52 protein-coding genes, 1 other RNA gene and 1 riboswitch are annotated in these 56669 nt (G+C 59.1%); of the genes, 21 read left to right on the forward strand and 32 right to left on the reverse strand.

The window, feature by feature from the left end; translation table 11 throughout:
* Positions 1 to 238 precede the first annotated feature (238 nt).
* On the forward strand, positions 239 to 1003 hold the full coding sequence (locus tag ACR0LX_RS20565) for a caspase family protein (protein WP_480785253.1): 765 nt from the start codon (positions 239 to 241) through the stop codon (positions 1001 to 1003).
* A gap of 179 nt (positions 1004 to 1182) precedes the next feature.
* On the opposite strand, the gene rpoC is transcribed toward ACR0LX_RS20565, so the two are convergent.
* The 7 genes from rpoC to rplK all read right to left on the reverse strand — a co-directional run bounded on the left by rpoC (position 1183) and on the right by rplK (position 13259).
* Positions 1183 to 5424 (reverse strand): DNA-directed RNA polymerase subunit beta', encoded by a 4242-nt coding sequence (gene rpoC, locus ACR0LX_RS20570; RefSeq protein WP_480785254.1) that lies wholly within the window; start codon positions 5422 to 5424, stop codon positions 1183 to 1185.
* 50 nt (positions 5425 to 5474) lie between these two features.
* Entirely contained in the window at positions 5475 to 9611 is a 4137-nt protein-coding gene (gene rpoB, locus ACR0LX_RS20575) for a DNA-directed RNA polymerase subunit beta (protein ID WP_480785255.1), read from the reverse strand.
* 250 nt (positions 9612 to 9861) lie between these two features.
* Positions 9862 to 10236, reverse strand: a complete 375-nt coding sequence (gene rplL, locus ACR0LX_RS20580) for a 50S ribosomal protein L7/L12 (protein ID WP_010441182.1) — start codon at positions 10234 to 10236, stop codon at positions 9862 to 9864.
* Between the two features lie 79 nt (positions 10237 to 10315).
* The gene (gene rplJ, locus ACR0LX_RS20585) at positions 10316 to 10834 is read right to left on the reverse strand and encodes a 50S ribosomal protein L10 (RefSeq protein WP_170714638.1); all 519 of its coding nucleotides are present in this window, start codon (positions 10832 to 10834) and stop codon (positions 10316 to 10318) included.
* 342 nt (positions 10835 to 11176) lie between these two features.
* Positions 11177 to 11956 carry a methyltransferase domain-containing protein gene (locus tag ACR0LX_RS20590; protein ID WP_480785256.1) on the reverse strand — a complete coding sequence of 260 codons (780 nt, stop codon included), beginning with the start codon at positions 11954 to 11956 and terminating at the stop codon, positions 11177 to 11179.
* Between the two features lie 153 nt (positions 11957 to 12109).
* Positions 12110 to 12808 (reverse strand): 50S ribosomal protein L1, encoded by a 699-nt coding sequence (gene rplA / locus ACR0LX_RS20595; RefSeq protein WP_010440987.1) that lies wholly within the window; start codon positions 12806 to 12808, stop codon positions 12110 to 12112.
* A 1-nt stretch (position 12809) separates the two neighbouring features.
* The gene (gene rplK / locus ACR0LX_RS20600) at positions 12810 to 13259 is read right to left on the reverse strand and encodes a 50S ribosomal protein L11 (RefSeq protein WP_113791694.1); all 450 of its coding nucleotides are present in this window, start codon (positions 13257 to 13259) and stop codon (positions 12810 to 12812) included.
* A gap of 295 nt (positions 13260 to 13554) precedes the next feature.
* Here rplK and ACR0LX_RS20605 point away from each other — a divergent pair, with 295 nt between their 5' ends.
* The 3 genes from ACR0LX_RS20605 (at position 13555) to ACR0LX_RS20615 (ending at position 17266) form a co-directional block, all read left to right on the forward strand.
* The gene (locus ACR0LX_RS20605; RefSeq protein ID WP_480785257.1) at positions 13555 to 14424 is read left to right on the forward strand and encodes an alpha/beta fold hydrolase; all 870 of its coding nucleotides are present in this window, start codon (positions 13555 to 13557) and stop codon (positions 14422 to 14424) included.
* Between the two features lie 247 nt (positions 14425 to 14671).
* Positions 14672 to 15946, forward strand: a complete 1275-nt coding sequence (locus ACR0LX_RS20610) for a peptidoglycan-binding domain-containing protein (RefSeq protein ID WP_480785258.1) — start codon at positions 14672 to 14674, stop codon at positions 15944 to 15946.
* Positions 15947 to 16075: 129 nt separating this feature from the next.
* Positions 16076 to 17266 (forward strand): adenylate/guanylate cyclase domain-containing protein, encoded by a 1191-nt coding sequence (locus ACR0LX_RS20615; protein WP_480785259.1) that lies wholly within the window; start codon positions 16076 to 16078, stop codon positions 17264 to 17266.
* A 46-nt stretch (positions 17267 to 17312) separates the two neighbouring features.
* Here ACR0LX_RS20615 and nusG read toward each other — a convergent pair whose 3' ends face one another.
* The 6 genes from nusG to ccoG all read right to left on the reverse strand — a co-directional run bounded on the left by nusG (position 17313) and on the right by ccoG (position 22545).
* The gene (gene nusG, locus ACR0LX_RS20620; protein WP_480575707.1) at positions 17313 to 17846 is read right to left on the reverse strand and encodes a transcription termination/antitermination protein NusG; all 534 of its coding nucleotides are present in this window, start codon (positions 17844 to 17846) and stop codon (positions 17313 to 17315) included.
* Between the two features lie 198 nt (positions 17847 to 18044).
* Positions 18045 to 18242: a preprotein translocase subunit SecE gene (gene secE, locus ACR0LX_RS20625; protein ID WP_170460241.1), complete on the reverse strand. Its 198-nt coding sequence runs from the start codon at positions 18240 to 18242 to the stop codon at positions 18045 to 18047.
* 68 nt (positions 18243 to 18310) lie between these two features.
* Complete coding sequence (gene ccoS, locus ACR0LX_RS20630) at positions 18311 to 18469, reverse strand: cbb3-type cytochrome oxidase assembly protein CcoS (RefSeq protein WP_480785260.1); 159 nt, start codon at positions 18467 to 18469, stop codon at positions 18311 to 18313.
* A gap of 5 nt (positions 18470 to 18474) precedes the next feature.
* Positions 18475 to 20652, reverse strand: coding sequence for a heavy metal translocating P-type ATPase (locus ACR0LX_RS20635; RefSeq protein WP_480785261.1), 2178 nt, complete (start codon positions 20650 to 20652; stop codon positions 18475 to 18477).
* A gap of 4 nt (positions 20653 to 20656) precedes the next feature.
* Entirely contained in the window at positions 20657 to 21115 is a 459-nt protein-coding gene (locus tag ACR0LX_RS20640) for a FixH family protein (RefSeq protein WP_480575717.1), read from the reverse strand.
* A gap of 2 nt (positions 21116 to 21117) precedes the next feature.
* A complete protein-coding gene (gene ccoG / locus ACR0LX_RS20645; RefSeq protein WP_480785262.1) occupies positions 21118 to 22545 on the reverse strand; it encodes a cytochrome c oxidase accessory protein CcoG in 1428 nt (475 codons plus the stop codon).
* 144 nt (positions 22546 to 22689) lie between these two features.
* On the opposite strand from ccoG, the gene ACR0LX_RS20650 reads away from it, so the two are divergent.
* Entirely contained in the window at positions 22690 to 22857 is a 168-nt protein-coding gene (locus ACR0LX_RS20650) for a hypothetical protein (RefSeq protein ID WP_480785263.1), read from the forward strand.
* Positions 22858 to 22860: 3 nt separating this feature from the next.
* On the opposite strand, the gene ccoP is transcribed toward ACR0LX_RS20650, so the two are convergent.
* From ccoP to ccoN, 4 genes are read right to left on the reverse strand one after another with little or no spacing between them, the layout of a single operon-like run.
* Positions 22861 to 23724 carry a cytochrome-c oxidase, cbb3-type subunit III gene (ccoP, locus tag ACR0LX_RS20655; protein ID WP_480575728.1) on the reverse strand — a complete coding sequence of 288 codons (864 nt, stop codon included), beginning with the start codon at positions 23722 to 23724 and terminating at the stop codon, positions 22861 to 22863.
* Positions 23721 to 23906: a cbb3-type cytochrome c oxidase subunit 3 gene (locus ACR0LX_RS20660; RefSeq protein WP_480575731.1), complete on the reverse strand. Its 186-nt coding sequence runs from the start codon at positions 23904 to 23906 to the stop codon at positions 23721 to 23723. The genes ccoP and ACR0LX_RS20660 overlap by 4 nt, the downstream gene beginning before the upstream one ends.
* A 12-nt stretch (positions 23907 to 23918) precedes the next feature.
* A complete protein-coding gene (gene ccoO / locus ACR0LX_RS20665) occupies positions 23919 to 24647 on the reverse strand; it encodes a cytochrome-c oxidase, cbb3-type subunit II (RefSeq protein WP_480575734.1) in 729 nt (242 codons plus the stop codon).
* Between the two features lie 14 nt (positions 24648 to 24661).
* A complete protein-coding gene (ccoN, locus tag ACR0LX_RS20670; protein WP_480575737.1) occupies positions 24662 to 26269 on the reverse strand; it encodes a cytochrome-c oxidase, cbb3-type subunit I in 1608 nt (535 codons plus the stop codon).
* Between the two features lie 196 nt (positions 26270 to 26465).
* Between ccoN and ACR0LX_RS20675 the strand changes: the two genes are divergently transcribed.
* Entirely contained in the window at positions 26466 to 27305 is an 840-nt protein-coding gene (locus ACR0LX_RS20675) for a universal stress protein (protein ID WP_480785264.1), read from the forward strand.
* Between the two features lie 34 nt (positions 27306 to 27339).
* Here the strand turns inward: ACR0LX_RS20675 and ACR0LX_RS20680 are convergent, their stop codons facing one another.
* Positions 27340 to 27585 (reverse strand): GlsB/YeaQ/YmgE family stress response membrane protein, encoded by a 246-nt coding sequence (locus tag ACR0LX_RS20680; RefSeq protein ID WP_480575743.1) that lies wholly within the window; start codon positions 27583 to 27585, stop codon positions 27340 to 27342.
* 45 nt (positions 27586 to 27630) lie between these two features.
* Positions 27631 to 28374 carry a transcriptional regulator FnrL gene (fnrL, locus tag ACR0LX_RS20685; protein WP_480785265.1) on the reverse strand — a complete coding sequence of 248 codons (744 nt, stop codon included), beginning with the start codon at positions 28372 to 28374 and terminating at the stop codon, positions 27631 to 27633.
* Between the two features lie 61 nt (positions 28375 to 28435).
* Here fnrL and hemN point away from each other — a divergent pair, with 61 nt between their 5' ends.
* Together hemN and ACR0LX_RS20695 are read left to right on the forward strand one after the other, a co-directional pair.
* On the forward strand, positions 28436 to 29791 hold the full coding sequence (hemN, locus tag ACR0LX_RS20690) for an oxygen-independent coproporphyrinogen III oxidase (RefSeq protein ID WP_480785266.1): 1356 nt from the start codon (positions 28436 to 28438) through the stop codon (positions 29789 to 29791).
* Between the two features lie 190 nt (positions 29792 to 29981).
* Positions 29982 to 31910, forward strand: a complete 1929-nt coding sequence (locus ACR0LX_RS20695; protein ID WP_480785267.1) for an elongation factor G — start codon at positions 29982 to 29984, stop codon at positions 31908 to 31910.
* 255 nt (positions 31911 to 32165) lie between these two features.
* On the opposite strand, the gene ACR0LX_RS20700 is transcribed toward ACR0LX_RS20695, so the two are convergent.
* From ACR0LX_RS20700 to ACR0LX_RS20720, 5 genes are all read right to left on the reverse strand, one after another.
* Positions 32166 to 33743, reverse strand: a complete 1578-nt coding sequence (locus ACR0LX_RS20700) for an ABC transporter ATP-binding protein (protein ID WP_480785268.1) — start codon at positions 33741 to 33743, stop codon at positions 32166 to 32168.
* Positions 33740 to 34846, reverse strand: coding sequence for an ABC transporter permease (locus tag ACR0LX_RS20705; protein WP_480785269.1), 1107 nt, complete (start codon positions 34844 to 34846; stop codon positions 33740 to 33742). Before ACR0LX_RS20705 ends, ACR0LX_RS20700 begins: the two co-directional genes overlap by 4 nt.
* On the reverse strand, positions 34847 to 35932 hold the full coding sequence (locus tag ACR0LX_RS20710) for a microcin C ABC transporter permease YejB (RefSeq protein ID WP_480785270.1): 1086 nt from the start codon (positions 35930 to 35932) through the stop codon (positions 34847 to 34849). It lies immediately after the preceding gene.
* Between the two features lie 6 nt (positions 35933 to 35938).
* Entirely contained in the window at positions 35939 to 37879 is a 1941-nt protein-coding gene (locus tag ACR0LX_RS20715; protein WP_480785271.1) for an extracellular solute-binding protein, read from the reverse strand.
* Between the two features lie 176 nt (positions 37880 to 38055).
* Positions 38056 to 38565, reverse strand: a complete 510-nt coding sequence (locus tag ACR0LX_RS20720) for a c-type cytochrome (protein ID WP_480575766.1) — start codon at positions 38563 to 38565, stop codon at positions 38056 to 38058.
* A gap of 120 nt (positions 38566 to 38685) precedes the next feature.
* Here ACR0LX_RS20720 and ACR0LX_RS20725 point away from each other — a divergent pair, with 120 nt between their 5' ends.
* A complete protein-coding gene (locus ACR0LX_RS20725; RefSeq protein WP_480785272.1) occupies positions 38686 to 39519 on the forward strand; it encodes a prephenate dehydratase in 834 nt (277 codons plus the stop codon).
* Positions 39520 to 39531: 12 nt separating this feature from the next.
* On the opposite strand, the gene ACR0LX_RS20730 is transcribed toward ACR0LX_RS20725, so the two are convergent.
* From ACR0LX_RS20730 to nudC, 3 genes are read right to left on the reverse strand one after another with little or no spacing between them, the layout of a single operon-like run.
* On the reverse strand, positions 39532 to 40062 hold the full coding sequence (locus ACR0LX_RS20730; RefSeq protein WP_480785273.1) for a chloramphenicol phosphotransferase CPT family protein: 531 nt from the start codon (positions 40060 to 40062) through the stop codon (positions 39532 to 39534).
* Positions 40063 to 40101: 39 nt separating this feature from the next.
* The gene (locus ACR0LX_RS20735; RefSeq protein ID WP_480785274.1) at positions 40102 to 40569 is read right to left on the reverse strand and encodes an SRPBCC family protein; all 468 of its coding nucleotides are present in this window, start codon (positions 40567 to 40569) and stop codon (positions 40102 to 40104) included.
* A gap of 42 nt (positions 40570 to 40611) precedes the next feature.
* Positions 40612 to 41595 carry an NAD(+) diphosphatase gene (gene nudC / locus ACR0LX_RS20740; RefSeq protein WP_480785275.1) on the reverse strand — a complete coding sequence of 328 codons (984 nt, stop codon included), beginning with the start codon at positions 41593 to 41595 and terminating at the stop codon, positions 40612 to 40614.
* Between the two features lie 177 nt (positions 41596 to 41772).
* Between nudC and ACR0LX_RS20745 the strand changes: the two genes are divergently transcribed.
* From ACR0LX_RS20745 to rsgA, 3 genes are all read left to right on the forward strand, one after another.
* Complete coding sequence (locus ACR0LX_RS20745) at positions 41773 to 43659, forward strand: bifunctional 2',3'-cyclic-nucleotide 2'-phosphodiesterase/3'-nucleotidase (RefSeq protein WP_480785276.1); 1887 nt, start codon at positions 41773 to 41775, stop codon at positions 43657 to 43659.
* Between the two features lie 39 nt (positions 43660 to 43698).
* Positions 43699 to 43797: signal recognition particle sRNA small type (ffs, locus tag ACR0LX_RS20750), an RNA gene on the forward strand.
* Positions 43798 to 43955: 158 nt separating this feature from the next.
* A complete protein-coding gene (gene rsgA, locus ACR0LX_RS20755) occupies positions 43956 to 44984 on the forward strand; it encodes a ribosome small subunit-dependent GTPase A (protein ID WP_480785277.1) in 1029 nt (342 codons plus the stop codon).
* A 30-nt stretch (positions 44985 to 45014) separates the two neighbouring features.
* Here rsgA and ACR0LX_RS20760 read toward each other — a convergent pair whose 3' ends face one another.
* On the reverse strand, positions 45015 to 45875 hold the full coding sequence (locus tag ACR0LX_RS20760; protein WP_480785278.1) for an alpha/beta hydrolase family protein: 861 nt from the start codon (positions 45873 to 45875) through the stop codon (positions 45015 to 45017).
* A 164-nt stretch (positions 45876 to 46039) separates the two neighbouring features.
* Positions 46040 to 46261, forward strand: a riboswitch (cobalamin riboswitch).
* Positions 46262 to 46352: 91 nt separating this feature from the next.
* Here ACR0LX_RS20760 and ACR0LX_RS20765 point away from each other — a divergent pair.
* On the forward strand, positions 46353 to 46760 hold the full coding sequence (locus ACR0LX_RS20765) for a hypothetical protein (RefSeq protein WP_480785279.1): 408 nt from the start codon (positions 46353 to 46355) through the stop codon (positions 46758 to 46760).
* A gap of 2 nt (positions 46761 to 46762) precedes the next feature.
* Here ACR0LX_RS20765 and ACR0LX_RS20770 read toward each other — a convergent pair whose 3' ends face one another.
* Positions 46763 to 47266, reverse strand: coding sequence for a protein-tyrosine phosphatase family protein (locus tag ACR0LX_RS20770; RefSeq protein WP_480575791.1), 504 nt, complete (start codon positions 47264 to 47266; stop codon positions 46763 to 46765).
* A 169-nt stretch (positions 47267 to 47435) separates the two neighbouring features.
* On the opposite strand from ACR0LX_RS20770, the gene ACR0LX_RS20775 reads away from it, so the two are divergent.
* The 5 genes from ACR0LX_RS20775 (at position 47436) to ACR0LX_RS20795 (ending at position 51519) form a co-directional block, all read left to right on the forward strand.
* Entirely contained in the window at positions 47436 to 49193 is a 1758-nt protein-coding gene (locus ACR0LX_RS20775; RefSeq protein WP_480785280.1) for a DNA polymerase III subunit gamma/tau, read from the forward strand.
* Positions 49194 to 49426: 233 nt separating this feature from the next.
* Positions 49427 to 49771 (forward strand): YbaB/EbfC family nucleoid-associated protein, encoded by a 345-nt coding sequence (locus ACR0LX_RS20780; protein ID WP_039529126.1) that lies wholly within the window; start codon positions 49427 to 49429, stop codon positions 49769 to 49771.
* Between the two features lie 61 nt (positions 49772 to 49832).
* The gene (recR, locus tag ACR0LX_RS20785) at positions 49833 to 50426 is read left to right on the forward strand and encodes a recombination mediator RecR (RefSeq protein WP_480785281.1); all 594 of its coding nucleotides are present in this window, start codon (positions 49833 to 49835) and stop codon (positions 50424 to 50426) included.
* A gap of 66 nt (positions 50427 to 50492) precedes the next feature.
* Positions 50493 to 50852: a hypothetical protein gene (locus ACR0LX_RS20790; protein WP_480785282.1), complete on the forward strand. Its 360-nt coding sequence runs from the start codon at positions 50493 to 50495 to the stop codon at positions 50850 to 50852.
* 178 nt (positions 50853 to 51030) lie between these two features.
* A complete protein-coding gene (locus tag ACR0LX_RS20795) occupies positions 51031 to 51519 on the forward strand; it encodes a hypothetical protein (RefSeq protein WP_480785283.1) in 489 nt (162 codons plus the stop codon).
* Here the strand turns inward: ACR0LX_RS20795 and ACR0LX_RS20800 are convergent.
* Entirely contained in the window at positions 51516 to 52157 is a 642-nt protein-coding gene (locus tag ACR0LX_RS20800) for a ribonuclease T2 family protein (RefSeq protein ID WP_480785284.1), read from the reverse strand. The genes ACR0LX_RS20795 and ACR0LX_RS20800 overlap by 4 nt on opposite strands.
* A 130-nt stretch (positions 52158 to 52287) precedes the next feature.
* Between ACR0LX_RS20800 and ACR0LX_RS20805 the strand changes: the two genes are divergently transcribed.
* Both ACR0LX_RS20805 and ACR0LX_RS20810 read left to right on the forward strand, forming a co-directional pair.
* Positions 52288 to 53049 (forward strand): DUF1013 domain-containing protein, encoded by a 762-nt coding sequence (locus tag ACR0LX_RS20805; protein WP_480785285.1) that lies wholly within the window; start codon positions 52288 to 52290, stop codon positions 53047 to 53049.
* A gap of 53 nt (positions 53050 to 53102) precedes the next feature.
* The gene (locus ACR0LX_RS20810) at positions 53103 to 53492 is read left to right on the forward strand and encodes a hypothetical protein (RefSeq protein WP_480785286.1); all 390 of its coding nucleotides are present in this window, start codon (positions 53103 to 53105) and stop codon (positions 53490 to 53492) included.
* Between the two features lie 36 nt (positions 53493 to 53528).
* Here the strand turns inward: ACR0LX_RS20810 and ACR0LX_RS20815 are convergent, their stop codons facing one another.
* Entirely contained in the window at positions 53529 to 54560 is a 1032-nt protein-coding gene (locus tag ACR0LX_RS20815; protein WP_480785287.1) for a permease, read from the reverse strand.
* A complete protein-coding gene (locus ACR0LX_RS20820; protein ID WP_480575817.1) occupies positions 54553 to 54861 on the reverse strand; it encodes an ArsR/SmtB family transcription factor in 309 nt (102 codons plus the stop codon). Before ACR0LX_RS20820 ends, ACR0LX_RS20815 begins: the two co-directional genes overlap by 8 nt.
* 134 nt (positions 54862 to 54995) lie before the next feature.
* Between ACR0LX_RS20820 and pdxR the strand changes: the two genes are divergently transcribed.
* Complete coding sequence (pdxR, locus tag ACR0LX_RS20825; protein WP_480785288.1) at positions 54996 to 56456, forward strand: MocR-like pyridoxine biosynthesis transcription factor PdxR; 1461 nt, start codon at positions 54996 to 54998, stop codon at positions 56454 to 56456.
* Positions 56457 to 56669: the final 213 nt, after the last annotated feature.

Raw genomic sequence — 56669 nt, forward strand, 5'->3', positions numbered from 1 at the left:
CCTCAATAAACCGCCCCATGGATTGCCTCCGCGCCGATTGCTGAAAGCATACCATCTCTCGGAAAACAGAGGGAGTTTTCACACAGCCTCCCGAGATTGCTGCCATTTACATTCATACATTGGATGCTAGTTGGTTTTACTGCTTGTCATGATTGTACGGCCCCACAACAGGTCGCGGCCACAGCTTCAAGCATGGGGGTCAGTAAGCGCCCAGGGGTTGAGATTTTTGGAGACACAATTGACACGTATATTTGCACCACTTTCCATCCTAGCCGCCCTGCTAGCCGGACCGTCAACTGCGCATGAACGGTTTGCTTTGGTAATTGGGAATGCCGGGTACACCAGTGTTCCAGCGCTCGACAACCCGGTAAACGATGCGCGCTTGATCAGCGATGAACTGCAAGGTGCTGGCTTTTCAGTCACGACGCTGACAGATGCGAACCGCGCAGAAATGATGCGAGAAGTTGAGACTTTTGCCAGCGAGGTCCGCGCAGCGGGCTCGGAGGCGCTGGCTGTGTTTTACTTCGCAGGTCATGGTGTGCGTAGCGACGAATTCAACTATCTTCTTCCGCTAGGCGTAAATATTCGGGCCGAGGCTGACATTGCGGGTGAAGCCGTCCCAGCGGAATGGATATTGGATCGCATTCATACGCCACAGGCAGTTAGCGTCATGATCTTGGACGCTTGCCGCGACAATCCATTTGACAGTCAGTCAGACGTGATCGTCGATGTGGGCGACGGGCTTGCGCGTATGACGGCACGCCCGAACAACCTGATCGCCTACGCAACAGGACCCGGCGAAGTTGCACTGGATGGGACTGGAAGCAACAGCCCCTACACAGCGGCGATCGCGCGCAAGATTGCGGCCTCTGGCCTGTCTCTGGAGCAAATGTTCGAGCAGGTGCGATCAGATGTGATCAGCGAAACAAATGGCGTCCAATCCCCTTGGGCGCGGTCGTCGCTGAACATAAGAATTGGCATGAAGGACCCTGCAATGAATTGACAGGGGTAAGCCTGATAGCAGCCTCTTTGCCGGGCTAATGAGTGTAGCAGCGAGCAATTTGGGCCCATTGAAGTCACTAGGGTTGGACAAAGCTCCGCAGCAAATCCTCATTTGAAGCTCGTCCACATAAAAAAGGCCCCGCGAATTCGCGGGGCCTTTTCTTTGGGTTTGGTGCGATTTTATTCGCGGCTTTCCGGGGTTTCCACCAGAACGTCAAGCTCGTCGCCGACCATGTCGTCGTCGATCATCGGCGCGGCCAGAGCAGCGGCAGCTTCGGCCTCTTCCCGGCGGGCTTCGATCACGACGTTGTCGCGCGACTGGGCGACCTGACGCACAGCCTGCGTGGCTCCACCGGTACCGGCAGGGATCAGGCGGCCGACGATGACGTTCTCTTTCAGGCCAACCAGCTTGTCTTTCTTGCCCTGAACCGACGCTTCGGTCAGAACGCGGGTGGTTTCCTGGAACGACGCTGCCGAGATGAACGAACGCGTCTGCAGCGAGGCTTTAGTGATCCCCAAGAGGATCGGCTCGCCCTGAGCCGGACGTCCGCCACGGTCGAGGGTCTTCTCGTTGGCTGCGTCGAACTCTTGCTTGTCGACATGCTCGCCTTTCAGCAGGGTGGTGTCGCCTGAATCCAGGATCTCCCACTTCTGCAGCATCTGGCGCACGATAACCTCGATGTGCTTGTCGTTGATCTTCACGCCCTGCAGACGGTACACGTCCTGCACTTCGTCGATCATGTAATCCGCCAGCGCTTCGACACCCATGATGGACAGGATGTCATGCGGAGCCGGGTTACCGTCCATCAGGTATTCACCCTTCTGGATGAAGTCACCTTCGGCGACCGGGATGTGCTTGCCCTTGGGCACCATGTACTCGATGGTCTCCATGGACTCGTCAGCCGGTTCGATGCTGATGCGGCGCTTGTTCTTGTAGTCGCGGCCAAAGCGCACGTAACCATCGGCTTCTGCGATGATCGCGTGATCTTTCGGACGACGGGCTTCGAACAGTTCGGCCACACGCGGCAGACCACCGGTGATGTCCTTGGTCTTGGCACCTTCACGCGGGATACGCGCCACAACGTCACCTGCTTCGATGGTCTGACCGTCTTCGACCGACAGGATCGCATCCACCGACATCGGATAGTGAACCGGGTTGCCCGCATCGTTGCGGACTGGCTCGCCATCTTCACCGACCAGAATGATCTCGGGCTTGAGGTCGCTGCCTTTGGGGGCGGCGCGCCAATCGATCACGATCTTCTGGGTCATACCGGTTGCATCGTCGGTCTCATCCCGGACGGCGAGGCCCGAGACCAGATCGACATATTTCGCGGTACCGGCTTTCTCGGCAATGATCGGCAGGGTGTAGGGATCCCATTCGAACAGCTTGTCGCCGCGAGCCACCTTGGTGCCGTCCTTGACGAACAGCTTGGAGCCGTAGCCCAGCTTGTGGCTGGCACGCTCTTCACCATGCTCGTCCTTGATCACCAGCTTCATGTTCCGACCCATGACCAGGCTTTCGCCTGCGGCATTGACCAGAATCTGCGGGTTCTCGAAGGAAACGACACCTTCCTGGCTGGCTTCCTGGAACGACTGCTGACCACCTTGCGCAACACCACCGATGTGGAAGGTCCGCATCGTCAGCTGCGTACCGGGTTCACCGATGGACTGCGCAGCAATGATGCCGACAGCCTCACCTGTGTTCACCATGGTTCCGCGTGCAAGGTCACGACCGTAGCAGGTTGCACAGACGCCTTCCTCGGACTCACAGGTCAGAGGCGAACGGATGCGCATCGACGCAACACCAGCTTCATCGATGGTGTCCGCCATGCGTTCGTCGATCAGCTGACCGGCTGCGACGATCACCTCATCCGTACCCGGACGCAGTACATCGTCTGCGGCCACGCGGCCCAACACACGTTCGGCCAGCGAAGCAACAACCTCACCGTCGTTCACGGCTGCTTCGGCAGTGATCGCACGCTCGGTACCACAGTCGATCTCGCGAACGATGCAGTCCTGCGCCACGTCCACCAGACGACGGGTCAGGTAACCCGAGTTCGCCGTCTTCAGAGCGGTATCCGACAGACCCTTACGGGCACCGTGGGTCGAGTTGAAGTACTCGAGAACGGTCAGACCTTCCTTGAAGTTCGAGATGATTGGTGTCTCGATGATGTCGCCGTTCGGCTTGGCCATCAGGCCACGCATACCGCCCAGCTGTTTCATCTGAGTGACCGAGCCACGCGCACCCGAGTGGGCCATCATGTAGACCGAGTTCGGCTCCTGCTCGGATCCGTCCTCTGCCCGATCCGACGACGAGATTGTGCTCATCATCGCCTCGGTGACGCGGTCGTTACACTTCGACCAGGCATCGACAACTTTGTTGTACTTTTCGCCCTGAGTGATCAGGCCGTCCATGTACTGCTGTTCAAAGTCCTTCACCTGACCGCGGGTATCATCAACGATGCCCCATTTGTCATCGGGAATGACCATGTCGTCCTTGCCGAACGAGATGCCCGCCTTGAACGCCTCTTTGAAGCCCATCGACATGATCTGGTCACAGAAGATGACCGACTCTTTCTGACCGCAGTAACGGTAGACGGTGTCGATCACCTGCTGCACTTCTTTCTTCCGCAGCAGGCGGTTGACCAGCTCGAACGGCGCCTTGTTGTTCATCGGCAGCAAGGCACCCAGACGCAAACGGCCCGGAGTGGTCTCGAAACGCTTCTGAACTTCGTTGCCTTCGTCGTCGATCTGCGTGATCCGCGCGGTGATTTTGGTGTGCAGATGCACCTCACCCGCGTCCAGCGCGTGCTGAACTTCTTCGATCGAACCAAAGACCTTGCCCTCGCCCGGCATGCCTTCGCGTTCCAGCGTCACATAGTAGAGACCCAGGATCATATCCTGCGACGGAACGATGATCGGCGCGCCGTTTGCAGGCGACAGAACGTTGTTCGTCGACATCATCAGAACACGGGCTTCCAACTGGGCCTCAAGGCTGAGGGGCACGTGAACGGCCATCTGGTCACCGTCGAAGTCGGCGTTAAAGGCCGAACAAACCAGCGGGTGCAGCTGGATGGCTTTACCTTCGATCAGAACGGGCTCGAACGCCTGAATGCCAAGACGGTGCAGCGTCGGCGCACGGTTCAGCATGACAGGGTGTTCGCGGATCACTTCGTCGAGGATATCCCACACTTCTGGACGCTCTTTCTCGACCAGTTTCTTCGCCTGTTTTACGGTCGAAGACAGACCCTTGGCTTCAAGGCGCGAGTAGATGAACGGCTTGAACAGCTCCAGCGCCATCTTCTTGGGCAGACCACACTGGTGCAGCTTAAGCTCCGGGCCGGTCACAATGACCGAACGGCCCGAGAAGTCGACGCGTTTCCCCAGAAGGTTCTGACGGAAGCGACCCTGCTTGCCTTTCAGCATGTCCGACAGCGATTTCAGCGGACGCTTGTTGGCGCCGGTGATCACGCGGCCACGACGGCCGTTGTCGAACAGAGCGTCAACGGATTCCTGCAGCATCCGCTTTTCGTTGCGGACGATGATGTCAGGCGCGCGCAGTTCGATCAGGCGCTTCAGACGGTTGTTCCGGTTGATGACGCGGCGATACAGATCGTTCAGATCCGAAGTCGCAAAACGGCCACCATCCAGCGGAACCAGCGGACGCAGTTCCGGCGGAATGACCGGGATCACGGTCATCACCATCCACTCAGGCCGGTTGCCCGACTCGAGGAAGGATTCAACAACCTTCAGACGCTTGATGATCTTCTTGGGCTTCAGTTCGCCGGTTGCTTCGGCCAGATCAGCGCGCAGCTGCTCGGCTTCGGCTTCTAGATCGATCTGGGCCAGCATCTCACGGATGGCTTCAGCACCGATGTTCGCGGTGAACGCGTCCATGCCATAGGCATCCTGCGCGTCCATGTACTCTTCTTCGGTCAGCATCTGGCCATAGGTCAGGTCGGTCAGACCGGGCTCGATAACGACATAGTTTTCAAAGTACAGCACGCGTTCCAGATCGCGCAGCGTCATGTCCAGCATCAGACCGATGCGGGACGGCAGCGATTTCAGGAACCAGATATGCGCAACGGGTGCTGCCAGTTCGATGTGGCCCATACGCTCACGGCGGACTTTCTGCAGGGTGACTTCCACACCGCATTTCTCACAGACAACGCCGCGATACTTCATCCGCTTATATTTGCCACACAGACATTCGTAATCTTTGATCGGGCCAAAGATACGCGCGCAGAACAGGCCGTCACGTTCAGGCTTGAACGTCCGGTAGTTGATGGTTTCGGGTTTCTTGATCTCGCCATAGGACCAAGACAGAATCCGCTCAGGGCTCGCCAGCGAGACCTTGATCTCGTCAAAGACCTTCGGGGGCGTCAGCGGGTTGAACGGGTTGTTGGTGATTTCCTGGTTCATTTGTTACCTCAAATCTTGCGGAAGGGGGGACGGGAGAAAGGGCGGCGCCCTTACTCCTCAACCTCCGCATCCAGGAGTTCCATATTCAGGCCGAGGCCACGGACTTCTTTCACCAGAACGTTGAACGATTCCGGTACGCCCGCTTCAAAGTTATCCTCGCCCTTGACGATCGACTCATAGACCTTGGTCCGGCCGGCGACGTCATCCGATTTAACAGTGAGCATCTCCTGCAGGGTGTAGGCGGCGCCGTAAGCTTCCAAGGCCCAAACCTCCATCTCACCAAAGCGCTGACCACCGAACTGCGCCTTACCACCCAGCGGCTGCTGGGTAACCAGGCTGTAAGGCCCGGTAGACCGCGCGTGGATTTTGTCGTCCACCAGGTGGTGCAGTTTCAGCAGGTACTTGATGCCCACGGTCACCGGACGTGCGAATTGCTCACCGGTGCGACCGTCGAACAGAACCGACTGACCGCTTTCCGAGAAGCCCGCGCGCACCAGCGCGTCGTTGACGTCAGCCTCTTTCGCGCCGTCAAAGACCGGGGTTGCGATCGGAACACCGCGGGTCACATTGCCCGCCGCCTCGATCAGGCCATCCTCGTCCAGACCGGTGATGCCTTCTTCGTAGACATTCTCACCATAGGCCAGCTTCATCGCTTCGCGCACCGGGGTCAGGTCTCCGGAACGGCGGTATTCACCCAGAGCGTCGTCGATGTTCAGACCCAGACCGCGTGCGGCCCAACCCATGTGGGTTTCAAGGATCTGACCCACGTTCATACGCGACGGCACACCCAGCGGGTTCAGACAGAAGTCAACCGGAGTACCATCGGCCAGGAACGGCATGTCTTCCATCGGAACAACCTTGGAGATCACACCCTTGTTCCCGTGACGACCGGCCATCTTGTCGCCCGGCTGCAGCTTACGCTTCACGGCGATAAAGACTTTGACCATCTTCATCACACCCGGGGGCAGGTCGTCGCCACGACGGACCTTTTCGACTTTGTCCTCGAAACGGGCGTCCAGAGCACGCTTTTGCACTTCGTACTGCTCGTTCAGAGCTTCAACGATCTGTGCGTCCTGCTCACCTTCCAGTGCCAGTTGCCACCACTGACCACGGGTCAGGGTTTCCAGCAGTTCCTCGGTGATCACCGACCCTGCCTTGACGCCTTTCGGGCCTTTGACAGCGGTTTTGCCCAGGATCAGGCCCTGCAGACGCGCATAGATGTTGCGGTCCAGGATCGCCAGTTCGTCGTCCCGGTCACGGGCCAGACGTTCGACTTCCTCACGCTCGATCTGCAACGCACGCTCGTCTTTCTCGACGCCGTGACGGTTGAAGACGCGGACCTCAACGACCGTACCGTAATCGCCCGGCTTCACGCGCAGCGAGGTGTCGCGCACGTCAGATGCTTTTTCACCAAAGATGGCGCGCAGCAGCTTTTCTTCCGGGGTCATCGGGCTTTCGCCCTTCGGAGTGATCTTGCCGACCAGAATATCGCCCGGCTCAACATCCGCACCGATGTAAACGATGCCCGCCTCGTCGAGGTTGCGCAGCGCTTCTTCACCGACGTTCGGGATGTCGCGGGTGATCTCTTCCGGACCCAACTTGGTGTCACGGGCGGCGACTTCGAATTCCTCGATATGAACCGAGGTAAAGACGTCGTCACGCGCGATACGCTCGGAAATCAGGATCGAGTCTTCGTAGTTGTAGCCGTTCCACGGCATGAACGCGACGACCACGTTCTTACCAAGGGCCAGTTCACCCATATCGGTCGATGGACCGTCGGCAATGACCTCGCCCTTCTGAACGGTGTCACCCACCTTGATCAGCGGACGCTGGTTGATGCAGGTGTTCTGGTTCGAACGCTGGAATTTGCGCAGACGGTAGATGTCAACGCCAGCGTCGCCCAGTTCCAGATCCTCGGTGGCACGGATAACGATACGCTGGGCATCGACCTGGTCGATGATACCGGCGCGTTTCGCCTGAATCGCAGCACCCGAGTCGATCGCAACCTTTTCCTCGATACCGGTACCGACCAGCGGCGCCTCGGCCCGCAGCAGCGGAACCGCCTGACGTTGCATGTTCGAGCCCATCAGAGCGCGGTTCGCGTCGTCATTTTCAAGGAACGGGATCAGCGATGCAGCAACCGAGACCAACTGTTTTGGCGACACGTCGATCAGGTCCACATTCTCGCGCGGGGCAAGCGTGTAGTCACCGGCCTGACGGGTCGACACCAGATCGTTGATGAACTTGCCATCCGCATCCAGCGTCGCGTTCGCCTGCGCCACGGTGTGACGCATTTCCTCGGTCGCGGACATGTAGTGGACCTCATCCGTCACCTCGGCGTCTTTGACGACGCGGTAGGGTGTTTCGATGAAGCCATACTTGTTCACGCGGGCGAAGGTGGCCAGCGAGTTGATCAGACCGATGTTCGGACCTTCCGGCGTTTCAATCGGGCACATCCGGCCATAGTGGGTCGGGTGTACGTCGCGCACCTCAAAGCCCGCACGCTCACGCGTCAAACCACCGGGGCCAAGCGCCGAGAGACGGCGTTTGTGGGTGACTTCCGACAGCGGGTTGGTCTGGTCCATGAACTGCGACAGCTGCGACGAGCCGAAGAATTCGCGGACAGCGGCCGCAGCCGGTTTCGCGTTGATCAGGTCCTGCGGCATGACGGTGTCGATCTCGACCGACGACATACGCTCTTTGATCGCGCGCTCCATGCGCAGCAGGCCAACGCGGTACTGGTTTTCCATCAGTTCGCCGACCGAACGCACACGACGGTTGCCCAGGTGGTCGATATCGTCCACGTCGCCTTTGCCGTCGCGCAGTTCAACCAGCGCCTTGATGCAGGCCACGATGTCTTCGCGGTCCAGCGTGCGCTGTGTATCGGGCTTGTCCAGCGCCAGACGCATGTTCATCTTCACGCGGCCAACGGCGGACAAGTCATAGCGCTCACTGTCGAAGAACAGAGTGTCGAACAGCGCCGACGCAGCCTCGACAGTGGGCGGCTCGCCCGGACGCATGACGCGATAGATGTCCATGAGCGCGCTTTCGCGGTTCATGTTCTTGTCCTGCGCCATGGTGTTGCGCATGTAGGGGCCGACATTGACGTTGTCGATGTCCAGAACCGGAATGTCAGTGACGCCCGCGTCGATCAGGTCCTTCGCGGTACCGCCGATCAGATCGCCGTCCTTGTCGTATTCCAGCGTCAACTCGTCACCGGCCTCGACATAGATCGCGCCGGTTTCTTCGTTGATGATGTCCTTGGCGACGTACTTGCCAACGATGTGATCGAACGGAACCAGCAGGTCTGTTACAGCACCTTCGTCGATCAGTTTCTTGACTGCGCGCGGGGTAACTTTCTTGCCCGCTTCGGCAATCACTTCACCGGATTTTGCGTCAACCAGATCATAGGTCGGACGGGTGCCGCGCACACGTTCCGGGAAGAACGGCGTGACCCAGCCTTTCTTCTTGTCCAGCTTGTAGGACACGGTGTTGTAATACGCATCCATGATCGCTTCCTGATCCAGACCCAGCGCATACAGCAGGGTTGTCACAGGCAGTTTGCGGCGACGGTCGATACGGGCGAACACGATGTCCTTGGCGTCGAACTCAAAGTCCAGCCAGCTGCCGCGATACGGGATGATGCGGCAGGCAAACAGCAGCTTGCCCGAGGAATGGGTCTTGCCCTTGTCGTGATCAAAGAACACACCGGGCGAGCGGTGCATCTGGGACACGATCACACGCTCGGTGCCGTTCACGATGAAGGTACCGTTCGGTGTCATCAGGGGCATGTCGCCCATGAACACGTCCTGTTCTTTGATGTCCTTGACCGATTTCGCACCGGTGTCCTCATCGACATCAAAAACGATCAGACGCAGAGTGACCTTGAGCGGCGCGCTGTAGGTCATGTCGCGCTGCATGCACTCTTCGACGTCGTATTTCGGCTTTTCCAGATCGTATTTCACGAACTCCAGAACGGAGGTTTCGTTGAAATCCTTGATCGGGAAAACCGACTGGAACACACCTTTGATGCCTTCGCCGTCAGCGGGCTGCTCTGCATCGCCGGAGCGCAGGAAAAGATCATAAGAAGATTTCTGCACCTCAATGAGGTTCGGCATTTCCAAAACTTCGCGGATTTTGCCGTAATATTTACGAAGACGTTTCTGGCCAAGGAACGTTTGAGCCATGTCAGATGTCACCTTTCGATGTTCTCAGCGGGCAAAGACACCGTCGGGCCCCGGCATCTTGCACATTCGAGACGACACGTCCGGATCAATTCGTGGCCACCGTCCCGAAGGCGGCCTCCCGATCCGAAAACCGTGTCTTAGAAAACGCCCCAGACCTTGAGGCCCTTTCTAAGACAGGTTCGGCTGGACCCGGATTTCTCCGGGCCCAGCCAAATTTTGCGGTGCATCAGCGATGCACCTGTCGGTTGGCTTAGGCCAGCTCGACTTCGGCGCCAGCTGCTTCCAGCTTGCCTTTGACTTCTTCGGCTTCGTCTTTCGACACGCCTTCTTTGATCTTGCCGCCAGCTTCGACCAGCTCTTTGGCTTCTTTCAGGCCCAGACCGGTGATGCCGCGAACTTCTTTGATCACGTTGATTTTCGAAGCGCCGGCGTTCTTCAGAACGACGTCGAATTCGGTTTTCTCTTCCTCAGCTGCGCCACCGGCGTCGCCACCGGCTGCGACCATTACGGCACCGCCAGCTGCGGGCTCGATGCCGTATTCGTCTTTGAGGATGGTTTTCAGTTCTTGTGCTTCCAGCAGGGTCAGACCCACGATGCTTTCTGCGAGTGCTTTCAGATCAGCCATTTTATCAGCTCTTTCCGTTTACAGTGTGTGTTCCAACGTCAGGGGCAATTCCCTACGCAGATCATTCAGTGCCAACCGCTTACGCAGCTTCCGCCTTCTCTTCGATGGTGGAAAGGATGCTTGCGATGTTGCTTGCAGGTGCGCCAATCGCGCCGGCGATGTTCGAAGCAGGTGCGCCAATGCAGCCCACGATCGAAGCAATGAGCTCCTCGCGAGACGGCATTTTCGAAACTGTTTCGACGCCTTTGCGGTCCAGAGCGTTCTCGCCCATTGCACCGCCAAGGATTTCGAACTTCTTGTTCTCCTTGGCGAAGTCCTCGGCCACCTTGGCTGCTGCCACGGGGTCCTCGGAATAGGTCAGAACGGTCATCCCTGTCAGCAGGTCGGCCATGCTTTCACACGGCTTACCCTCAAGGGCGATTTTGGCGAGCCTGTTCTTGGCAACACGCACGGAACCGCCCGCGTCACGAGCACGTGCGCGAAGGTCCTGCATCTCGGCAACTGTCAGACCGGCGTAGTGAGCAACCACTACGACGCCAGAGCTTTCGAAGATTTGGCCGAGTTCCTCGACCACTTTCTCTTTCTGGGCTCTATCCACAGTTCTCTCCAAGTTAGGGGCGATACCTCACCCCGGCTCATATTTGCCAAGGGGTTAACCCCGGCGTTCAGGTCCGTTGTTACGGGATTGGCCAAAATGCGCCCGAGGATCGTGACCCTCAGAATTCTTTGGTCTTACCCGTCTCAGGCAGGGAATTAAGGGGCCATATGGCACCACCCACCGTCTTGGACGAAACAAAATAAAGCGCACGACGAATCGCACGCTTTATTCCGTGGCTCTACTTAGGACAGATGGGCCGGGTTTCCAAGGGGTAAATCAACCACGAAATCAGTTTTCAAGGTCATGGATATTGACGCACAAAAACTCAAAAGCCCCGCTACTTTACCCCGACTTTATTGCAACGACGACATACTGAGTGATTGAGAAAAAGAATTGCCCCTTCTTGGCAAGATCATGCTGTTCGTCGAACCATGCCTGCGCAATCTCTGCGTCAGCATGACCATTTTCCACGACGAAGTGCTTCATCAGGTGCATCATCATCATTGCGATACCGTCAGGTTTCAACTGGTGATCTGTCATCGTGATGGGCACGATTTCATCCACTTGATGACCGTAAGACCTAATCAGGCCCGGAAGCCGCTCTGGGACGGAACCACTGGCAAAGTGCTGATCCCAACTGGATAGCATCGACCGCATTCTTTCCATCTCGGTGCTGAACCAAATCAGACTGTCAAAATGCAGATCGCTTACAACCAGGCGGCCCCCGGGTTTCAAACAACGCATCGCCTCGTTCAAAGCGCCATCAATATCTTCTAGATATTCGAAAACCTGCACCGAAGTTGCCTTGTCGGCAAAGCCATCTTCCACCGGTAATGAATTCGCGAAACCAGCGCGCAGTTCTACACATTCATAACCGCCGCAACGTTCCTTGGCGGCTACCATCATGTCTGAGCTAGAATCAATGCCTATAATACGACCGCCTGGCCCGACCGCCCGTGCAAGCTCGGCGGTCAACAGCCCGTTACCACAACCGATATCCAGGATCGTTTCTCCCGGCGCGGGCTTCAGAGCGTCAAAGGTCGCTTGCCGCCTCCGAGTAATGTCGGCCCCCTGATAGGCGATGTCGAGTAGCTTGGCCGTTTCTGCATCAAACTTGAGCATTTCGCCCCCTTTTCCACGCGGGAATTGCGCCCGATACTATCGGAATTTGCGAGCAAGCGAAACTTAGTGAACGGTGCTGAACAGGTTTGTCAAAGAAAAATCCCGGGCAGTTCGCACCACCCGGGATAAATTCTTCAAAGCTTTGTCTAAGGCTTATTCGCCCGCAGCAGCCGCCACGTCCAGCGTCACGCCGGGGCCCATGGTCGAGCTCAGCGCGATTTTCTTCATGTAGGTGCCTTTGGCGCCCGACGGCTTGGCTTTGGCCACTGCCGAGATAAAGGCGCGGACGTTTTCGACCAGTTTGGCTTCGTCGAACGACGCTTTGCCAACACCGGCGTGCACAACGCCGCCTTTTTCCGCCTTGAACTGGACTTCGCCGCCCTTGGCTGCTTCCACGGCCGCTTTCACGTCCATGGTCACGGTGCCGACCTTGGGGTTCGGCATCAGGTTGCGGGGGCCCAGAACTTTACCCAGACGACCGACGATCGGCATCATGTCCGGGGTGGCGATGCAGCGATCGAATTCGATGGTGCCGCCCTGAATGGTTTCCATCAGGTCCTCTGCGCCGACGATATCTGCGCCTGCTTCTTTTGCTTCGTCAGCTTTCGGGCCGCGCGCAAAAACCGCAACACGCATCGCTTTGCCGGTGCCGTTGGGCAGGCCGACAACGCCACGGACCATCTGGTCAGCGTGACGAGTGTCAACGCCCAGGTTCAGAGCGATTTCGATGGTTTCGTCGAATTTCGAGGTCGCGTTGCCTTTGACCAGGGAAACAGCTTCTTCGACCGACAGGTTTTCCTTGCCAGCGACAGCTTCGCGCGCAGCGCGGGTACGTTTACCGAGTTTTGCCATCTTACTTCACCTCGATGCCCATAGAGCGGGCCGAGCCCAGGATGATCTGCATTGCGCCTTCGACGTCGTTGGCGTTCAGATCTTTCATTTTGGCTTCGGCGATTTCGCGAACCTGCTTGGTGGTTACGGTGGCCACGGTCTCACGACCAGGGTTTTCCGCGCCACGGGGGCGGTTACGTTTGCCAACCGGCTTCAGACCAGCTGCTTTTTTCAGGTAATAAGACGCGGGCGGCGTCTTGATGTCCATGGTAAAGGACTTGTCCTGATAATAGGTGATCACGGTCGGGCAAGGCGCACCCTGCTCCATGTCTGCAGTCTTGGCGTTGAACGCCTTGCAGAATTCCATGATGTTGATGCCGCGCTGACCCAGCGCCGGACCAACTGGCGGCGACGGGTTCGCCTGACCTGCAGGAACCTGCAGTTTCATTGTACCAGCAAGCTTCTTGGCCATTTGGTTTCTCCTTTTCCAACACCCTTTGGACGCGTCCGCAGGGCTATTTTGATGGGATTACCCATCCAAGTTGTGTGGTCTGGTCTGCGTATCGCGATACGCGCGCCTCCCACGAGAATCTGCCGAATGATCGACAGAGGCGCGCATTACACCCAATTGTGCCGCGTGGCAAGCCGCTTTGGGCATCCCGTTTCGCAACACCGGTCCGATACAAAGTCTTTGACGTAAACGGAAGCGCATAGTCTTGTTAAGCCAGCCTAGCGCGAAAACATGTACCAGCGGAGGATCCAGTAAGATGATTGCACTCAGAACCCTGACTGTTGCGGCACTGGTTGCAACAAGCGGCCACGCCTTTGCCGAGACCGCCGAAATCAACGGAGCCGACATCTACTACGAAACCATCGGAGAAGGTCCGCCGATCCTGATGATGCACGGAGGTCTGGGCCTGAGCCATGACTACCTGAGGCCGTATTTCGACACATTGGCCGACTCTCATACGGTCGTTTACTACGACCACTTCGGCAATGGCAGGTCAGCCAAGCCCGACGACTACGCCGAAATGTCGTTTGATCGACTGGTTTCGGATGCGGCCACGCTTATGGACCATTTGGGCCATGAGACGTTCACGCTTATCGGCCATTCCTATGGTGGCTTTATCGCGCAGGAATTTGCGGCTCGAAACCCTGATCGCCTTGATGGGATTGTTTTGATCGACACAATTCCGGCGCTGGATTACCAGCCGACGATTTCCGGCCCGGATGAGTTGATGGCCGCGTTCGGCAAGCTGTTCAGTCAGCCGATGGCGGATGACGAAGATTGGCGCGACACCTGGGGGCAGGTGGTGCAATTGTATTTCAAGGAATACCCCGAAGACATCGGCGCGGATCTGGATGCGCGCACGGTTTATGAACACCGGGCCTGGAATGCCGCCGGGGCATTGCTCGGATCATTCAACACGTTGGAAAAGCTGCCCGGAATCGACGTGCCGGCGCTGGTCATGGGTGGACGGCATGATGGCATTACGCCACCGGAACCGGGCGCTGAGCGGATTGGCCAGCTGATGCCAAATGCAACAGTCGTGATCTTCGAGGACTCGGCACATTATCCGTTCATTGAAGAGCAAGAGGCTTTCTTCGACAGCCTGACCGGCTGGCTGGATCGCTGACGCGGCATTGGGTCGGCCAATGGTGCCATCCCAAAGCCCGGAATATCGAATCGACAGCGGGCGCGGACTTCCGTTGCCCGAGGTTCGCTCATCGCGTCAAGTAAGCTGGCACAAGCCAGCAACTGCCCAAAAACACAGCAAAAACGCAAACTTGGCGGCGCGTCGCTCATGCCATTGGCGCTTGTGTCACAATATTACGTGGCTGTGATATACTCGGGAAAATTAGGAATTTTTGTGGAGGTTAATTATGATCATTCGTTTCATCCTAACTATTGGTATCGCGCTCTCTCTTGCTGCGACCGCGCCTCAGACGGCCCGCGCCGACGCTGGTGATTTCATCGGTGGTGCGGTTGTTGGCGGGGTCTTGGGATACGCGATCGGGAAAGACCAGCAAAAGAAAAAGACTGCGCGGTCATCGACTTCAACCCGAACGTATCGACAGGGAATACCCTCGACCACGCAAGGGGCGCAAACCCAAACGGCGCTGAATTACTTCGGTTACAACGCTGGCCGCGTTGACGGACAAGTCGGTAGCGGCACCCGTTCGGCGATCGAACGCTACCAGGCGTCAATGGCCTATCCTGTCAACGGCCGCGACTTCCAGCCTTATCAGTACGACTTTCTGATGCAGGCCTACTATTGGGCGACAAGCGGTGGACAGGCGGCAACGCGCCTCACAGGTCAGCCCCTTTTGATGGAGTACCGCCGTCAGGTACAGACGGGTTCAACCCTGGCCGCTGCGCCTCAGCCTCAGGCCCAGCCACAGTTCCAAGCCCAGACGCAGCCCCAAGCCCAACCCCAGGCACAAGCTATTCCGGTTCTCAAACCCAAAGAGCCCGAACCTGTACCCGAGTTGGCCACCACGGAAACAGCATCCGCTAGCCTGCCGAGCCTGTTTTCCGGCGGCACCGGTGGCCAGTCGCTGGCCAATCGTTGTAGCGGTGTCATGCTGCAAACGTCGACCAATGGCGGCTACATGACTTTGGCGAACATGTCCGATCCAGACTTTGCGCTCAGCGAACAGTTCTGCCTTGCGCGCAGCTATGCAATTTCGCGCGGCGAGGATCTGATGCAGGACATTCAGGGTCTGACCCCGGATCAGGTCGCCGCCCAATGCGACTCGTACGGAGAAATGCTGGCACCGCAAGTTGATGCCCTGTCTCTGAGTGCAAAATCAGAAGCGGAAACCAAGATGCGCAAACTTGCGCTGGAGTCCGGCCTGAGCCCTGAAGATCTTGCCGCGACAAGCAAGGTTTGTCTGGCGATTGGCTATCGTCAGGACAACATGGATGCGGCAGTAGGCTCGGCGCTGATGCTGGTCGTGACGGGTGAGCCCGCCTACGGAGAACTGATTGGCCACCACCTGCGCGAAGGCTTCGGTGTACAAAAGCGCCGCGACCTTGCCATGCAATGGTACGACGCCAGCCTTTCGGCACTGGACGCCGGATCGCAGGCCGTCTTCCTGCCATCCCAGACCGACCGGCCGCAGCTGTTGCGTGCAGCAATGGTTCAGACGCAATAAGTCGACGCGGGCATTCATTTCGACGCCCGTCAATATGGGAAAAGACGCCGCGCTGCTTGTAGCACCGCGGCGTTTTCCATCTAATGGACGCCAGAACACCCTGACCCGGCAATTGAGCGCGAGAATTCTATGTCGCACCCCTCATCCGAAACCGACCAACACCAAAACAAGGTTGATGCCCTGATTGATTGGATGGTCGACGGGGCCCGTTCTGCGGGGAATGCCATCGATATCATCGAAGGTATCTGTACGCAGCTTCTGGATGCAGGCGTCCCGATCGACCGGTTCGGATTATTTATCTGGACGCTGCACCCCAACCTGAAGGGCCGCCGCTTCATCTGGAAAGCCGGAGAAGGCGTTGACCGGATTGACGCACCGTCGCAGCTGTTTTCCACGGCGATCTACACCGATAACCCCCTGCCCCATGTGATCGAGCGGCAGGAACCGATCCGCCGACATCTGGAGGACCCCAATTGCCCCGAGGACTACATCATCGTGGGTGAGCTGCGCGAGCAGGGATTCACAGACTATCTTGCGCAGCCCCTGATCTACCTCAACGGTGACACCCATGTCTGTACCTGGTCCAGCGCAGCGCCTGGCGGCTTTTCCGATCGTGACCTGACCATTCTCCATAGGGTTCGCGGACCCCTCGCGCGGCTGACGGAAACCTACATGCTGCGCCTTGATGCGACCTACCTTCTGTCCACCTATGTGGGCCGCAACAGCGGGGCGCATATCCTGGACGGAAAGGTCCATCGCGGCGACGGTGACGAGATCGAAGCTGTCATCCTGTTTGCAGATCTCAAAGGTTTCACCCGGCTATCAAACTCGGTCTCGGGCGATGCGTTGGTGCGGCTGTTGAACGACAGCTTTGATTGCCTTGTTCCTGCGGTAATGGACCACGGTGGCGAAATACTGAAATTCATGGGGGACGGGTTCTTTGCGATCTTCCCAACCAGCGATCAATTGCCCCCGGAAGTCCAGATCAAAGCCGCAATCGCAGCCGCGCGCGATGGCTGGGCGTCACTGAGCGCTGCCGAGTTCGACAACAAGATCGGCGTCCGAACGGCAATCCACTACGGCCGCTTTCACTACGGCAATATTGGCGGCGGTGATCGCCTGGATTTCACCGCCATCGGCCCGGACGTAAATTTGACGGCCCGATTGGTCGCGGCGGCGACGGATTTGAAACGCGACAACATCCTATCGGACGCGGCGGCGGCGATTCTGCCTGAGCTTTGCGAGCAGGTCGGAACTGTATCCCTCAAAGGCTTTGGCGCAGACCAGACAGTTTGGCAGATCCGCGATCCACAAATGTAAAAGGGCGCCCGCAGGACGCCCCGTTTGCCTTGTTTGCAGATTGCAATCAGCTCTGCTTGGTCACCTGCGTAAAGTCCAGTTCGACCGGTGTCTCGCGGCCAAAGATCGAAACCGAGACTTTCAGTTTCTGCGCTTCGTCGTCCACGCCCTCGACCATGCCGTCGAAATCCTCGAACGGGCCGTCGTTGACTTTGACCTTTTCGCCAACCTCGAACGAGATCATCAGTTTCGGCGCTTCTTCGCCTTCCTGAACGCGGTTGAGTATCTGGTTCACCTCGGCATCACGCATCGGCATTGGACGACCCTGGGGGCCAAGGAAGCCAGTGACGCGGTTGATCGAGTTCACAAGGTGATAGCCCTGATCGGACATCTCCATATGCACCAGCACATAGCCGGGCATAAAGCGGCGTTCGGTGGTGACCTTCTTGCCGCGGCGCACTTCGATCACCTCTTCGGTGGGCACCAGAACTTCGTCGATATCGTCCTCAAGGCCATGTTCTGCCACGGACGTGCGGATCTGCTCTGCGATCTTCTTTTCGAAATTCGAAAGAACGCTGACCGAGTACCACCGTTTCGCCATGAACCTGTCGTCCTTGTTTACTTTCGGGCGTCCTGCATTGCGGACCCGCCGTCATTGAAATCCTGTTACGCTATCCGGAATAAAAAGCGGCGCGCAGCCCGAATCGCCGCACGCCCATTCCGAATAGTTCCGCGTCAACTACTCTGACACGACGCGCTGTGCAAGGGGGCAGTCGCGTTTCCGCGCGCCCGAACCGCCTTAGCTGAATGCGCCGAGAACCAGTTGCAGACCGCCGCGAATACCCAGATCAACCAGCGCGAAGAACACGGCTGTCAGGGCTGCCATGATGAACACCATGACCGTGGTCAACAGCACCTCACGCCGGGTCGGCCAAACGACCTTGGAAACTTCGGCACGGACTTGCTGAATGAACTGGATCGGATTTGTGGTGGCCATTTGGCTTTGTTCTCTCTGCTAGCGGATGGACCGCACATAACCGGGCAATGCGGCAATTTCAAGGGCTGTCAGGGCTTGGGGTGATCATCCCACTCATCGTTCAGAATACGGCGCGCATCGCCTTCGGGGTCTTCGTATTGGTTCGAGCGGACAGTGTAGATGAATGCCACTAGCCCAACCCCGCCCAGAAACAGGGAAATCGGGATCAGATAAGCCAGAACTTCCATCTACGTTACCTCAGCCTCAGGGCGTTGAGCGATACGGTAATCGACGACGTGGACATCGCCAATGCCGCAATCAGCGGGGTGGCAAGCCCGGCGACCGCAAGGGGAACCGCAACCACGTTATAGACAGTTGCGATCCGGAAATTTTCGCGAATCCGCCGAGTCGCTTTGACCGCAGTATCGCACGCACCTGCAATCGGGGACAGATCATTGCCGAGCAGTACGATGTCCGACGCAACCCGCGCCGCGTCCAGCGCTGACGCGGGAGAGATCGACACATGCGCGGCAGCCAGCGCGCCCGTGTCGTTCAAACCGTCCCCAACCATCAGAACGCGGCGGCCCTGTTCACCAAGCTCGGATACCCGCGCGGCCTTTTCCTGCGGCAAGGCCTGTGCTGTCCAAATCTCGATGCCCAGCTTGCCCGCAAGAGCGCGCACCGCAGTCTGCGTGTCGCCCGAAATCAGGATGACCTCTTTGCCCGATGCTTTTAGCGCGGCGACGGCATCGGTCGCACCCGGGCGCAGGCTGTCGGCAAACAGAAACGGGACCGGCAGGCGCTCTCCGATCGCCAACCACGCTGCGGTCTGCTCGGTTTCTTCACCGCCGATCCAGGTCGCGCGACCCAGTCGCACGCGCTGGTCCGCAAAGGTCGCCTGGGTGCCGTAACCCGGGACTTCCGTAATCTCTTGCAGATCCGCAGGTTCGACCCCGGCATCGCGCGCCGCGCGCGCCAGCGCGACCGAGAGCGGATGCGCCGAAGCCTCGGCCAGCGCCAGTGCCACTTCCAGATCGGTCCGGGAATGGTCGCCCAAGTTGGTCAGGTCTGGTGTCCCCGAGGTCAGCGTACCGGTTTTGTCGAACACAACCGTATCGACCTCGGCCAGCCGTTCCAGCGCCGTGGCATGTTTGATCAGCATACCGTTTCGGAACAACCGGCCCGAGGCTGCGGTCGTCACCGCAGGCACCGCCAGACCCAACGCACAAGGGCAGGTGATGATCAGAACCGCTGCGGCGATATTCAAGGCTGTGCGGATGTCTCCGGAATAGATGTACCAGCCAATAAAGCTGAGCGCCGCAAGGACATGTACCCCCGGCGCATAGAGCTTGGCCGCCTTGTCAGCCAAAGATGTATAGCGCGAGCGTCCGGATTCCGCGATGGCCACCAGATCGGCCATGCGATGCAGCGACGTGTCCTCTCCAACTGCGGTGGCGCGAATGGTTAATGGGCCAGTCAGGTTCACTTCGCCTGCGCTGACCTCAAGGCCTTCCTGCGCAAAAACCGGTAGGGTCTCGCCGGTCAGCAACGACCGGTCCAGTTCGGATTGCCCCGATACGATCTGCCCATCCACCGGCATGCGCCCGCCGGGACGTACCAGGATCAGATCGCCCAGACTCAGCGCGGAAACGGCGACCTCTTCCTCGATGCCATCGACAAGCCGGACAGCGCGCGGAACCTCAAGCGCGGTCAACTCTTCGGCCGCCGACCGGGCAGCGGCGCGGGTGCGATAGTCTAGGTACCGCCCAGCCAGCAGGAAGAATGTCAACGTCAGCGCGGCGTCGAAATAGGCATGTTCGCCGCTCAGGGCGGTTTCCCAAAGGGACGTTACCAGCGCGAGCAGGATCGCCAGCACAATCGGCACATCCATGTTCAGGCGACGCACACGCAGGGCGCTCCAGGCATTCGCAAAGAACGGCTGCGCCGAGAAGGCGATGGCTGGCAGCGCAATGGCCGCCGAGATCCAGTGGAACATGTCGCGTGTCGCATCCGCAGCACCCGACCAGACCGAAACCGACAGCAACATCACGTTCATCGAGGCAAAGCCGGCGACCGCCAGCCGCATCAGCAGATCGCGCCCGGCCTTGTCCGACTGAGTGGCCGACAGCGCACCGGGGTCCAGCTCGTGCGCCTCATATCCTGCGCGTTCCAGGACCGGGATCAGATCGGCCGCGCGCAGGTCAGGTGCAGCCTTGATCATTGCCCGCTTGAGGGTCAGGTTCACCCGCGCATCCTCGACCCCGGGAAAGGCATTCAATGCTCGCTCGACCGTGGCGATACAGGCCGAGCAGTGGATGCCCGGCAAAGACAGCGCGATCTGCACATCCTGCGGGATCGGGCGCGCAGCCTCGGCCGGAGATGCAATGCAGCCGGGACAGGCGGCCGCGCTGCGGGTGATCTGCGCTGTCACCGGGCTAGCCTTTCACATAAAGCGGGATACGTTGGGCAAACTCGGCCCCATCCACATCCCGCGCTACAAGGCGGATGTTCCAGTTCCCCTCACCCAACGAGGCCGGCGCGGCATAAGCGATGCCGTCAAAAGTAAAGTCAGGCGAAAAATCCTCTTTCACATGGGTCGCCCGTCCCACCACGGCCTGAAGGTCGGCAACCTTGACCGGGGCACCGGTCTGGTCCGTGATATGCAGGATCAGCAAGCCGCCGGTCAGCTCGGCTTGGATATCCCAGCCGAGCGCCTGTTGTTCCTTGAGACGTTCGTTGAATTCCTGGCTGGCGACATAGGAATTTTTAACCTCAAGCCCCGGAAAGGTTTTGACCGCATTGTAGGCCAACACCAAGTTAACGGTGATAATCACGCCAAACGCTGCAACAAAAACCGCCAGCGCGTGTTTCCCGGTGAATTGACGCTCTGCCATGATCAGTTTCCTCGTCCGTTGAACGTGGTGTCCTTGTGGGCCCGTTCATCGTTTTCAACGTCCTCGACCCAGATCCTGACTGCTGTTGAATCGGCAGCGGCCGGGGATGTGTCCTTTTCAGCAAGGATGTAGACGCGGGTCAATTGTGCCGTATCTGCGGCCACATTTACAATATCCCCTTCGACGCCTTCGATTTCGATCCGCATCGCCGGATCGCCGACAAGCGACAGGCGGAAGGGCCGCTCTTCGCCATGTTTGTTGCGCAGGCGCACGTCATAGGTGTTGCGAATGGTCCCGTCCGACAAGGTCACAAATGTCGGATTGCGCACCGGTGCGACCGTCAGGTCGATATCCGAGCGGATGAACAGCGCGAACAGCAGTGCAACGCCAACCAGCGACCACAGCGCGGTGTACATGAGCGTGCGCGGCCTCAGGATGTGTTTCCAAACGTTTGTCGGCGGTTCCCCGGCGCGCTCGCGGGTTTCGTCGCTGAGCGCCATGTAGTCGACCAACCCGCGTGGTTTGCCGATCTTGGCCATCATGTCGTCACAGGCATCGATGCAGAGCGCACAGGTGATACACTCCAACTGCTGCCCGTCGCGAATGTCGATGCCCACAGGGCAAACGTTTACACAGGCCATGCAGTCGATGCAGTCGCCCAGTTCGGAATCCGCGGTGCGTTTACCCTTACCGCGCGGCTCGCCCCGCCATTCGCGATAGCCGACGACCAGAGTGTCCTCGTCCATCATTGCAGCCTGAATACGCGGCCACGGACAGGCGTAGATACATATCTGCTCGCGGGCGAACCCGCCAAAGAAAAAGGTCGTAGCCGTCAGGATCAGCATCGTCGTATAGGCCACCGGATGCGCATTTCCGGTCACCAGATCGCGCGCCAGAGTCGGCGCGTCGGCAAAATAAAACACCCAGGCACCGCCAGTCGCCATACCGATCACAAACCAGACGACCCATTTCGTTGCACGCAGCCGGACTTTGCGGAAATCCAGCTTTTTCTGACGACGCAAACGCAATCGGGCATTCCGGTCCCCTTCGATCCAGCGCTCGACCAGAATATAAAGATCGGTCCAAACCGTCTGCGGGCAGGCATAGCCGCACCACACGCGCCCAAGGGCCGAAGTGAACAGGAACAGCCCAAGCCCCGCCATGATCAGCAGCCCGGCGACGAAGTAGAACTCGTGGGGCCAGATCTCGATCCAGAAGAAATAGAAACGTCGATTTGCCAGATCCAGCAGAACCGCCTGATCAGGCAGGCTTGGTCCCCGGTCCCACCTGATCCAAGGCGTGACGTAATAAATGCCCAGCGTCACCGCCATTATGATCCATTTCAGATTGCGAAACGGACCTGAAACGCGTCTTGGAAATATCGGCTCTCTGGGAGCATAAAGACTGGGGGCGGGGTCAGAATCGCTCACGGGTTGGCTCCGGATGTGGCTCATTTTCAGGCGACTTCTTCCAGATCATACACAGATCGACTTTGACATGGGTCAAAAGCGTATCGTACAGACACCTTTTGTCACACCTGACCGAATTTCAGCCTGCGGCGGGCAGGCACGGGCTTGGTTCTTGCGCCCCACTCCAAAGCCCGGCGCACTGGCGACTGGACCAAATTCGGCCATGGCTATATTTTCTGGAAATCGACACCGGCTGTTCAGGAAACGCGCGAACAGATGGAACAGCCGGTGCCGCAGCCTTCGGGCGGCAAGCCGCCCGAAGGTTTTCTTTGACCGTTACTGACCGCCACCCAACTGGTGGACATAGGCGGTCACCGCACGGATTTGCGCCTCGGTCAGACGGTTTTCCCAGGACGGCATGACACCAAAGCGACTGTATGTGACCGTCTCGGTCAATGCCTCTTCGCTGCCACCAAACAGCCAGATCGCATCAGTCAGGTTCGGCGCACCCTGGGTGACGTCACCCTGTCCGTTGTCGCCGTGGCAAACTGCACAGTTGTCTTCGAACACAACCTTGCCCGCCTGTGCCGCCGCGTCATCGGTCTGCGCATTGGTTAACGACATGACATATTGAACCACCTGAGTGATCTCGTCATGTTCAAGGATCTCGCCAAAGGCCGGCATCTCGGAATAGCGCGCATCGTCGCTTTCCTCGTTGCGGATGCCGTAAGCGACGGAATACTCGATGTCTTCCATCGTGCCGCCCCATAACCAGGCGTCATCCAGCAGGTTCGGGAAGCCCGGCGCACCCTGCGCACCCGACCCGTGGCACTGTGCGCACCAGGTGCGGAACACCGCTCCGCCCGAGTTGACAGCATATTGCTGCAGTTCGGCATCCTTCGAGATGTCTTGCAATGAGGTTTCGACCAGCTTGGCGTTCCAGGGCGCGTTGGCCTCTTCGAAGGCGACCATTTCGTCTTGCACCAGCTCCCGCGAGGACCAGCCCAGGACCCCGGCGGTTGCCGAATGTACCAGCGGCCAGGCCGGGTACATGATCGTATAGATCACGCCCCAGAAAATCGTGGCATAAAAGGTCCACAGCCACCAGCGGGGCATCGGGTTGTCGAACTCTTCGATGCCGTCCCAGCTGTGGCCCGTTGTGTTCGGATCCCCCGGCTGTTTATCAGGTGTCTTGCTCATTTCCGCGCCTCCTTGAATTCGGCGGGTTTGTCTTCATGACGGAACGGAATGTTTGCCGTGTCCTTGTATTCCTTGCTGGCCCCGGGGCGAAAAACCCAGATGACGATGCCAACGAAGAAGGCAAAAAGCAGCAACAGCATCCAGCTATCCGCGAACTGCCTGAGGAGAGTATATTCTTCCATCTCGTCCCCCCTTTAGCGGTTCGAATCCGGGGTGAAGGTCGAGAAATCGACCAGCGTTCCCAGCATTTGAAGATAGGCGATCAGCGCGTCGGCTTCGGTCACCTCGGGCTGTCCGTCAAAGTTGCGCACGTTGACCTTGTCGCCATAGCGTTCAAGCAAGCCGTCATAGTCGCTGTCCGGGTCAGCCTGCGCCCGGAAATCCGCCTGCGCGTTTGCAAGCATCTCTTCGGTATAGGGCGTGCCCACCACGGCATTGGCCGCCATGATGTCGCCGATATACTTGCCGTCCAGCTTGCGATTTTCGAGGAAACCATATTTCGGCATCACCGATTCTGGCACCACGGATTGCGCGTCGCGCAAGTGGCGTACATGCCAATCGTCCGAGTAACGACCACCTACACGCGCCAGATCCGGCCCGGTACGCTTCGACCCCCACTGGAACGGGTGATCGTACATCGACTCGGCCGCCAGCGAGTAGTGGCCATAGCGCTCGACCTCGTCCCGCATCGGACGGATCATCTGACTGTGACAGACATAGCAGCCTTCGCGGATGTAGATCTCACGCCCCGCCATTTCGAGCGGGGTATAAGGGCGCATGCCCTCAACCTTCTCGATGGTGTTCTCAAGATAGAACAGCGGGGTGATCTGCACGATGCCACCGATGGTCACGACCAGAAAGCTGAAGATCAGCAAGAGGGTCGCGTTGGTCTCGAGGACTTTGTGTTTGTCGAGAATTGCCATTGCTCCGACCCCTCTTATTCAGCCGGGACCGCGACGGTCAGGCTGGCCTCTTTGGCCGGCGCTTTCCGCACAGTCATCCACAGGTTGTAGCACATGATCACCGAACCAGCGAGGAACAGGACCCCACCCAGACCACGTACGACGTACATCGGGAACTTAGCGGCCACCGTGTCGGCGAACGAGTTCACCAGGAAGCCGTTGGCATCCACTTCACGCCACATCAGACCCTCCATGATACCGGTGACCCACATCGATGCCGCATAGAGAACGATGCCGATGGTGGCGAGCCAGAAGTGCCAGCTGACCATCTGCAGCGAATACAGACGCTCACGCTTCCACAGGACCGGCACCAGGAAGTACAGCGCGCCAAAGGTGATCATGCCGTTCCAGCCCAGCGCGCCAGAATGCACGTGACCAATAGTCCAGTCGGTATAGTGGCTCAGGCTGTTGACCGCGCGGATCGACATCATCGGACCTTCGAAGGTGGACATGCCGTAAAAGCCGACCGAGATCACCATCATGCGGATAATCGGATCGGTGCGCAGCTTGTCCCAGGCGCCCGACAAGGTCATCAGACCGTTGATCATACCACCCCACGAAGGCATCCACAGCACGACCGAGAACACCATGCCCAGCGTCGAGGCCCAATCCGGCAGCGCGGTATAGTGCAGATGGTGCGGGCCGGCCCAGATATACAGGAAGATCAGAGCCCAGAAGTGGATGATCGACAGCTTGTAGCTGAAGACCGGACGCTCGGCCTGTTTCGGGATGAAGTAATACATCATGCCCAGGAAACCCGCGGTCAGGAAAAAGCCAACAGCGTTGTGACCGTACCACCACTGGATCATGGCGTCTTGCACACCCGACCAGACAATGACCGATTTCGAACCCCAGATGCTGACTGGGATGGTCATGTTGTTGACCAGATGCAGCATGGCGACGGTGACAATGAACGCCAGATAGAACCAGTTGGCCACATAGATATGCGGCTCTTTCCGTTTGATGATCGTACCGAGATACACCGCCAGATAGGCCACCCAGACGATGGTCAGCCAAAGGTCGACATACCATTCCGGCTCGGCATATTCCTTGGATTGAGTTCCGCCGAGAACATATCCGGTCGCAGCCAGCACGATGAACAGCTGATAGCCCCAGAACACGAACCACGCGAGGTTCCCACCCCACAGCCGCGCGGCACTGGTGCGCTGTACGACGTAGAATGAAGTTGCGATCAGTGCGTTGCCGCCAAAGGCGAAAATCACTGCCGATGTGTGCAGCGGACGCAGCCGCCCGAAGTTCAGATAGCCTTGCGCCCATTCAAAGTTAAGCGTTGGAAAGGCCAACTGGAACGCAATAAAGGTCCCTGCAAGGAACCCGACCACGCCCCAGAACGCGGTTGCAATCACGCCATAGCGGATCACGTCATCCATGTACTCGGCGGAGCGATCAACAAGAATATCTGGCTCATCGGTGTTTCGAAGCGTCCAGATGAACAATCCCGCGGCGATAATCATCACCAGAATCGCATGCACCTGATACGCCAAATCCCGCGCATAATTGGACCCTATGGCGGCAAACAGCACCACAAGACCAAGCGCGATCAGCTTGATGTAATTCGACATATTGCGTCCCTTTGCGATGCCTCACGCGATTCTTGTGTCGCGCGAAGCCCTTATTGACTGGCTGCCGTTGTGTCGAACAACGGTCAGCGCTGCTTTGATCTGTATCAAGACAATAGCCCGTTTTCTGTGACAGGCATAAGGAATTGAATGTGTTGCCCGGTCGCACCGGGTTCACCTCAGAAAGCAAGAGTCCAAAATGTCCTACAAAACTCTACTCACAGTCATGACCGAAACGGACAAGGCAAAGGTCGCGCTGGATCAGATGGCGGCGCTGGCAGATGCGCAGGATGCCCATGCCGAAGCACTGTGTCTGGGCGTCGATCGCAGCCAGACGGGGTATTACTACGCCGGGGCCAACGCCTTGATCCTCCAGGAAACGCTGACCCGCGCCAATGCCGAGGCCGACGCGTTGCTGAGTTTCGCCAAGGACTTTCTGGGCAAGTCGGGCGTTCGCTGGTCAGCGGAAAGTGGTGTGGCCCAGATCGCCGATATCGGTCGGCACGTCGCCCACCGTGCGCGGTTTTCTGACCTTGTCGTGCTGCCGCAGCCCTATGGTCAGGATCGTGCCGCCGAAGCGGAACCGATCATCGAAGCGGCGATGTTTGAAGGCCACGCCCCCGCCCTTGTTGTGCCTGACGGGCGCGCACCCTTTTCGACCCCGCACACTGTCCTGGTCGCCTGGAACGAAAGCGTCGAGGCAATGCGCGCGATCCGCCGCGCCCTGCCGTTTCTGCAACAGGCCGAATTTGTGCGGATCGTGGTGATTGATCCGCCGCGCCACGGGCCTGATCGCTCGGATCCCGGCGGATTGCTGTCGCAGATGCTGGCGCGGCACGGCGTCAAATGTGAAATCGATGTTCTGAGCAAGACCATGACCCGCGTGTCGGACATCCTGAACCGGCACGCCGCAGATACCGAAGCGGACATGATCGTCATGGGCGCCTATGGCCATTCCCGCTTTCGCGAGGCGATTCTGGGCGGTGCGACCCGGAACATGTTGGAACAGGCCACCGTTCCGGTCTTTCTGGCGCACTAAGCTGAAGCACTGAGACGTCTGAGCCCGCTTGGGCTCAGGCCTTTCGAACCAACCCGATCAGGAACAGAAGGATCACGGCGCCCAGTGTCGCAAAAAAGATCTGCGAAATCAGTCCGCTTCCAACTGTTAAGCCAAGCGCCGGAAAGATTGTGCCGGCCAGGAATGCGCCGACGACGCCGACAACGATGTTGCCAATCAGGCCAAAGCCGCGCCCTTCCATAATTTTACCGGACAGCCAACCGGCAATCGCGCCGATGAGCAACATGAACAAAAAACCCATAATCTTCTCCTAGCTCAATATCACACGCGTAGTTCGGATCATCGCTCAGACCAGAAACCCGCCATCAGCGTCATCGCCCGCCTCTTCCATGAGACGGCCCATGTCGGGAATGGTGACGTGGCGCTTGCCTTCAAGCGTAATGATGCCGTCCTTTTTCAAGGCCGAGATCTGACGGCTGACGGTTTCCAGCGTCAATCCCAGATAATCGGCCATCGCCTCACGCGTGAGGGGCAGATCAAACACGATCGGACCGGTCATCCCCGCCTTGTTGATCGAGGCATCGCGCCGGGCAATGATCGACAGCAGGCTGGCGATTTTTTCGCGCGCAGTCTTACGCCCCAGAACCAGCATCCATTCGCGCGCGGCGTCCAACTCGTCCAGCGTCATCTGCAACAGACGATGCGCGATATGCGGTGTTGTCACCATCAGCTTTTCGAACGGCTTCTTGCGAAAGCAGCACATAACCAGGTCGGTCGTCGCCTGTACATCATAGGGCGCTTCTTCGCGCCCCGGACGGCCGACAAAATCGCTGGGCAGCAACAGGCCGACCATCTGGGTCCGCCCGTCCTCCATGGTCTGGGTCAGGGATGCGATTCCCGACACCACCGAACCGACAAAGCTCATCTGGTCGCCGGACCAGAGGATCGTCTGACCCGCCTCATAGCTGCGATAATATTTGATCTCTTCCAGCAGCTCGAGCTCGTCCGGCTCGCAATGCGCACAAACCGCCCGATGCCTGATGGGGCATTCATCGCAATTCGAGTGCTCGTAAAGTGCTTTGAGTGTCATTCGCGTTTCCATTTGATCTCGGTCAATGTCCCCGAGCGGCCCCCGGTATAGCCGTATCGATATGATAGCAACACAGCAATTGGCAAAGCTTGGACTATTTGACGCGAAAGTACCGCGTTACACAAGCTATCCAACCGCGCCGCATTTCAGCAATGACGTGGGGGCAAGTCTTTTTGGTGACTGGATTTCCGGCATTCACCCGGGCAGCGAGATCTCGCTGTATATTCACGTGCCGTTCTGTCGAAGACTGTGCTGGTTCTGCGCCTGCCGAACGCAAGGCACGCAGACGGACAATCCTGTCATCGCCTATGTCGATGTCCTGAAGGCCGAGCTTGATTTGCTGGCCGCGCGCCTACCTGACGGGGTAACACTGTCGCGCCTGCATTGGGGCGGCGGAACGCCGACGTTGCTGAACCCCGATCTGATGCGGGATCTGGCCAAGCGCATCTTTGAGACCGTGCCCCTTGGTCCCAGTGCCGAGTTTTCTGTCGAGATCGACCCCAACGAAGTCGACGAGTCGCGCTTGGACGCGCTGGCCGAGGCCGGAATGAACCGCGCGTCAATCGGGGTGCAGGATTTCGATCACGAAATTCAAAAGACCATTGGCCGCATTCAGGGCTATGACACCACGCGCGAGGCTGTCGAGATGATCCGCGCGTGCGGAATCTCCAGCCTGAACGCCGATATCCTGTTTGGGCTGCCGCACCAGACCCAATCGCGGATGACCGAAAGCGTCCAGAAACTACTGTCGCTGGCGCCTGATCGCGTCGCCCTTTATGGCTATGCCCATGTTCCCTGGATGGCAAAGCGGCAGCAATTGATCCCCTCGGACGTGCTACCCACGCCCGAGCAGCGTCTGGCGCTGTTCGAAACTGCGCGCCGACTGTTCATGTGGGACAATTACGCCGAGATCGGCATCGACCACTTCGCCACGCAGGATGACGGGCTCACGCACGCGCTGCGCGCCGGACGGCTTAAGCGGAACTTTCAGGGTTACACCGACGATCAGGCGCCGGTGCTGATCGGTCTGGGGGCCAGTTCTATCTCGCGTTTTCCGCAGGGCTATGCGCAAAACGCACCTGCGACCTCGGCCCATATCAAGGCCATTCGCAACGGTCAGTTCTCAACGTCGCGCGGACATGTTTTCAAGGATCAGGACGTTCTGCGCGCCCGGTTGATCGAGGCGCTGATGTGCGATTTCCGAGTCAATGCAGCCGAAATTCTGCGGGATCACGACGTTACCCGCACCGAACTATGCCAGATGTTTGATACAGCCAACGCCACCTTCGACGGGTTGTTACAGGTGACCGATGACGGCCTCTATGTTCCGCCCGAGGCGCGCGCGCTGACCCGCATGATAGCGCGCAGCTTCGATGCCTATGACCTCAGCAAAGCCGGCCACAGTTCGGCGATCTGAGCGGGTTTTGGAGGACACGACGCAGTGGGGCTTGACGGGAGCCTTCGGTTTTTTCCAAACTTGAAGGGCGAAGCAGCACAGCGCTTCCTGGCTTGAGGCAGGCCAACTTGCAGACAATTGCCACCGACGCCGCAGCGTCGGGCAGCCCCTTTCGCGCAGCCAACTGCAACCTGAAAGAGGGACAGCACCTATGCGCGTTTTCACCGTCCTTGGCCCCACCCAATCGGGCAAATCAACTTTGGTCGAGGCCATCAGCCGCCTCGACGGGCGACCGACCACATTCGATGTTTCCGGAACCGTGCATTTGCACGGTTTTTCTTATTTGGACGAGCCCTGGTGCGCGATAGACGTGGACGGAGGTGGCGATTCCCTGGCCTATGTCGGCCCTGCCATGGCGATCTCGGACGCAGCGGTCGTGGTGGTTCCGCCCGACCCGGACGCTGCCGTCCTGTGTGCGCCCTACCTGCGTCTGGTAGAGGAGGCCGGCATCCCATGCTTTCTGTTCATCAACCGGATGGACAACCCCGGCGGGCGCATTCGCGACATCATCGCAGCATTGCAGACCTATTGCACCCATCACATCGCCTTGCGCCAGGTCCCGATCCGCGAGGGTGATACGATCATCGGCGCGGTCGATCTGATCTCGGAGCGGGCGTGGAAATATCAGGAGGGCCAGCCCTCGGCCCTGATCGAGCTGCCAAAATCTGTTGAGGACCGGGAGCAGGAGGCGCGCACCGAACTGCTCGAGACATTGTCGGATTTTGACGATCACCTGCTGGAACAACTGATCGAAGACAAGCAGCCCCCCAGCGCCGAGGTCTACGATCTGGCCGCACAGGTTCTGCAGAACCACCAGCTGATTCCGGCCTGCCTGGGCGCGGCCAGCCACGGTCATGGGCTCACACGGCTGATGAAAGCCCTGCGCCACGAAGCGCCCGAGTTCGATATTGCCGCCGGGCGGGATGAGGCTGAAGGCAGCGCGCGTGCCATCGCTGGTTTTGCGGATGTGAAGAAACATATCGGCAAGATCATCGTGCTGCGCGGACTGGGGGACGGCGTCAAAGCACATGAACCGCTGGGCGGTGAAACCGTCGGCAACCTGACCGGACTGGACGCGAAAACCCAGATCAGCGCGCTGGAAGCCGGGCAGATCGGGCTTGCGGTGAAATCGGATCACCTCAACCCCGGCAATCTCTATGACAGCAGCAACGGTTCGCCGCTGCCGGAATGGGCATCGTCGCACCCCGTCGCGCATCGCCAGATCGTGTCACCCGCGCATGAGCGCGACGATGTGCGTCTGTCGAATGCACTTGGCCGAATGAACGAGATTGATCCGGGCCTGCAGCTGTCACAGGACGAGCTTAGCGGCCACGCGGTTCTGGGATCGCAAGGTCCACAGCACATGCGTCGGATCTCGGCAAAACTGGCCGAGGATTTTGGCATCGAGATCGTCGCCGAACCGGTCGAGACCGCCTATCGCGAGACCATTCGCGCGCCCGTCGAACATCGCCATCGCCATCGCAAGCAATCCGGCGGGGCGGGACAGTTTGCCGACGTGGTGATCTCGGTCGCACCGATGCCTCGCGGGTCGGGGTTCAAATTCGAAGAGATCGTGAAAGGGGGCGCCGTTCCCAAGAACTACATCCCCTCGGTCGAGCATGGTGCCAAGGATGCGCTGGCGCAGGGTCCCGAAGGGTTCCCGGTGGTCGATGTAAAAGTCACGCTGAGCGACGGCAAGCATCACAACGTGGACAGCTCGGACTTTGCCTTCCGCACCGCTGGAAAAAACGCGGTGCGCGAGGCGCTGCCGCAAGCGAAACCCGTGGTTCTACAGCCGATCTTGAGCGCAGAGATACACCTGCCCTCGGATTTCGTCGGCGATCTGGTGCCCACGATCAGCTCGCTGCAAGGTCAGGTTCTGGGCTTTGAGGGCAATCCCAATGCCTCGGGCTGGGAGATTTTCAACGCCCAGCTTCCCGCCGTGGCCGAAGACGAACTGCATCGCAGCCTCGCCAGCGCCACGCGTGGCACCGGTTGGGTCAAGTTGAGCTTTGATCACTATGAAGAACTGCGCGGTCCGGTGCCAAAAGCGGCGGCCAAGGAAAGCGCGAACGCCTGAGATTGGCAGAGCATCTTAAGGTTTAAGAGATCGAAGTCACGTCGATGCTTCGATCTCGAAAGGCGTTCGCAACACTACCACTTGGACTTTATCCATTCCCAAAGGTGCTCTCCAAATAGCACCGCAAACATCACGAAACAAAATACGATTTGGGAAAAGAACGATACCCAGAACTCTTCGCTAAAAAAGGCTAACAGGCAACAGAAGCCAACAAACCAAATTTTACCGACACGATCTGGACCGCGATTCGTCACTTTAGCCCGCCGCCGCAATAAGCTCGCGGGTGTAGTCGGTCTGGGCGTTCTCGAACAACGCCTCGGCCGTCCCCATCTCAACCACGTCACCGTTGCGCATGACGATCACGTTGTGTGACATGGCGCGGACAACTTTCAGGTCATGGCTGATGAACAGATAGGCCAACCCGTATTTGCGTTGAAGATCGCGCAGCAGATCGACGATTTGAACCTGCACCGTCATGTCCAGCGCGCTGGTGGGTTCGTCCAGCACCAGCAGCTTGGGCCGCAGCACCATCGCGCGGGCGATTGCGATGCGTTGCCGCTGACCACCCGAAAACTCGTGCGGATACCGATCCATTGATGCGGGATCGAGGCCCACCTCGGTCATCACCTCGGCCACCAGATCGCGTGGGGCGCGGTGGGGGTCGACCTTATGGATCGCCAGCCCTTCGGCGATAATCTGCGTACAGGTCAAACGCGGGCTGAGGCTGCCGAACGGGTCCTGAAACACGATCTGCATATCCTTGCGCAGACGTCGCAATTCGCGGGTTGACCAGCGGCGCACGTCCTGATCGCGGAAGGTGATCCCGCCCTCGGACGCGATTAGCCGCATGATGGCCAGCGCTAGGGTGGTCTTGCCTGAGCCGCTTTCGCCCACGATGCCCAGCGTCTCACCTGCGCGGACGCTGAGCGTTGCGTCATTGACCGCCTTCACATAGCCAACGGTGCGTTTCAGGAAACCGCGCTGGATCGGGAACCAGACTTTCAGGTGATCGGTGCGCGCGACCTCTTCGGCGTCTGTTGCCACCGGATCGGGGTGACCCGAGGGCTCAGCAGCCAGTAGCTTTTGAGTGTAAGGGTGCTGTGGGTTGTCAAAGATTTCGGTGGTGACGCCGGTTTCGACAATCTCACCATCCTTCATCACGCAGACCCGGTCGGCAATGCGGCGCACGATACCCAGATCATGGGTGATGAACAGCATTCCCATATTCTCGGATTTTTGCAGTTCAGCCAGCAACTCCAGAATCTGCGCCTGAATGGTCACGTCCAGCGCCGTTGTCGGCTCATCTGCGATCAGAATGTCGGGCTTGTTCGCCAGCGCCATCGCGATCATCACCCGCTGCCGCTGTCCACCCGACAATTGGTGCGGATAGCTGTCCAGCCGTTCCTCGGGGTCGCGTATGCCGACCTTGGTCAACAACTCGACAATCCGCCCGCGTGCCGCATCTCCGGTCACGTTCTGGTGCAGGGCCAGCGATTCCGCCATCTGTTTCTGGATCGTATGCAGCGGGTTGAGCGAGGTCATCGGTTCCTGAAAGATAAAGCTGATGTCGTTGCCGCGCACATCCATCAGCTTGTCCTCGGACGCGCCGATCATTTCCTGCCCGTCATAGGTGACGGATCCTTCGACAATCGCGCTTTCGCCCAGCAGCGACACAGTGCTCAGCGCGGTCACCGATTTGCCGGAACCGGATTCACCAACAAGGGCGACGGTTTCACCGCGATCCACCGTGAACGACACGCCCCTGACCGCTGCCGATACCTGCCCGTCCTGCCGGAACGAGACCCGAAGGCTTTTCACATCCAGCAGGCTCATGAGAAAGTCTTTCTTGGATCAAACGCATCGCGGACACCTTCGAAGATGAAGACCAGCAGCGACAGCATGATGGCAAAGGTGAAAAAGGCGGTGAAGGCCAGCCACGGCGCTTGCAGGTTCTGCTTGGCTTGCAAGGTCAGTTCCCCCAGCGACGGGGCCGAGGACGGCAGGCCAAAGCCAAGGAAGTCCAGCGACGCCAGACCGCCGATCGTGCCCGTGACAATGAACGGCATGAAGGTCAGCGTCGCAACCATCGCGTTGGGCAGCATGTGGCGGAACATGATGGTCATGTTGCCGACGCCCAGCGCCCGTGCAGCGCGGACATATTCAAGGTTGCGCGCCCGTAGGAATTCTGCGCGGACAACCCCCACAAGGCCCGTCCAGCCGAACAGGATCATCAGCGCGACCAGCAGCCAGAAACTTCGCCCCAGTATGGCAAACATGATGATGATGACATAGAGCGAGGGCGTCGCTGACCAGATCTCGATCACCCGCTGGAAAATCAGATCCAGCCAGCCGCCAAAGAAGCCCTGTATGGCCCCGGCAAAGATACCGATCAGGCTGGCGGCACCAGTCACGACCAGAGTGAACAGGATCGATAGTCGGAAGCCGTAAATCACCCGCGCAAGCACATCGCGTTTGGTGTCATCGGTGCCCAGCAGGTTCTGTCCGTTGGGCGGCAACGGGGCAGCTCCGGGCCGATCGACGCTGGTGTTGTACGAATACGGAATCAACGGCCAGATCGACCAACCCTGCTCGAACCCCTCGGCATGAAATGTTCCCGCCTCGATCTCGTCGATGATGCCCTCGGGGTCGTCAAAACACTGTTCAAGACCACCACTGTCGATCAGGCAACGGACCTCGGGGTCGCGATAGATCGCTTCGGTCTGGAAATCGCCACCGAACTGGGTTTCGGCGTAGAAGTTGAACACCGGCATGTAAAACTCACCCCGGTATTTCACGAGGATCGGCTTGTCATTGGCAACGAACTCGGCAAACAGCGAAACTCCGAACAGGATCGAAAAGATGATCAGCGACCAGAAGGCGCGTCCATTGCGGCGGAAATTGCGCCAGCGGCGCTGATTGAGAGGGGAAAGCGCCATTTACCCCTCCCGCTTTTCAAAGTCGATGCGCGGGTCGACCAGCACATACATCAGGTCGCTGATGATACCGACGACCAGCCCCATCAGGCCAAAGATGAACAGCGTGCCGAAGATCACCGGATAGTCGCGTGCCACCGCGGCCTCAAACCCCAGGCGGCCCAGACCGTCCAGCGAGAAGATCGTTTCGATAATGATCGAACCGCCAAAGAACACACCGATGAACACTGCCGGAAAGCCCGCGATCACGATCAGCATCGCGTTGCGGAAGACGTGACCGTAGAGCACCTTGCCTTCGCTCAGGCCCTTGGCGCGGGCGGTCATGACATATTGCTTTTTGATCTCATCCAGAAACGAATTCTTGGTCAGCAGCGTCAGTGTCGCAAAGGCCGAAATTGTCAGCGCGATGATCGGCAGGGCGATATGCCAGAAATAGTCGGCGATCTTGCCGAACAGGCTGAGGCTTTCCCAATTGTCCGAAGTCAGGCCGCGCAGCGGGAAAATCTGCCAGTAGGACCCACCGGCAAACAGCACCAGCAACAGGATTGCGAACAGGAAACCCGGGATGGCATAGGCCACGATGATGGTTCCGCTGGTCCAGGTATCAAAGGTCGAGCCATCCTTGACCGCTTTGCGAATGCCCAGCGGGATCGACACCAGATAGGCGATCAGGGTCGACCACAGACCCAGTGAGATCGACACTGGCATCTTTTCCAGAACCAGATCGATCACACTGATGGACCGAAAATAGCTCTCGCCGAAATCCAGCGTCAGATAGTTACCCATCATGGACAGGAATCGCTCGACCGGAGGCTTGTCGAAACCGAACTCTTTCTCCAGTTCCTCAATGAATTCCTTGGGAAGCCCGCGCGCGCCGATGTATTCGCTGTCAGAGCCGAATGTCTCTTCCGTTTGAACATTGTCGCCACCGGCAAAACCGGCAAAGACATCGCCTTCGCCCTGCATCTGGGCCAATATCTGCTCGATCGGACCGCCCGGCACAAACTGTACCAGCGTAAAGTTCACGATCATGATGCCAAGCAGCGTCGGAATTACCAGCAAAAGCCGGCGGAGAATGTATGCTCCCAACGGTCTTTACCTCACCGCGCCTGCGGATTTCAGCTTTTGGTACTTTTCTTCATTGAACCACCAGAAATCGAACTGTCCGACAGCCAGCGGGGGCAAAACCTCGGGATGTTCGTACATGTCGTAATAGGCCACCCAGGTTTCGGCGACATAGCCTGTCGGAACTTGAATGCGCAGATGCCGCAGGACGCGATCCAGGGCTTGAAGGGCTGCGACCTCTTCCTCGCGCGATTTGGTCTCGAGCGCCGCGTCGATGATGGCATCCACCAGCGGGCTTTGCAGCGACTGCGGGTTATAGGACGACACGACCGCCGTTTCCGCGCCATAGGATTGCTTGAGGCCCGTTCCGGCCTCAAGGAAACTCTGGTTGCGGAAAAAGATCATATCAAAATCTTTGTCGTAGTAGCGTTGGATCCACTGGGCGCTGTCGATCTTTTCAACTGTGACGTTGATGCCAAAGTTCTCGAGATTGGCGGCGTAAGTGGTGACGATCGCCTCGGCAGTATCCGAAGACGCGGCGCTCAGCATGATGGTGATGGTCATCGGGTTGCCGTCGGCATCCTTAAGCTTGCCATCACTGGCAACGGTCCAACCAGCCTCCGAGAACAGTTTCAGCGCGGTTCTCTTGTTGCCGCGGTCCACGGTCCGGCTGGCGTTCGAGCTGTGCGCGCGCACAGCTTCCTGAGTGAAAACTTCGGGCGGCACGAGATCGCCCAGTGATTCCAAAAACGTCTTCTCCAACCCTTCGGGCACACCGTTTGCGGCAACTTCGGAGTTTTCTGCAAAAGAGTGCCGCTGTTCGGTCAGGCCATATTGCAGCGATTCCGAGGTCCATTCGAAGTTGTAAGCCAACCCCAGCGCTTCACGAACCTTGATATCGTCAAAAGGCGCACGCTGCATGTTGAAGATGAATCCCGACGGGGACGGCGGTGTCATCACCGGTATGCTTTCGCGTTTCACGTATCCGTTCTGAACAGATGGGAAATCGTACCCGGTCGCCCATTTCTTGGTGCTGCCTTCGGCGCGGAACGTGTAGACGCCCGCCTTGAAGGCTTCGAACTCGGCCGCGTCATCGGCAAAATACTCGACCCGGACCGTTTCAAAATTGTGGCGGCCGACGTTGATCGGCAGATGCCAGCCCCAATAATCGGGATTACGGCGATAGACGATATAGCGATTCAGCTCGAAATCATCGACCACATAAGGTCCGCTGCCCATGGGCGTCTTGAGGCTCTGTTTGTCCAGGCGCTCGCCGGTTTCCTCGTACCAGGCCTTTGAAAAGACCGGTGTCCCGCCCACTTGCGAGATCAGTGAGCGACGCGAAATTCCGTCTACGAAATTGTACTTGATGGTATGGTCATCGATGATCTCATAGCCTTCGATACGCTGCTTGACCGCGCGCGCGTAACTGCGAATGCCCTGGTCGAGGAACAGATCATGAGTGAAGGCCGCGTCATGAGCGGTCAACGGCGTGCCATCCGCAAAACGCGCCTCGGGCCGCATGTAGAAAATGCACCATTCCTTGGTGCTGGGATATTCGACCGCTTCAGCAAGCAATCCATAAGCCTCGGTGATCGAGTCAGCTGGCGTGGCGGATCCAAAGGGGCTGTCGCCGAACATGCTTTCGGCAATCAGGCCCGAATAGCGCCCCGCCTTACCCTGCCAGTTGAACCGGTTCATCCCGTCGAAGGTTCCCCGGGTCGAGACCGAGATATGACCCCCAATCGGCGCATCGGGGTTCACATAGTCGAAATGCGTGAAATCCGGCGGGTATTTCAGATCGCCAAAGAACGAATATCCATGCGCCTTGATGATCGTTGCGTCATCGCCCGAGGCAAAGGCGCGCGGAACGCCTGGCAATGCCGCGGCAACGGCACCTCCTCCCAACAATTGCAAAGCTGTCCGCCGCTTGATGGCGGTTTGCGTCCGCTTTGTGCGATTCTGGGTCATGCTCGCCTCTCCTACACCGTTCTGAACGTCTTAATGCGCCTTAACCTAGCTAAAGGTCCAGCACTGTCAGTTGCAAGTTTAGAATGCGTGAGCACAATGTGAAGATTTCCTCAGACAAAAAATTAAGGCCGCAGCGGGATACTGCGGCCTTGAAAATCTACGGTCTGACCGTGTGATCAGTTGCCGATTGTCTGAAGATAGGCAATCAGATCGGCGCGGTCCTGCGGTTTTTTCAGACCCGCAAAGCTCATCGATGTGCCCGAGATATAGGAGCTCGGGCGCTCGAGGAACGCATCCAGCGCTTCGGGCGTCCAGTTGCCGCCATGGGCCTGCATCGCGGCCGAATAACCGGTGAAGCCGTTGGCCGAAGCGACCGGGCGATCCACAATCGCGTACAGGTACGGGCCTGTGCCGTTTGCTCCGTCTTCCAGCTTGTGGCACGCGGTGCACTTGCGGAACACTTTTGCACCTTTTTCCGGGTCGGCTGCAGCCAGCATGTCTTCGAATACGACCTCTTCGCCGTCAGCGCTTTCACCTGCGCTTTCGGTTTCGATGATATAGGCCGCCTCGGCGCTGTGGCCGCCGACGTGATACAGGATGTCGCCACCCCATTTGGCCAGAAGAAGCACAAGAAAGGTTCCAAACAGGCCAGCGGCGGCCTTGGTAACTGTCATCGTGTCGAACATTTTGATCGCGATCCATTTCAGCTGTCTGCGGGGTGTCTAAGGCTTCCCCTCGCAAGAGGCAAGGTATAGACACCGCGACGAAACGCCCAATGTCGGAACTTGTTGCACGGAATCGACCAAATGACCAAACGCATCGCTTTTCAAGGGGAACCTGGCGCCTATAGCCACGAAGCCTGCCGCAATGCGCGGCCCGAAATGGACGCCCTGCCCTGCCGCACGTTCGAAGACGTGATCGAATCGGTACGCTCTGGCGAGGCGGATCTGGCCATGTTGCCGGTCGAAAACTCGACCTATGGCCGGGTGGCAGATATTCACCGCCTGCTGCCCCATAGCGGGCTGCATATCATCGAAGAAGCCTTTGTGCGGGTCCATATCAACCTGCTGGCGGTTCCGGGGGCCACACTGGAAGATGTTCAAGAGGCGCATTCACATCTGGTTCTGCTGCCTCAATGCGCGGGGTTCCTCAAGGAACACGGCATTCGTGGCCGCGTCAGCCCCGACAATGCCCGCGCTGCACGCGAAGTGGCCGAGGCCGGAGACAAACACTCGGCCGCGCTGGCCAGTGAGCTTGCGGGCGAAATCTATGGTCTGAACGTTTTGGCCCGCCATATCGAGGATCATGGCGACAACACCACCCGCTTTTTGGTGATGTCACGCCAGGCCGATCTGAACCGACGTGGCGATCATGGCATGATCACAAGTTTTGTCTTTCAGGTCCGCAACATCCCCGCTGCGCTGTACAAGGCGATGGGCGGGTTTGCGACAAATGGCGTCAACATGACCAAGCTGGAAAGCTATATGATCGATGGCTCGTTCACAGCCACGCAATTCTATGCCGATATCGTTGGCCACCCCGACGACCGCAACGTTCAGCTTGCCATGGAAGAGCTTGAGCACTTTACGACCAATGTCGAGATTCTGGGGGTCTTCCCTGCGGCGCGTCCGCGCGGGTGACGACGCACGCCGTCAATTGAATTCTGATTGGCGCAGGCCGCTGCGCCAAGCTTGCAGGATCAGCTCGACATTCGCATCAACGCCATTTTCGGAATCGACGTCCAGATCATAGACGTGCCCCGCGTGAATACTGCGCTGATCCTGTATCGCGCTACCTATGCGGCGGTCTGCCCTTTGTGCTTCTCGTCTCGCCAGTTCAGGCAAAGCGCAATGAACGGCCAGAAAAAGGACGTCATGTTCTCGAAAGAGCGCGCGTAGCACGTCGGCCCATCCTGGGGTGTCCAGAATATGCTCGACAATCAGATTGTTCCCGGCGTCTGCATAGGCCGCCAGGGATTGATGAAACCCGTCAAAGATGCGGTCACGCGACTGACGCCAATCAAATGCGCCGCTGCGAAACCGATCCATCGGAAGAACGCCTGAATCGCGCAAGTGATCAATGGAGACATGCCAGAACGGCACCTCAATCTTGCTTTGCAACGCCCGGGCCAGCGTGGTTTTGCCGCTGCTTGATGCGCCGTGCAAGAATATCACCTGAGCCATTGGGAAACCTCTGGATCCAATTGCGCCAAACCGGGTGCCTTACATACCGTGCCGATACCTGTCTTCCATTTCGCCAGCAAAATCGCTCAGCCGGGACTGGAACTGCCGTCTCAGGCGCGACTGCCCCAGCTTAATTGATTGCAGCAGCAACCGCGCGGGCAACGTCTTAGCGGCAAGCGACATGGTCAGATTCAGCCGCGTCTGGCGTTTCGACAAGGCCAGCAGCTCGACCTTGGTGACACCGACCATCCCTTTGCTGGTTGCCTGAAACTGCATCAGGCCCGGATCTTCACGGTCGGTCATCTCAATTGTGACCTCGCGTGGTTTGCCCCGGATATTGAAGCGGGTTTCCCAGATCATGCCTACATCGGCGGTGCCCGACCCCGCCATGCGCCGCACATCGGCACCCCGCCGTACGGCCATGCGCTCGAACCGGTCAAAATCCGAGACCATCGCGAATACGACGTCGATCGGGGCTTCGATGTCTTCCTGCGCTGAAAATTGCATTTCTGTCTGTCTTCTTTGCCCTATTCCCAGTCCAGTTTTGCGTCAGTCCAGACTGTCCGCAAGCCAGTGTTGCAACAGGAAATGGGCAATCGCGCCCTTTCGCGCGGGCAACAGACTGTCATGTTCACCCGCAAACACCTGCATCATTTCGGATTTGGTGACCCACATTGCGTCTTCGATTTCCACCGGATCTATGCGGATTTCGCGAGACAACGCCTGACCTGCGCACCCCATCATCAACGAGGCCGGAAATGGCCAGGGCTGACTGGCCAGATACTGCACGTCACCGACCGGCACGCCGGCTTCTTCCATCACTTCCCTGCGCACGGCGGCCTCCAAGGTCTCACCCGGTTCGACGAACCCCGCCAGCAATGAATACATCCCTTCGGGCCAGCCGGGCGAACGCCCCATAAGCACCGCGTTTCCATGAGTGATCAGCATGATCACCACCGGGTCGGTGCGCGGAAAGTGCTGCGCGCCGCATGCAGGGCAACCGCGTTGCCACCCACCCTGCGATATTTCGCTGGCAGCGCCGCACTTGGCGCAGAACCGATGCGTGTCATGCCACCCGATGACCGCTTTTGCAGTTGCCGCCAGTTCAGCATCGCGCGGCGTCAGCCGGGTCATGATCCGACGCAACTCGGCAAAGACATCGCCTTCGGGCAGGTCGGGATGCTGCTGTTCGGTCTTGTCAACAAAAGCGCCGACATCCGACAGATCGAGCCCCTCGGCCTGCCAGCCCGAAATATCCATCGCAAAGATCGGAGCGTCGTCGCTGTCGCACCCAAGAAAAACCGGAGCCTCAATTGCACCACCGGTCGCGGTTCGGATCACCTCATGCGTCATCGGGACAAACGCAAGACGGTCCAGCGCCGGGCCACACACCAGCACCTTGCCCCGCCACAGCAACAAGCAGCGAGCCGCCGCGCTTTCGCTTGCTTCAGCCAGTTTAGCTGCGTCTCCGCGAATATGGGCCGCACGGTCCAGACCCGAGCCGCCGAATGTCACCTGTTCCGCGCGTTTCATCTCACTGCGTTCCCTCGATATCGGGCTCAAGGGCTGCCACGTCTTGGCCTCTGGCGCAACGCCGTTTCATCAGGCAATATTGATATGCCGCCGAAAGACCGCAGGACCGCCCTTGAAATTGCATTAACTCGTTTTTTAGTGAACACAAAATTACCAAGACAGTCAGAAGCAGAAATTTTGGACAGTACAGAAAGATCGTCGCAGAGCGAAGCTGACCACCCGTTGGCGCGGGTTCGGATTTTGGCCACTTCAGACCTGCATATGAACCTGGTCGGCCACAACTATTACTCCGATCGCCCGGACGTCCGGATCGGATTTACCAGAACCGCGACCCTGATCCGCAAGGCCCAACGCGAGGCTGCGCGGATGGGTGCCCTGACGCTGTTGTTAGACAACGGTGATTGCCTGCAAGGGACACCGTTGGGCGACTTTGCAGCCGACCAGATCGCCGCACCGCACCCATTACCGCTGGCCTTTGCTGCATTGGGCTATGATGCGATCGGTCTGGGGAACCACGACTTTGGCTTTGGGCTGGATTTTCTGAAACGGGTCGCTGATCAATTTAACTGCCCGTTGATCTGCAGCAACATGCGGCTCGACGACGCCTCACCAATCTGGCAAAGCGCGGCGGTCCTGCCCCGCTGCGTGACCCTGAACGGCAAACCCGAACCTCTGAACATCGGCATCCTGTCCGTCCTGCCACCCCAGACCACGCAATGGGAGGCGCACAAACTGAACGGGCAGGTCACGGCCACGGATATTCTGACCTCGGCGCGGGACACCGCCACCGAACTGCGACAACGCGGCGCTGATCTCGTGATCGCTTTGGCACATTCGGGGCTTGGTCCGGCAGAAGCGAAACCCGGTCTGGAAAACGCCGCCATCCCCCTAGCCTCTATGGACGAAATAGATGCGATTATTGCCGGGCACACGCATCTGACATTGCCGGGCTCCGCTCATTATGGGCGGCACCATGTCGACGCGCGAAACGGTCTGGTGCACGGCAAACCCGTGGTCATGCCAGGGTTTGCCGGATCACATCTGGGTGTGATTGATCTGACGCTGACCCGAAAGAACATCTGGCGCATTGTCGACCGCAAGGCAGAGCTGCGCCCGATTCACTCCCCCGCTGACGGGTCCGTGTCAGGCGTGAAAGAAGACCCCGAGATCATGGCTCTGCTGGCCAAAGCGCACGCAGAGACCCGCCAACGCGTGGCCCGCCCGGTGGGCCGGGTGGATCGGTCGCTGCACAGTTATTTTTCCTTTTGTGCGCTAGATCGGGGTTTGCATCTTTTGGCGGCGGCGCAGGCGGCCGCGCTGCGCCCTTACCTGCGGGACAGTCAGCTCGCGGACTTGCCAGTGCTATCCGCCGTCGCCCCCGCAAAGTTCGGTGGCCGGGCCGGGCCAGCTCACTACACCGACGTTCCTGCCGGCGAAATCTCGATCCGCCATGTGGCTGACCTTCAGGTCTTTCCGAATGAACTGCGTGGCCTCTGTGTCAGTGGCGCGCAGGTTCTCGACTGGCTTGAAATGTCTGCGGGCGTCTTCAACCAGCTCTTCCCCGACGCGCCACAAGAGTTGCACGATCCAGACCGCGCGGGTCACAATCTGGATTTACTCTATGGGATTGCCTGCGAGATCGATCTGTCACACCCCGCCCGGTTCGATGCCGAAGGCCAATTGAACGACCCGGCGCATCGCCGTATCCGCATGGCATCGATAAATGGCTTGCCCATCGACCCGAGTCAGAAGTTTGTCGTGGCAACAAACAACTACCGCGCCAATGGCGGCGGCAACTTTCCGATTGCTGGTCGGGCACAAGTTATCCCGATCCCTTCGCTGCCCGTTCAGAACGCACTGATCGACTACATAAAGAACTCGGCGCGGCCTGACCCGCTCGAATCCGCACCACGGCCATATACCTTTTCGCCATTGGGTGGCGCGAAGGCGATTCTGAAGACCGGCCCAAACGCGCGCGCATACATCGCCGAGCTGGCGGAATTCGCCACAAGCGATCTGGGCCTGGATACGGATGGATTTTTGCGCATTCAACTGACGCTGTGACGGGTTGCCATTTTACCGCCAGGCACCTATATCGGCAGTCGAGAGGTTGGCGCGGGCGAGCGCCTCGCCAACCTGGTCAGGTCCGGAAGGAAGCAGCCACAACGAGCCCCGCTTGGGTCGATGTCCAACCTCTCACTTGAACCTTTCAGCCACAGGAGGGCTTTTATGATTGTAGCAAAGACCCTTCGGGCCGCTCGGTTCTGACCTTTCGATCACCGATCGTGGCCTGAACACGTTTCCGACGGATGCGCATACGCCATTCGTCAGGATTGCTGTACCTGAGAACAGGCAGATCAATGGATTTTTCACTTTCGGATCTTGGATGGTCCTCTCACTTTGCCGCGCAACACGCGGTCGATCCCACTTGCGCACCCTATCGCATCACCGGCGTTCACCGGGACCGTCTGATAGGCGTGTCGCCGGAGGGCGAAGCGCCTCTGCTGACACTCAATCGGTCAACAGGTGACTTTGCCGTCGGTGACTGGGTTCTGGTCGACGAGCAGCAACGCGTTCAGCATCTGCTGGACCGCCGCAGTAGTCTGCAGCGCCGCGCCGCCGGAACCGGGGCCGAGGCGCAGCTGATCGCTGCCAATGTCGACGTGCTGTATATTGTCAGCTCTTGCAACGCCGATTTCAACCTGCCCAGACTAGAGCGCTATCTGGCACTGGCCCACCAGGCCGGATGTTACCCGGTGATCGTTCTGACCAAGGCAGACACCTGCGACGAGCCCGCAGACTATGCCCGGCGCGCCGAAACTCTGGGGCCGTTCCTGACGGTTCTGACAGTCGACGCGCGGGACCCCATGGACATCGCGCAAGTGCTGTCCTGGTGTCCTGCCGGGCAGACTGGGGCGCTGGTCGGGTCATCCGGCGTCGGCAAAACGACATTGGCAAACGGCATGACCGGACACAGCGACGCCACCGCTGCCATCCGCGAGGATGACGCACGCGGGCGTCACACCACTACTGCGCGGGCTCTGCGAAGGCTGCGCAACGGCGGCTGGCTGATCGACACCCCAGGTATGCGCGCGCTGCGTTTGCTGGACGCGCAAGACGGCGTTGACGAGGTGTTTTCGGATATCACGGAACTGGCGCAGAATTGCCGGTTCTCGGACTGCCAGCACGTCTCGGAACCCGGTTGCGCTGTGCAGGAGGCGATCGCGGCAGGCGCGCTCGACGAAGACCGGTTGGACCGGTGGCGCAAACTGCGGCGCGAGGATCAGCGCAACTCAGAAACCCTTGCCCAGTCCCGCGCCCGCGACAAGGCGTTTGGCAAGATGGTGCGGTCGGTCATGCAGGACAAGAAGTCCCGCAAGGGTGTCTGACACCCGGGGGCGCCGCCAAGGCGCCCCTGCTTATCTGGCAATCAAACGTGGCCAGAGCGCTGCGTTCTTGCCCGCAAAGACCCCGATATGGCCGATCTCGGACAGGCCGAAATCCTTTGCCGACAACAGATGCCGACGCGCCTCGGGACCGTAGAGGTCCGCAAGCCGCCAGACCGCCTGAGGCGGCACCATCTGGTCATCGTCGAAAGTGAACAGGTCAACCTGCCGACCCGCCTCGGGCCAGTTGGCAGCGGGCAGCCTATGCCCGATATCCGGAACATAGTTCTTTGGCGCAGTACACCAGCGCCGCCACTGCCAATAGACCGGGGCCGGTAAGTCCGTTCCGAACCCGGTCAGCTTGCCCGGCAAATAGCCCAGCGCGCGAGTCGCCAATGGCGCATGGCCGTGCCAGAACAACCACGCCAGCGAGCGATAAGGCCAAGGGTGATCCGACAGCGTCACCAGCCCGGAACAGACACAAATCATGCGATCGATCCGGTCCGCGTCCGGTTGAACCGGCCCCAGCATGGCCCCTACCGAATGCCCGATTGTCCAGTGTTGCGCGTCGGGAAAGCGCCGCCGCATCTCGGCCCGCGCGGAAGGCATGTCAACCAGGGCCCAGTCGGCCATTGTCGTCTTCGAACCCGCCAGCGCTCCCTGCGACGAGAGCCCGAAATCGCGATAGTCGTAGGTCAGGCACGCCATGCCCTGTTCTGCCGCCAGCCAGCGCGCGAAATGGCGGTAATAGTCTCTGGGTACGCCCGTGGCGCTGTTCAGGACAACGACCGTTTCGGGTTCTGACACAGGGCTGTACAACCGCGCCGACAGTTTCGCAGGGCCGGATGCGAATTCGAAATCTTCCGTCAGAACTGCAGTCCGGGTGTCCAGCATCGCCGCCTCCGAAGCTCCTTGCCTTGCTTCTGAACTAAGTAGTTCACTTTGCAGTCCACATGGTCTGATACGCCGAGTCAACACTTTGCCAAGTTGACCAAACGTCCGCCTGCGCAATTTTCCTCGGGCATCTTTCAATCCGCTTGACTCGCACCGGGCTGGCCCGCTAGCGATTGGGCGATGGTTTCCGCGCCCTCAACCGAGGCCGGGATGAAAAGGGAACACGGTGCGGCCCACTCCGGATTGTCCGGAACACGCCAAATCCGCGACTGCCCCCGCAACTGTAAGCGGAAAGCAATGCCGAGATACCACTGGCCGCAAGGCTGGGAAGGGCGGCAAAGCGACGACCCGCAAGTCAGGAGACCTGCCATCAAAACTGAAACCGAAACTCGGGCGGGGTGTCCGGGCAGGGTCAGACCGCCGGTTGCGGTTTCTCCTGATCGATACCCCTCAGCCCACATGTGCGGAGGGCACATCATGATCTGGAAGACCGAAACGCACCAATTTACGGCAACCGTCTGTCAACGCACCGGCAAGACCTGCCCGGCGCTTGCACGTGTGGCACGTGCGCTGGTGCAGTCGATCTCGACCGCGGGGCAGACAACTGCGCGAGATCTGGAAATAGACGGCAGCATCGAACTGGGCCATTGCCCCGACGGGTGCACAGCACGGTTTCGTGCGCAAGCAGACGAAGTCCGCATCTTTTGCGGCACCACCGAGGCAGCCGATATAGACTGTTTGGATGACTATGCTGACCTGATGTTTGGTACCGAATTCACGACATTGCCGTCGGGCGCGATTCCAAATCCGCCTTGTGCGATGCTACAGGCGCTGGCAACCGCACCAAAGGCTCAGGCGGCGACAGAATCGCAGGTCAGAATCTGAGGTCATGAGGCAGCAAGCGCAACAGCTGGCGCGATGGCCCAATGCAACTGGTCATCCGTCTCGACCGCGCAGGGCCGCAGGGCCCGCAGACGCGTCAGGGCGGTATCCGGGTTCTCACCGCATTCCACCATCAGGCGCAGCACGATCATGCCTGACCGCCCGCAGCCACCGCGGCAATGAACGAGTACACGACCCCCGCCTGCCAATGCCTGACGGGCCGAGGCGCTGACCCGTTTCCAGCGTTCGCGGATTTCCGCCGATGGCGCGCCAAAATCCTCGATCGGCAGATGCGCCCAGCGGCTGGCGCGGCTTTGCACGTCGCGTCCAAAGTCGCGCGCGCCATCCTTGATCATCTCGACCTCGGTGGTCATGGAAATCACCAGACCCGGCTGCCATCCGGCGACCATCTCCAGATCGCCGAGATAGTCCCCTCCCCGCCCTGGCATTGAACTTAGCGCAAGCGAGCCGCCGCCCACCTGCAATGCATGGATCACCATCTGAGACATCTTTGCGTTCCCCCCGAAACGTAGATCAGAAAGTCTTACCCCTGGCCTATGAATCGGAGATTTTACCTGCGACGGTCGCGTTTCCAAAACAAAAATCCTGGCGACCCGCTGTGGACGCGGGCGGCGGGGGCCTCTACGCTGCGGTTTGAACGAATCCGACCGAGCAGACATGACCGACACACCCAGCCCCGCCTATCAGGTTCTCGCCCGCAAATATCGCCCGGAAACCTTTGCCGATCTGGTGGGTCAAGACGCCATGGTGCGCACGCTGAAAAACGCGTTTGCGGCGGACAGGATCGCGCAGGCCTTCATCATGACCGGCATCCGGGGAACCGGTAAGACCACAACTGCCCGGATCATCGCCAAGGGCATGAACTGCATCGGACCGGACGGCAATGGCGGCCCAACGACCGAGCCCTGTGGCCAGTGCGAACATTGCACTGCGATCATGGAAGGTCGTCATGTCGACGTGATCGAAATGGACGCCGCCAGCCGCACTGGCGTGAACGACATTCGCGAAATCATCGACAGCGTCCGCTATCGCGCCGCCAGCGCGCGCTACAAGATCTACATCATCGATGAGGTTCACATGCTCTCGACCAGCGCCTTCAACGCGCTGCTCAAGACGCTGGAAGAACCCCCTGCGCATGTAAAGTTCATCTTTGCCACGACTGAAATTCGCAAGGTGCCGGTCACGGTCCTTTCGCGCTGCCAGCGGTTCGACCTGCGCCGGATCGAGCCCGAGGACATGATCGGCCTGCTCAGCAAGATCGCCTCGGCAGAAGGTGCCCAGATCGCCGAAGACGCGCTTGCGCTGATAACCCGCGCCGCCGAGGGCTCGGCCCGCGACGCGACCTCGCTGCTGGATCAGGCAATTTCTCACGGGGCTGGCGAAACCAGTGCCGATCAAGTGCGCGCCATGTTGGGGCTGGCCGACCGGGGCCGGGTGCTGGACCTGATGGACATGATCCTGCGCGGCGATGCGGCGGGCGCGCTGACAGAACTCAGCGCGCAATATGCCGAAGGGGCCGATCCGCTGGCGGTTCTGCGCGATCTGGCCGAGATCACCCATTGGGTCTCGGTCGTCAAGATCACCCCGGATGCCGCCGAAGACCCGACGGTGTCGCCTGACGAGCGTGCGCGTGGGCAACAGATGGCCGAGGCCCTGCCAATGCGGGTGCTGACCCGCATGTGGCAAATGCTACTCAAAGCTCTGGAAGAGGTTTCAGCCGCGCCCAACGCCATGATGGCCGCCGAGATGGCCGTGATCCGCCTGACCCATGTGGCGGACCTGCCCAGCCCCGAAGAACTGGTCAAAAGATTGCAGGATACCCCACCGCCGCCAAATGGTGGGCCGGGTCGCGGTCTACCGGCCGCCTCGCAGGGTAATATTGCGCCACAGGCAACCGCCCAACCGGCTCTGACAGCCGCACCACGCGGAGCCACAGGCGCGCCTTCAGCCGCTTTGGCGCAGGACGTACAGACCGCCCTGGCGCGCTATCCGACCTTCGAGCACGTGGTCGAACTGATCCGATCGAACCGGGACGTCAAACTGCTGGTCGAGGTCGAGAACGGCGTCCGTCTGGTCTCGTACCAACCGGGCCGGATCGAGTTCACCCCGGCCGAGCAAGCACCGACCGACCTGGCCCCCCGTCTCGGATCGGCCCTGCAACGCTGGACCGGGAACCGCTGGGCCGTGTCGATTGTCTCGGAAGGCCAGGCCCCGACCATCGCGGAACTCCGCGACGCGGCCGAGCTCGCCCTGCGCACTGAAGCCGAAGAACACCCTTTGGTACAGGCCGTTTTGGCCCAGTTTCCAAAGGCGCGGATCACCAAGATCGAAACCCCCGAACAACGCGCGGCACAGGTCGAAACCGAAGCTCTGCCCGAAGTCGAAGACGAATGGGACCCGTTCGAGGAGGATTAAGACTCCGCTCTGACACCTGAAGCCCTCCCGCACCTGCCACGGGCCATCGGCTTGCGCCGATACCCCTGAGCAGCTTTGGGCCCGGCCCGCGCAGGCACAGCCTGCGCGGGCCGGGCCCAACGAGAGGAAAGACCCACCAAAGACATTGGCGACAGGCGGGAGCAGCCTCTCCCCTTGTGCCCGACGAATGCCATCCGTATTTAGGCTGCAAACAGATCTACAGGAGAATACCGATGCTCAAAGGACTCGGCGGTCTGGGCGACATGGCCAAGATGATGAAATCCGCGCAGGATTTGCAGACCAAGATGACCGATATGCAGGAAGAGCTGAACACCATCATGGTCGTCGGCGAATCCGGCGCCGGGCTGGTCAAGGCGACGGCCACCGCCAAAGGCGAATTGAAAGGTCTCGACATCGATCCGTCGATCTTCAATGGCGACGACAAAGAAGTGGTCGAAGACCTGATCCTCGCCGCGATCAAGGACGCGCAGACCAAAGCCGCCGAACGCTCTCAGGCCGAGATGGCCAAGCTGACCGAAAGCATGGGCCTGCCGGCAGACATCAAGCTGCCGTTCTGATCTTCATCTTTTCTAAAATACTCCCGCCGGAGGCTCCCTCCGGCGCCAGACAGGACAGGCCGTGAGCTCGAACAGCGACATCGACAACCTGATCGACCTGATGGCCAAGCTGCCGGGCCTCGGCCCCCGCTCGGCCCGGCGTGCGGTGCTGCACCTGATCCGCAAACGCGCCCTGCTGCTGACGCCGCTGTCGGACGCCATGCAGCAGGTCGCCGTCACCGCCCGTGAGTGCCTGAACTGCGGCAATGTCGGCACCACCGACATCTGCGACATCTGCGAAAGCGAGGCCCGCGCGACAGGCGAACTTTGCGTGGTCGAAGACGTCGCCGACCTCTGGGCAATGGAGCGCGCAGGCGTGTTCAAGGGCCGCTATCACGTGCTTGGCGGGACATTATCGGCGCTGGACGGCGTCGGCCCGGACGAGCTGCGCATCCCCCGCCTCAAGGATCGGATCATGGCCGAGGGCATCACCGAGGTCATCCTCGCGCTCAACGCCACGGTCGATGGCCAGACCACTGCCCATTACATCGCCGATCAGCTAGAGGGTCAGGTCCGCCTGACCTCATTGGCGCAGGGCGTGCCGATTGGGGGGGAGTTGGATTATCTGGACGACGGGACGATTACGGCGGCGCTCAGGGCGAGGAAGGAATTGTAGACGCAGGCTTTTGCGCGTCTTGGAAAATCTGCCATTTTCTAAGCGTATCTGAGAGTAAGGCATTAGATGCGAAAGTTCATTTTAGTTTTTTGTGCATCAGTAGTGGCAATCGCGATTGTTGTTCACTTGTTGCTATTTCCGCCGTTGCCGTTCCCGCCGAAAATCGGGCGGAATCTGCCTGACAATTTTGCCGAGGCTGACAAAGAGTTTGCCCGAAGGATTATCGCTGAATTCCCGCCACCTCTGAGAGAGCAAGAACTTGTAATAATGCTAGAGCAAGATGGGTTCTCAATTTCTAAAGAAAAAGACTACGCATATTTTGAGAAGCAATCTTTTCCATGCTTGCTTCGTTGGCTCGTTTTCTGGGAAGAACAGAAGGGCATTGTAACTGAGTTGAAGCCGAGTTTCGGTGGGTCCTGCCTATAGTTTTCTTGGTGACCTCATTACTTCGCTGTGAGCGGTCTATAAACGAAGTGATCTTAGAACTCAGATCCAATGGACCCGAAAGTGCGGTTGGGGCGCAGTAAGAGAATGCTCTTGGCTGGGTTGTTTAAACTTGTAATTTGGACACAGCTCCGCAATTTAATTCTTTTGGAATCCGAATATGACCCGCCTTATCGCCCTCACCTTCGCCGCCTTCACCGCAACCGCCGCGCACTCGCAAGAACTGGTCGACAAGGGCTTTGTCGAGGGCTGGAACATCATGATGGACCCTGCACTCGGGAACGGGTGCCTGATCCAGACCGTGTATCAGGATCTCTCGGTTGTGCGGCTGGGTTACGACGCGCTGGACAATCGTGGGTATTTCACCGTTTACAACAAGGCCTGGGGCAATATTGAGCCGGGGCAGAGCTACCCGATCCGGTTCGAGCTTGACGGCAAGAGCTTTGACGCCACCGCCATCGGGTTCAAGCAGGACCGTGTTCCGGGGGCAACGGTGTTCTTTACCGACCGCAACTTCGTCAACGCGATTGCGCAGAACAAGACCATGACCGTCTACAACCCCGAAGGTCAAACCGTCATGGCGATTGATCTGAAAGGCACGGCCAAGGCGCTGGACTATGCGCGGGATTGCCAGAACAAGAAGCTCTAGCGAATCGGATCGAACAAAGCGTCCGTAGCCGTGCAGTCCCTGATCACGTCGCGGCCACAGGGAACCGGTTCAAGATCGCGGGACAGACACAGGCGGACCTCTTCAATGTAACCCTGCTTGCATGTGATCGTGATCATGTCGCGGTCGAGCGTGGGGTTGGATTTCAGGAACGCTTCTTCGACGACCGACGCGGGCAGTTTGACCGATGTATCCAGCTTGCGGAAGACCGGCGGACGCTCGACCAGATCATAAGCCCGCCGCGAAAGGGTGAAATAATCAGACGCAGAAAGGCCTGAGCATGTGCCGTGTTTTTTCCACTGATGCCACGCCAGCCCCGAACTGCCCTGAATGTCTTCCATTTCCCGCGTCATTCGGCGCGAGGGCGGCGATTCCGAAGTCCGGCAAAAGGCAGGCCAGCCCTGATGGTATTGCGGCCAGAGCCCGTGCAATATCCAGCCGTGATCATGGCGCGCATCACATTGGTCTGATCCGCGCGCATCACCCTCGCGGGCGCACCAGTTGGGGGACCAGCTGAGCGCCAGGACGTAATAGTCAAACTCGCCCGTCTTTTCGCCATCGGCCGGTGCAGCCACCGCGCTCAGAACCCATACGACCAGCCCTAACAGACCTTGGCGCATTCGCCTCTTCCCTTCTTTATCTGACGCGACTATATAGGCCCCAAGTTCCCCGACAACGGAAACCTGCCCCAAGACCACGGGGCCGCCGAATTCCGGCGACGGGACAGATGTATTCAAAGGAGACGGGCTGATGGCAAAACCACTTATGGCCAAGGCAACAGCCGTATGGCTGGTGGACAATACCACGATCAGCTTCAAGCAGATCGCGGATTTCGTAGGCATGCACGAGCTTGAGGTGCAGGGTATTGCTGATGGCGACGTTGCTGCTGGCGTCAAAGGGTTCGACCCGATCGCCAACAACCAGCTGACGCAGGAAGAGATCGAAGCGGCGCAGAACAATCCGCTGCACAAGCTGAAGCTCAAGTTCAACCCTGCCGCAAGCGGCGAGGAAAAGCGCCGTGGCCCGCGGTACACGCCGCTGTCCAAGCGTCAGGACCGTCCGAATTCGATCCTGTGGCTGGTCAAGTTCCACCCCGAACTCAGCGACGGTCAGATCGCCAAGCTGGTCGGCACAACCAAGCCGACCATCCAGTCGATCCGCGAGCGCACGCATTGGAACATTTCCAACATGCAGCCGATCGATCCGGTTGCTCTGGGCCTCTGCAAACAGTCGGAACTGGATGCCATCGTGCAGAAGGCCGCTGCCAAAAAAGCCGCTGAAGGTGGCGTGATGAGCGATGACGAACGTCGCAAGCTGGTCTCGACCGAACAGTCGCTGGAAATGGACAGCGCGCCCAAGATCCCGACCGCGATCGAAGGGCTCGAGACATTCTCGCTGTCGGATGACGGAGAGGACAAGGAAGACGACGAACCAATCGTGGACGCCGACAGCTTCTTCAACCTGCCCAAAGGTGGCGGTGAGGACGAAGAAGAAGACGATCTGCGCCCCTGATCCTGATCTGACCCCGGCGGGCTCTGCCGGGGTTATTTGTTTGGGAAAGACCCATGCTGAAATTATTATCCGCAATTTTCGGGCCGCACCGCGCTGTTTCGATCTATGTGTTTCTGAGAACCAAAGGTCTGGCGATTGCGGGGGGCCTTGTAATGGTTGTCATCGTCGCCAGCCTGTTCCTGCTGGGGGACGATGGCGAGCACGAGCATGACGCCTTCATGACCGTTGCGGTGCTGTCGGCGACGCCGATCAATGGTGACCTCAAGAATGGGGTAATCGCCTCGGTCCGCTTGCCGGACGGATCGGCGACCTCAATCACCTCGACCGAAGGCCCCGTATCGCAGACCGTTGGCACCAGCGCTTGCGTGGAAAAGCGGGTTTATGTCAACAGTGGCGAAGCACGGTATCGGTTCAAACTGCCTCGTTACTGCGAGGCTGGATGAATAAAGCGCCCGGAGAAACCTCCGGGCGCTTTTGATTCAAAGCATCTGAAACAGGATGCCCGCCACGATGGCACCGCCGACCCCCAGCCCCAGATAGGTGGCAAAGACCCGGGGTTTGACCAGCGACCAGACCGCCGCCATCGCGGGGATTGAGCTGACTGCACCGGCAACCATGAAGGCCATCGCGGCCCCTGCGGTCATGCCCTGCTCCATCAACCCCGCCAGCAAGGGCGGCGCAACGTAAGAGTTCAGGTAGGCGGGCATGCCAACCAGCGCGGCCACAACGATGGGTACGATCCCTTCGCCTCCGACGACCCGCGCGATCAGATCAGCGGGGACGTAGTTGACCAGCAGCGCCTCGAGCACATAGGCGAGCGCGAGCCATTTCAGCAGAAACAGGCCGTTGTGCACGAACTCGGACCGGAACCGCACGCGGCGCTCGGGCTCTTGCCAGAATTTCCAGACCGGCTTTTCGTCCAGCTTGGGACCGCAACCGCAACATCCGGCAGGCTTGTATTCACGCAATGGCTGGGCGAAGGCACCACCCCGCATCAGAAAGCGTACAGTGAACCCTCCGAACAGTCCAAGTGCCACAGCCGCCACAGCCTTGCCGATAGCAAAGGGCCATCCCAGCGCACCAGCCGTGATCAGCAAGGTCGGTGGGTCGATCAGCGGCGAACTGAGCCAAAAGGCCATCACTGCCGACAGAGGAGCCCCCAAGGCCAGCAGGCCCGCAATGAAGGGTATGACTTCGCAGGAACAGAACGGCGCCAGGCCGCCGAACAGCGCAGCCAGAAAGATCATCCGCGTCTCGCGCCCTTCAAAGGCGCGGGCAACCATGACCTCGGCCCCGGTTGCTTTCAGGTAGGATAATAGCAGCACCGCAAACAGGATGTATTGCCCGGTATGGGCCAACGCCTTACCGGCGAAGGAAACAACCGCGACCCAGTTTCCGGGGTCCAGAACGGCCACTGCCACCAATATGGCGACGATCAGGGCCCATGGCGTCTTGATCGCTTCGACAAGTGCCTTCGAGGCCATTTTTGGGTTTTGTGTCAACTCAGCCATCGTTGGCCGCCCTTCCGATCTCGTCGGCGCAGCATTCACTGAGAATGAACTGCGCCAGGTTTCTCAATTCGTCGAAATTGGCGCGGTTGATGGTCGTGCGACCGTCTTTTTCCTGCACAACAACACCGCCTGCGGCCAGAAACCGCAAATGATGCGCCAATGTTGACGGTGCGATTCCCGTACGGGTCTGGATTTCCCCGACGGTCAGCCCGCCCTCACCAGCGCGGACCAGGGTTTTCAGGACTTTCAGCCGGGCTTCGGACCCCATGGCGGAAAACCCCGCGGCAGCCGTTTCCCACATTTGATTTCTCCATTAAACTAACTTTCTAGTTATTTAGTTTTTTGGTGGACTGCCGTCAATACCCAAGATGCGGTCTTTCCGGCGCAAATTATGTCCAGATTGCAGCCGGAGTAAGTCCAGCCTATAACCTGATCATGAGCATTTCAGTCGACACGTTCTTTCTCGATCCCGGCGGCCAGGGCACCTTGCAGGCCCGGATCCAACAGATGATTGCCGAAGGCATTCTGTCCGGCCGCTTTCATGTGGGGGAAAAGCTGCCGTCGTCGCGCAATCTTGCCGCTCATCTGGGTGTCAGCCGGATCACCGTGACGCTGGCCTATACCGAGTTGCTGGCGAACGACTACCTGACCGCAAAAGACCGTTCGGGCTATTACGTGTCGCCAAATGCGCCGGTGCCGCCAAAATACACACCTCTGCAGCGTGGTACCGAGAACGTGAACTGGGATGCCGCCCTGGCCCGCCGCTTTTCTGGCGGGGATTTTCTGCACAAGCCCGCGGACTGGCAAAGCTATCGCTATCCCTTCATTTACGGTCAGGCTGATCGCACGCTGTTTGACCACGCCAATTGGCGGCTTTGCGCGGTGCGGGCGCTGGGGCACAAGGATTTCGATTCTCTGACGTCGGATTACGTGGATCAGGATGACCCATTGCTGATCGAGTTCATCGCCCGTCACACCCTGCCGCGCCGTGGGATCGCGGCCCGTCCCGAAGAGATTTTGATCACCATGGGCGCGCAGAACGCGTTGTGGCTGGCCTCGCGTATTCTGCTGACCCACAACCGCACCGCGGTGATTGAAGACCCCTGCTATTACTCGTTGCGAACTCTGTTGAATTACTGGGATTGCAACGTGACACCGCTGGGCGTTGATCGCGACGGCCTGCCGCCCGAGCTGTTGCCGGACGACACCGACGTCATCTTCACCACGCCAAGTCACCAAAGCCCGACCACGGCCACCATGCCGGTCGAACGACGCCGCCACTTGCTTGATCGCGCGCGCGCATTGGATGCGATGGTGGTCGAGGACGACTATGAGTTTGAAATGGCCTTTCTGGGCGCTCCCTCGCCTGCTTTGAAGTCCATGGACGAAGACGGGCGCGTGATCTACGTGGGCAGTTTTTCGAAATCCCTGTTCCCCGGCCTGCGACTTGGCTACATGGTCGGCTCCGAGCCGTTTATCCGCGAGGCGCGGGCGTTGCGCTCGCTGGTGCTGCGCCACCCACCGGGGCATATGCAACGCACAGCAGCCTATTTCCTGTCACTGGGGCACTATGATGCGCAGATCCGGCGCATGTCCAAAGCACTGGGTGAGCGGCGCAAGGCACTGGATACAGCGATCGAACACAACGGTCTGACCGTTGCCGGGCGCGGTATCATGGGCGGGTCCTCGCTCTGGATGTCGGCGCCGGATCACGTCAACACCGCGAGGCTTGCCAAGACGCTGCAAGGGCAGAGCGTTCATATCGAACCCGGCGCGTCGTTCTTTTCCGAACCGGATCAGCCGCAGAATTTCTACCGCCTTGGATACTCGTCCATCGCTTCGGAACAAATCCCAACGGGTGTACAACTGATCGCGGATGCAATCCGCAGCTACTGACTCGACACTGGACTTATTTCGCTACGCGTTCTGGCCCTAACGCCACAGTGCCCCATGCGCCAAAACCAGTTGCAACGGTGCGGCAGCATGCCCAGCCAGTCCTAACTTGCGCGGAGAACACCCAGATGAGAATGACGACGGAAGAGGCCTTTGTTAAGGTATTGCAGATGCATGGTATTGAACATGCGTTTGGTATCATTGGTTCGGCGATGA

It is taken from the genome of Ruegeria sp. CH11 (assembly GCF_056537105.1).

Excerpts from the sequence above, each read along its gene's own strand:
- ACR0LX_RS20790 (WP_480785282.1), top strand. The coding sequence starts at position 50,493 with ATGCGAAAGTTCATTTTAGTTTTTTGTGCATCAGTAGTGGCAATCGCG.
- ACR0LX_RS20800 (WP_480785284.1), bottom strand. The coding sequence starts at position 52,157 with ATGCGCCAAGGTCTGTTAGGGCTGGTCGTATGGGTTCTGAGCGCGGTG.
- ACR0LX_RS20725 (WP_480785272.1), top strand. The coding sequence starts at position 38,686 with ATGACCAAACGCATCGCTTTTCAAGGGGAACCTGGCGCCTATAGCCAC.
- fnrL (WP_480785265.1), bottom strand. The coding sequence starts at position 28,374 with ATGACACTCAAAGCACTTTACGAGCACTCGAATTGCGATGAATGCCCC.
- rplK (WP_113791694.1), bottom strand. The coding sequence starts at position 13,259 with ATGGCCAAGAAGCTTGCTGGTACAATGAAACTGCAGGTTCCTGCAGGT.
- rpoB (WP_480785255.1), bottom strand. The coding sequence starts at position 9,611 with ATGGCTCAAACGTTCCTTGGCCAGAAACGTCTTCGTAAATATTACGGC.
- ACR0LX_RS20680 (WP_480575743.1), bottom strand. The coding sequence starts at position 27,585 with ATGGGTTTTTTGTTCATGTTGCTCATCGGCGCGATTGCCGGTTGGCTG.
- ACR0LX_RS20705 (WP_480785269.1), bottom strand. The coding sequence starts at position 34,846 with ATGGCGCTTTCCCCTCTCAATCAGCGCCGCTGGCGCAATTTCCGCCGC.
- ACR0LX_RS20640 (WP_480575717.1), bottom strand. The coding sequence starts at position 21,115 with ATGGCAGAGCGTCAATTCACCGGGAAACACGCGCTGGCGGTTTTTGTT.
- ACR0LX_RS20615 (WP_480785259.1), top strand. The coding sequence starts at position 16,076 with ATGTCGCACCCCTCATCCGAAACCGACCAACACCAAAACAAGGTTGAT.
- ACR0LX_RS20605 (WP_480785257.1), top strand. The coding sequence starts at position 13,555 with ATGATTGCACTCAGAACCCTGACTGTTGCGGCACTGGTTGCAACAAGC.
- ccoP (WP_480575728.1), bottom strand. The coding sequence starts at position 23,724 with ATGAGCAAGACACCTGATAAACAGCCGGGGGATCCGAACACAACGGGC.
- ACR0LX_RS20590 (WP_480785256.1), bottom strand. The coding sequence starts at position 11,956 with ATGCTCAAGTTTGATGCAGAAACGGCCAAGCTACTCGACATCGCCTAT.
- secE (WP_170460241.1), bottom strand. The coding sequence starts at position 18,242 with ATGGCCACCACAAATCCGATCCAGTTCATTCAGCAAGTCCGTGCCGAA.
- ccoN (WP_480575737.1), bottom strand. The coding sequence starts at position 26,269 with ATGTCGAATTACATCAAGCTGATCGCGCTTGGTCTTGTGGTGCTGTTT.
- ccoS (WP_480785260.1), bottom strand. The coding sequence starts at position 18,469 with ATGGAAGTTCTGGCTTATCTGATCCCGATTTCCCTGTTTCTGGGCGGG.
- rsgA (WP_480785277.1), top strand. The coding sequence starts at position 43,956 with ATGGATTTTTCACTTTCGGATCTTGGATGGTCCTCTCACTTTGCCGCG.
- ccoO (WP_480575734.1), bottom strand. The coding sequence starts at position 24,647 with ATGGCAATTCTCGACAAACACAAAGTCCTCGAGACCAACGCGACCCTC.
- pdxR (WP_480785288.1), top strand. The coding sequence starts at position 54,996 with ATGAGCATTTCAGTCGACACGTTCTTTCTCGATCCCGGCGGCCAGGGC.
- ACR0LX_RS20675 (WP_480785264.1), top strand. The coding sequence starts at position 26,466 with ATGTCCTACAAAACTCTACTCACAGTCATGACCGAAACGGACAAGGCA.
- ACR0LX_RS20610 (WP_480785258.1), top strand. The coding sequence starts at position 14,672 with ATGATCATTCGTTTCATCCTAACTATTGGTATCGCGCTCTCTCTTGCT.
- ACR0LX_RS20715 (WP_480785271.1), bottom strand. The coding sequence starts at position 37,879 with ATGACCCAGAATCGCACAAAGCGGACGCAAACCGCCATCAAGCGGCGG.
- rplA (WP_010440987.1), bottom strand. The coding sequence starts at position 12,808 with ATGGCAAAACTCGGTAAACGTACCCGCGCTGCGCGCGAAGCTGTCGCT.
- ACR0LX_RS20815 (WP_480785287.1), bottom strand. The coding sequence starts at position 54,560 with ATGGCTGAGTTGACACAAAACCCAAAAATGGCCTCGAAGGCACTTGTC.
- rpoC (WP_480785254.1), bottom strand. The coding sequence starts at position 5,424 with ATGAACCAGGAAATCACCAACAACCCGTTCAACCCGCTGACGCCCCCG.
- ACR0LX_RS20770 (WP_480575791.1), bottom strand. The coding sequence starts at position 47,266 with ATGTCTCAGATGGTGATCCATGCATTGCAGGTGGGCGGCGGCTCGCTT.
- ACR0LX_RS20780 (WP_039529126.1), top strand. The coding sequence starts at position 49,427 with ATGCTCAAAGGACTCGGCGGTCTGGGCGACATGGCCAAGATGATGAAA.
- ACR0LX_RS20805 (WP_480785285.1), top strand. The coding sequence starts at position 52,288 with ATGGCAAAACCACTTATGGCCAAGGCAACAGCCGTATGGCTGGTGGAC.
- nudC (WP_480785275.1), bottom strand. The coding sequence starts at position 41,595 with ATGAAACGCGCGGAACAGGTGACATTCGGCGGCTCGGGTCTGGACCGT.
- ACR0LX_RS20760 (WP_480785278.1), bottom strand. The coding sequence starts at position 45,875 with ATGCTGGACACCCGGACTGCAGTTCTGACGGAAGATTTCGAATTCGCA.
- ACR0LX_RS20700 (WP_480785268.1), bottom strand. The coding sequence starts at position 33,743 with ATGAGCCTGCTGGATGTGAAAAGCCTTCGGGTCTCGTTCCGGCAGGAC.
- ACR0LX_RS20720 (WP_480575766.1), bottom strand. The coding sequence starts at position 38,565 with ATGTTCGACACGATGACAGTTACCAAGGCCGCCGCTGGCCTGTTTGGA.
- hemN (WP_480785266.1), top strand. The coding sequence starts at position 28,436 with ATGATAGCAACACAGCAATTGGCAAAGCTTGGACTATTTGACGCGAAA.
- ACR0LX_RS20735 (WP_480785274.1), bottom strand. The coding sequence starts at position 40,569 with ATGCAATTTTCAGCGCAGGAAGACATCGAAGCCCCGATCGACGTCGTA.
- ACR0LX_RS20820 (WP_480575817.1), bottom strand. The coding sequence starts at position 54,861 with ATGTGGGAAACGGCTGCCGCGGGGTTTTCCGCCATGGGGTCCGAAGCC.
- ACR0LX_RS20730 (WP_480785273.1), bottom strand. The coding sequence starts at position 40,062 with ATGGCTCAGGTGATATTCTTGCACGGCGCATCAAGCAGCGGCAAAACC.
- rplL (WP_010441182.1), bottom strand. The coding sequence starts at position 10,236 with ATGGCTGATCTGAAAGCACTCGCAGAAAGCATCGTGGGTCTGACCCTG.
- ACR0LX_RS20765 (WP_480785279.1), top strand. The coding sequence starts at position 46,353 with ATGATCTGGAAGACCGAAACGCACCAATTTACGGCAACCGTCTGTCAA.
- ACR0LX_RS20695 (WP_480785267.1), top strand. The coding sequence starts at position 29,982 with ATGCGCGTTTTCACCGTCCTTGGCCCCACCCAATCGGGCAAATCAACT.
- nusG (WP_480575707.1), bottom strand. The coding sequence starts at position 17,846 with ATGGCGAAACGGTGGTACTCGGTCAGCGTTCTTTCGAATTTCGAAAAG.
- ACR0LX_RS20810 (WP_480785286.1), top strand. The coding sequence starts at position 53,103 with ATGCTGAAATTATTATCCGCAATTTTCGGGCCGCACCGCGCTGTTTCG.
- ACR0LX_RS20775 (WP_480785280.1), top strand. The coding sequence starts at position 47,436 with ATGACCGACACACCCAGCCCCGCCTATCAGGTTCTCGCCCGCAAATAT.
- ACR0LX_RS20795 (WP_480785283.1), top strand. The coding sequence starts at position 51,031 with ATGACCCGCCTTATCGCCCTCACCTTCGCCGCCTTCACCGCAACCGCC.
- ACR0LX_RS20660 (WP_480575731.1), bottom strand. The coding sequence starts at position 23,906 with ATGGAAGAATATACTCTCCTCAGGCAGTTCGCGGATAGCTGGATGCTG.